This is a genomic window from Streptosporangium minutum (assembly GCF_002149035.1).
Lineage (GTDB): Bacteria > Actinomycetota > Actinomycetes > Streptosporangiales > Streptosporangiaceae > Streptosporangium > Streptosporangium minutum.
In genome coordinates this window covers 1-57440 of record NZ_NGFP01000018.1, presented here as the reverse complement: position 1 = coordinate 57440, position 57440 = coordinate 1, and the positions used below count along the sequence as shown (strand labels likewise).

48 protein-coding genes (1 of these 48 running past the window's edge) are annotated in these 57440 nt (G+C 71.9%); 20 read left to right on the top strand and 28 right to left on the bottom strand.

The annotated features are described in order from the left end of the window. Both CA984_RS06515 and pgfA (CA984_RS06510) read left to right on the top strand, forming a co-directional pair. A protein-coding gene (locus tag CA984_RS06515) for an alpha-(1->3)-arabinofuranosyltransferase domain-containing protein (RefSeq protein ID WP_242675780.1) crosses the window boundary here: on the top strand, positions 1-1211 show its 3' portion. The gene continues 2926 nt to the left of window position 1, outside the view; only the last 1211 of its 4137 coding nucleotides appear in the window; the start codon falls outside the window, past its left edge; its stop codon occupies positions 1209-1211. Further along, positions 1208-2161, top strand: a complete 954-nt coding sequence (pgfA, locus tag CA984_RS06510; RefSeq protein WP_165781129.1) for a cell envelope lipid trafficking protein PgfA — start codon at positions 1208-1210, stop codon at positions 2159-2161. Before CA984_RS06515 ends, pgfA (CA984_RS06510) begins: the two co-directional genes overlap by 4 nt. A gap of 59 nt (positions 2162-2220) precedes the next feature. Here pgfA (CA984_RS06510) and CA984_RS06505 read toward each other — a convergent pair whose 3' ends face one another. Further along, positions 2221-3021, bottom strand: coding sequence for a class I SAM-dependent methyltransferase (locus CA984_RS06505; RefSeq protein WP_086569247.1), 801 nt, complete (start codon positions 3019-3021; stop codon positions 2221-2223). Positions 3022-3085: 64 nt separating this feature from the next. On the opposite strand from CA984_RS06505, the gene CA984_RS06500 reads away from it, so the two are divergent. After that, positions 3086-4996, top strand: a complete 1911-nt coding sequence (locus CA984_RS06500) for a hypothetical protein (RefSeq protein WP_086569245.1) — start codon at positions 3086-3088, stop codon at positions 4994-4996. On the opposite strand, the gene CA984_RS06495 is transcribed toward CA984_RS06500, so the two are convergent. Further along, complete coding sequence (locus CA984_RS06495; protein WP_086569243.1) at positions 4993-6189, bottom strand: acyltransferase family protein; 1197 nt, start codon at positions 6187-6189, stop codon at positions 4993-4995. The two genes, CA984_RS06500 and CA984_RS06495, sit on opposite strands and share 4 nt — an antisense overlap. Before the next feature lie 139 nt (positions 6190-6328). Here CA984_RS06495 and pgfA (CA984_RS06490) point away from each other — a divergent pair, with 139 nt between their 5' ends. The 3 genes from pgfA (CA984_RS06490) to CA984_RS06480 all read left to right on the top strand — a co-directional run bounded on the left by pgfA (CA984_RS06490) (position 6329) and on the right by CA984_RS06480 (position 9572). Continuing rightward, complete coding sequence (gene pgfA / locus CA984_RS06490) at positions 6329-7246, top strand: cell envelope lipid trafficking protein PgfA (protein ID WP_086569241.1); 918 nt, start codon at positions 6329-6331, stop codon at positions 7244-7246. 221 nt (positions 7247-7467) lie between these two features. Next, on the top strand, positions 7468-8340 hold the full coding sequence (locus tag CA984_RS06485; protein ID WP_423229289.1) for a decaprenyl-phosphate phosphoribosyltransferase: 873 nt from the start codon (positions 7468-7470) through the stop codon (positions 8338-8340). Positions 8341-8459: 119 nt separating this feature from the next. Next, positions 8460-9572, top strand: coding sequence for an NAD(P)H-dependent flavin oxidoreductase (locus CA984_RS06480; protein ID WP_086569239.1), 1113 nt, complete (start codon positions 8460-8462; stop codon positions 9570-9572). Positions 9573-9686: 114 nt separating this feature from the next. Here the strand turns inward: CA984_RS06480 and CA984_RS06475 are convergent, their stop codons facing one another. The 8 genes from CA984_RS06475 to CA984_RS06440 all read right to left on the bottom strand — a co-directional run bounded on the left by CA984_RS06475 (position 9687) and on the right by CA984_RS06440 (position 20707). After that, on the bottom strand, positions 9687-11282 hold the full coding sequence (locus CA984_RS06475) for a PucR family transcriptional regulator (RefSeq protein WP_086569237.1): 1596 nt from the start codon (positions 11280-11282) through the stop codon (positions 9687-9689). Beyond that, positions 11279-12826, bottom strand: a complete 1548-nt coding sequence (locus CA984_RS06470; RefSeq protein ID WP_086569236.1) for an N-acyl-D-amino-acid deacylase family protein — start codon at positions 12824-12826, stop codon at positions 11279-11281. Before CA984_RS06470 ends, CA984_RS06475 begins: the two co-directional genes overlap by 4 nt. Further along, the gene (locus CA984_RS06465; protein ID WP_086569234.1) at positions 12814-14580 is read right to left on the bottom strand and encodes a dipeptide ABC transporter ATP-binding protein; all 1767 of its coding nucleotides are present in this window, start codon (positions 14578-14580) and stop codon (positions 12814-12816) included. The genes CA984_RS06470 and CA984_RS06465 overlap by 13 nt, the downstream gene beginning before the upstream one ends. Further along, positions 14577-15431: an ABC transporter permease gene (locus tag CA984_RS06460; protein WP_242675777.1), complete on the bottom strand. Its 855-nt coding sequence runs from the start codon at positions 15429-15431 to the stop codon at positions 14577-14579. The genes CA984_RS06465 and CA984_RS06460 overlap by 4 nt, the downstream gene beginning before the upstream one ends. Then, positions 15428-16378: an ABC transporter permease gene (locus tag CA984_RS06455; protein WP_086569232.1), complete on the bottom strand. Its 951-nt coding sequence runs from the start codon at positions 16376-16378 to the stop codon at positions 15428-15430. Before CA984_RS06455 ends, CA984_RS06460 begins: the two co-directional genes overlap by 4 nt. A gap of 20 nt (positions 16379-16398) precedes the next feature. Then, positions 16399-17973, bottom strand: a complete 1575-nt coding sequence (locus CA984_RS06450; RefSeq protein WP_086569230.1) for an ABC transporter substrate-binding protein — start codon at positions 17971-17973, stop codon at positions 16399-16401. Positions 17974-18046: 73 nt separating this feature from the next. Continuing rightward, positions 18047-19591, bottom strand: a complete 1545-nt coding sequence (locus tag CA984_RS06445; protein ID WP_165781128.1) for a serine hydrolase domain-containing protein — start codon at positions 19589-19591, stop codon at positions 18047-18049. 300 nt (positions 19592-19891) lie between these two features. Then, positions 19892-20707, bottom strand: a complete 816-nt coding sequence (locus CA984_RS06440; protein ID WP_086569226.1) for a crotonase/enoyl-CoA hydratase family protein — start codon at positions 20705-20707, stop codon at positions 19892-19894. Between the two features lie 406 nt (positions 20708-21113). On the opposite strand from CA984_RS06440, the gene CA984_RS06435 reads away from it, so the two are divergent. The 5 genes from CA984_RS06435 to CA984_RS06415 are packed head-to-tail and all read left to right on the top strand — an operon-like array spanning position 21114 to position 27411. Further along, positions 21114-22691: an acyl-CoA synthetase gene (locus tag CA984_RS06435; RefSeq protein WP_086569224.1), complete on the top strand. Its 1578-nt coding sequence runs from the start codon at positions 21114-21116 to the stop codon at positions 22689-22691. Between the two features lie 51 nt (positions 22692-22742). Further along, complete coding sequence (locus CA984_RS06430; protein ID WP_086569222.1) at positions 22743-23630, top strand: Zn-ribbon domain-containing OB-fold protein; 888 nt, start codon at positions 22743-22745, stop codon at positions 23628-23630. Next, a complete protein-coding gene (locus CA984_RS06425) occupies positions 23631-24650 on the top strand; it encodes a thiolase domain-containing protein (protein ID WP_086569220.1) in 1020 nt (339 codons plus the stop codon). It abuts the gene before it with no gap. 2 nt (positions 24651-24652) lie between these two features. Beyond that, positions 24653-25804 carry a thiolase domain-containing protein gene (locus CA984_RS06420; RefSeq protein ID WP_086569218.1) on the top strand — a complete coding sequence of 384 codons (1152 nt, stop codon included), beginning with the start codon at positions 24653-24655 and terminating at the stop codon, positions 25802-25804. 20 nt (positions 25805-25824) lie between these two features. Continuing rightward, on the top strand, positions 25825-27411 hold the full coding sequence (locus CA984_RS06415; protein ID WP_086569216.1) for an acyl-CoA synthetase: 1587 nt from the start codon (positions 25825-25827) through the stop codon (positions 27409-27411). A 222-nt stretch (positions 27412-27633) separates the two neighbouring features. On the opposite strand, the gene CA984_RS06410 is transcribed toward CA984_RS06415, so the two are convergent. After that, entirely contained in the window at positions 27634-28587 is a 954-nt protein-coding gene (locus tag CA984_RS06410; RefSeq protein WP_086569254.1) for a S41 family peptidase, read from the bottom strand. A gap of 367 nt (positions 28588-28954) precedes the next feature. Here CA984_RS06410 and CA984_RS06400 point away from each other — a divergent pair, with 367 nt between their 5' ends. From CA984_RS06400 to CA984_RS06390, 3 genes are read left to right on the top strand one after another with little or no spacing between them, the layout of a single operon-like run. After that, a complete protein-coding gene (locus CA984_RS06400) occupies positions 28955-29347 on the top strand; it encodes a DUF1622 domain-containing protein (protein WP_086569212.1) in 393 nt (130 codons plus the stop codon). Then, positions 29340-29621 (top strand): hypothetical protein, encoded by a 282-nt coding sequence (locus CA984_RS06395; protein ID WP_133061565.1) that lies wholly within the window; start codon positions 29340-29342, stop codon positions 29619-29621. The genes CA984_RS06400 and CA984_RS06395 overlap by 8 nt, the downstream gene beginning before the upstream one ends. A 28-nt stretch (positions 29622-29649) precedes the next feature. Beyond that, on the top strand, positions 29650-30159 hold the full coding sequence (locus tag CA984_RS06390) for an aldose epimerase family protein (RefSeq protein WP_242675776.1): 510 nt from the start codon (positions 29650-29652) through the stop codon (positions 30157-30159). On the opposite strand, the gene CA984_RS06385 is transcribed toward CA984_RS06390, so the two are convergent. The 4 genes from CA984_RS06385 to CA984_RS06370 form a co-directional block, all read right to left on the bottom strand. Next, the gene (locus CA984_RS06385) at positions 30156-30803 is read right to left on the bottom strand and encodes a LysE family translocator (protein WP_086569208.1); all 648 of its coding nucleotides are present in this window, start codon (positions 30801-30803) and stop codon (positions 30156-30158) included. The genes CA984_RS06390 and CA984_RS06385 overlap by 4 nt on opposite strands. Before the next feature lie 56 nt (positions 30804-30859). After that, the gene (locus CA984_RS06380) at positions 30860-32350 is read right to left on the bottom strand and encodes a DUF6297 family protein (protein ID WP_086569205.1); all 1491 of its coding nucleotides are present in this window, start codon (positions 32348-32350) and stop codon (positions 30860-30862) included. After that, positions 32347-33123, bottom strand: coding sequence for an ABC transporter ATP-binding protein (locus CA984_RS06375; protein WP_086569203.1), 777 nt, complete (start codon positions 33121-33123; stop codon positions 32347-32349). The genes CA984_RS06380 and CA984_RS06375 overlap by 4 nt, the downstream gene beginning before the upstream one ends. Positions 33124-33195: 72 nt before the next feature. Then, positions 33196-34062 carry a LysR family transcriptional regulator gene (locus CA984_RS06370; protein ID WP_086569201.1) on the bottom strand — a complete coding sequence of 289 codons (867 nt, stop codon included), beginning with the start codon at positions 34060-34062 and terminating at the stop codon, positions 33196-33198. A 74-nt stretch (positions 34063-34136) separates the two neighbouring features. Here CA984_RS06370 and CA984_RS06365 point away from each other — a divergent pair, with 74 nt between their 5' ends. The 3 genes from CA984_RS06365 (at position 34137) to CA984_RS06360 (ending at position 36006) form a co-directional block, all read left to right on the top strand. Then, positions 34137-34661 carry a cysteine dioxygenase family protein gene (locus tag CA984_RS06365; RefSeq protein WP_242675775.1) on the top strand — a complete coding sequence of 175 codons (525 nt, stop codon included), beginning with the start codon at positions 34137-34139 and terminating at the stop codon, positions 34659-34661. A 261-nt stretch (positions 34662-34922) separates the two neighbouring features. Beyond that, positions 34923-35057, top strand: a complete 135-nt coding sequence (locus tag CA984_RS48580) for a hypothetical protein (protein WP_269323794.1) — start codon at positions 34923-34925, stop codon at positions 35055-35057. Then, a complete protein-coding gene (locus CA984_RS06360) occupies positions 35050-36006 on the top strand; it encodes a tetratricopeptide repeat protein (RefSeq protein ID WP_133061564.1) in 957 nt (318 codons plus the stop codon). The genes CA984_RS48580 and CA984_RS06360 overlap by 8 nt, the downstream gene beginning before the upstream one ends. 210 nt (positions 36007-36216) lie before the next feature. Here the strand turns inward: CA984_RS06360 and CA984_RS06355 are convergent, their stop codons facing one another. The 8 genes from CA984_RS06355 to CA984_RS06320 form a co-directional block, all read right to left on the bottom strand. Continuing rightward, positions 36217-36963 carry a PspA/IM30 family protein gene (locus CA984_RS06355; protein WP_086569194.1) on the bottom strand — a complete coding sequence of 249 codons (747 nt, stop codon included), beginning with the start codon at positions 36961-36963 and terminating at the stop codon, positions 36217-36219. A gap of 9 nt (positions 36964-36972) precedes the next feature. Beyond that, a complete protein-coding gene (locus CA984_RS06350) occupies positions 36973-37707 on the bottom strand; it encodes a hypothetical protein (RefSeq protein ID WP_086569192.1) in 735 nt (244 codons plus the stop codon). After that, a complete protein-coding gene (locus CA984_RS06345) occupies positions 37707-39536 on the bottom strand; it encodes a substrate-binding and VWA domain-containing protein (RefSeq protein ID WP_165781127.1) in 1830 nt (609 codons plus the stop codon). Before CA984_RS06345 ends, CA984_RS06350 begins: the two co-directional genes overlap by 1 nt. 60 nt (positions 39537-39596) lie before the next feature. After that, positions 39597-41381 (bottom strand): substrate-binding and VWA domain-containing protein, encoded by a 1785-nt coding sequence (locus CA984_RS06340; protein ID WP_086569188.1) that lies wholly within the window; start codon positions 41379-41381, stop codon positions 39597-39599. Positions 41382-41487: 106 nt separating this feature from the next. Next, positions 41488-42147: a TetR/AcrR family transcriptional regulator gene (locus CA984_RS06335; protein ID WP_086569186.1), complete on the bottom strand. Its 660-nt coding sequence runs from the start codon at positions 42145-42147 to the stop codon at positions 41488-41490. 14 nt (positions 42148-42161) lie between these two features. Continuing rightward, entirely contained in the window at positions 42162-44444 is a 2283-nt protein-coding gene (locus CA984_RS06330) for a YhgE/Pip family protein (RefSeq protein ID WP_086569184.1), read from the bottom strand. Beyond that, on the bottom strand, positions 44441-45214 hold the full coding sequence (locus CA984_RS06325; RefSeq protein ID WP_165781126.1) for an ABC transporter ATP-binding protein: 774 nt from the start codon (positions 45212-45214) through the stop codon (positions 44441-44443). The genes CA984_RS06330 and CA984_RS06325 overlap by 4 nt, the downstream gene beginning before the upstream one ends. 350 nt (positions 45215-45564) lie before the next feature. Next, entirely contained in the window at positions 45565-46911 is a 1347-nt protein-coding gene (locus CA984_RS06320) for a M20/M25/M40 family metallo-hydrolase (protein ID WP_086569181.1), read from the bottom strand. A 280-nt stretch (positions 46912-47191) separates the two neighbouring features. Between CA984_RS06320 and CA984_RS06315 the strand changes: the two genes are divergently transcribed. After that, positions 47192-48586, top strand: coding sequence for an aspartate aminotransferase family protein (locus tag CA984_RS06315; protein WP_031162372.1), 1395 nt, complete (start codon positions 47192-47194; stop codon positions 48584-48586). 91 nt (positions 48587-48677) lie between these two features. After that, the gene (gene ald / locus CA984_RS06310; RefSeq protein ID WP_086569179.1) at positions 48678-49793 is read left to right on the top strand and encodes an alanine dehydrogenase; all 1116 of its coding nucleotides are present in this window, start codon (positions 48678-48680) and stop codon (positions 49791-49793) included. 83 nt (positions 49794-49876) lie between these two features. Here the strand turns inward: ald and CA984_RS06305 are convergent, their stop codons facing one another. The 4 genes from CA984_RS06305 to CA984_RS06290 form a co-directional block, all read right to left on the bottom strand. Further along, positions 49877-51292 (bottom strand): tetratricopeptide repeat protein, encoded by a 1416-nt coding sequence (locus CA984_RS06305; RefSeq protein WP_086569177.1) that lies wholly within the window; start codon positions 51290-51292, stop codon positions 49877-49879. 97 nt (positions 51293-51389) lie between these two features. Beyond that, complete coding sequence (locus CA984_RS06300; protein WP_242675774.1) at positions 51390-52013, bottom strand: Uma2 family endonuclease; 624 nt, start codon at positions 52011-52013, stop codon at positions 51390-51392. Positions 52014-52107: 94 nt separating this feature from the next. After that, positions 52108-52755: a response regulator transcription factor gene (locus CA984_RS06295; RefSeq protein WP_086569173.1), complete on the bottom strand. Its 648-nt coding sequence runs from the start codon at positions 52753-52755 to the stop codon at positions 52108-52110. After that, complete coding sequence (locus CA984_RS06290) at positions 52752-53864, bottom strand: sensor histidine kinase (RefSeq protein ID WP_086569171.1); 1113 nt, start codon at positions 53862-53864, stop codon at positions 52752-52754. The genes CA984_RS06295 and CA984_RS06290 overlap by 4 nt, the downstream gene beginning before the upstream one ends. Positions 53865-53995: 131 nt before the next feature. Between CA984_RS06290 and CA984_RS06285 the strand changes: the two genes are divergently transcribed. Continuing rightward, positions 53996-55786, top strand: a complete 1791-nt coding sequence (locus tag CA984_RS06285) for a gamma-glutamyltransferase family protein (protein WP_086569169.1) — start codon at positions 53996-53998, stop codon at positions 55784-55786. Between the two features lie 252 nt (positions 55787-56038). On the opposite strand, the gene CA984_RS06280 is transcribed toward CA984_RS06285, so the two are convergent. Further along, positions 56039-57280, bottom strand: a complete 1242-nt coding sequence (locus CA984_RS06280; RefSeq protein ID WP_086569167.1) for an aminoglycoside phosphotransferase family protein — start codon at positions 57278-57280, stop codon at positions 56039-56041. Positions 57281-57440: the final 160 nt, after the last annotated feature.

Here is a 57440-nt window from a genome sequence, read left to right as displayed (position 1 = left end):
GGGTGATCCTCCCCGACTCGTTCCTGGGACAGTCGCCGGTCAGGGTGACCGTACGGGGCGGCGGCCGTACCGTGCGGAGCTGGGTCGGGCCCGCCGGCCGGATCGCCTTCGCACCGCTCCGCACCGACAGGCTGGAGATCGGGTTCACCGCCGCCGCCACGCGGGCGATCGAGGTGGCGGAGATCAGCATCCCGAGGGTCGAGCCGCTCGGGTCGCTGTCGTCCTTCCCCCTCAGGCAGCCGTGCGGTTACGGTCCGGCGCTCACCGTGAACGGCAACGCCGTACCGACCATGATCGTGGGCGGCACGCTGGACGACGTGGTCAACGGACGGCCGCTCGCCTACCGCTCGTGCCGGCCGGTCGAGCTGAGCCCCGGCACGGCGAGGGTCGACGTCGCCCCCACCGGCGCCTACCTCGTCGAGTCGCTGATCCTGCGGCCGTCCGCGGACCCGGACGTGGAGACGGTCACCGCCGCTCCCGTCGTCGCCGAGTCCTGGGGCCAGGCGGAGCGTCGCGTGCGGGTCGCCACTTCGGAACCCTCCTACCTGGTGGTCAACGAGAACTACAACCGCGGCTGGCGGGCCTCTCTGAACGGCAGGCCGCTGATCGCGGCACGCCTGGACGGCTGGCGGCAGGCGTGGGAGGTGCCCGCGGCGACCGGCGTCGTGACCATACGCTACGAGCCCGACTCCGCCTACCGCGCGGCGCTGCTCGGCGGCCTCGTCCTGGTGTTCCTGGTGGCCGCGGCGGCGTTCACGCCCGCGAGGAAGCGGGTGCGGCATCCGGCGGGGACGGCGCCCGCGACGATCCGCGCGTCCTGGGTCTGGCCGCTCGCCCCGCTCGTGGGACTGTGGACCGGCGGTTTCGCCGGGGTGGCGATCGTCGTCGCGGTGCTGGCCCCGTGGGCCTGGCTGGAGGCCGTGGCGCAGGCCAGGCACTCCCGCGGCCTGCTGCCGGGCCTCGCGGGCGCGGCAGCCGCGCCCTGGTCGCTCGCGGTCCCGCTCGGCCTGGCCGGTCTGGCGCTCGCGGTGAGCCCGCTGTACGGCCCGGCGGGGGCGCCCTCCGAGGCGCTCTCCGGCGTCGTGCCGCAGGTGCTCTGCCTGGTCGCCCTCGGCCGGCTGGCGGCTTCGATCCCGGTTCCCCGGCCTGTCACGTCGCCCGCGCTCCCGGCCCTGGCGCGCAGCCCCGAGCCGGAGAGGACGGGCTCGTGAGGACGCAGAGCCTGCGGTCCGCCGCGGTGGCGGCCGGGGCCTTTCTCATCACCCTCGCGGCGCTGTTCCGTTTTCATGTCTACGAGAGCGCCCTCGTGCTGCCGCTGGAACAGAACACGGAGTACCACCTGGCGACGGAGAACGCCACCTACTTCGACTTCGCCACGTTCACCCTCCGGACCGGCGTCCCCCTGGAGTCGGTCACGCTGCTGAGCGGCGATCCCGGCGCCGGGACCGAAGGCACGGCGGTGTGGACGGAGCTCACCTCGATCTACGCCCGGGGCAACCGTGTCGACTACCACGAGCGCAGGGCCGCCTTCGACCGGAGGACGGGCCTGGCGGTCAACTGCTGCGGGGAGTACGTCGACGACGACTCCCAGGCCCGTCACTCCGGTCTGGCCTTCCGGCTGCCCTTCCGCGCCGAGCCGCGCTCCTATCCGATGTACGACACGATCCTGCGCCGGACGATCCCCCTCCGCTTCGAGCGGGAGGAGGAGGTGGAAGGACTGCGGACCTATCGCTACACCTACACGGCGGGCCCGATCGAGATCGGGGACGCTCCCTGGGACGTTCCCGGCAAGGCCGTCGGCCTGCCGGAGCGGCGCACCACCGGCGTCTCCCGTTATGCCGAGGTGACCCGGACGCTCTGGGTCGAGCCGGAGAGCGGCCTGACGGTGAAGGTGGGGGAGCGGCATCGCCAGAGCCTGCGCACCCTTGACGGGATCGAACGCCGGGTGAGCCTCCAGGCCGACCTGGTCATGTTCCCCGAGGACGTCGCGGCCCAGGTCGCCGGCGCGCGCGCCTTCACCCGATGGGCCCTCATCGTCCGGGACCTGGCGCCGGGCGCGTTCCTGGTGCTGGGACTCGGCCTGGGTCTGCTCGCCGTACGGCTGCGCGCGCCGGAGTCCGCCGCGCCGGAGACGGCAGGGGCGCGGGCGGAGACCGCGTGAGCGGCGAAGCCAGGGGTGGCCGGCGGCGAAGCCGTCAGCGGCGGCGGAGGACGAGGCCGTCAGCGGCGGCGGAGGACGAGCAGGAGATTCCAGCTCACGATCTCGCGCAGTCCCGGGACACGGATGACCCGGGTGGCCCAGTGAGGGTGGTAGCGGGGCAGGGCGTCCAGAAGCTCGGCGCCGGGCTGCCGGCGGGCCCAGCGGAGGGCGTCACCGATGGAGACGGCGTACAGGCCGGCGCCGTACAGGTTCTTGGGAGGTCTGCCGTGGCGGCGGGTGTAGCGGGCGGCGGCGCGCTGACCGCCGAGGTAGTGCCAGGGGGAGGTCTCGTGACCGCCCCAGGGGGAGAGCCAGTTGGTGAAGGACAGGTAGATCACTCCGCCCGGCCTGGTGATCCGGACCATCTCGTCGCCCATCCGCCACGGGTCCGGCACGTGCTCCAGCACGTTGGAGGAGAAGCAGACGTCCACCGAGCCGGTGGCCAGCGGGATGTCCAGGGCGCTGCCGAGCACCGCGCCCTCCGGCGCCGCGCCCTGGCGGGCCATCATCTCCCCGGCGTCGCAGTCCACGCACACGGGCCGGGCGCCCGCGGCCCGCAGCACGTCGGTGAAGTAGCCGGGGCCGCCGCCGATGTCGGCGACGAGCGCGCCGTCCAGGGCGGTGTAGGCGGACAGCTGGGCGACGGTGTCGCGGGCCAGCATGCCGTAGAAGAAGTCCGGGTCGCTCTGCTCCTTGCGGAAGGCGCCGAGCAACCTGACCGACCGGCTCAGGGTGGCCTGGAACGGTGCCTGCGGGGTCTCCAACGCTACTCCTCGCCGCCCGGCGAACGGATCGGGCTGCGCTGGATCGTAACACCACATTATTGCTGACGGTCCCGCCGGGTCCGTAGGGTGATCTTCCATATCGCCGGACAGGAGAACACGGATGGAGAGCACGCGGACCGGGCAGCCGAAGTCTCCGACGCGGTGGATCCCCCTCCCCGGCCGGGCCGCGGATCTCCGCAACCCCGTGCTGCTCGGGGCCGTGCTGCTCATCGTGGTCTCGCTCGCGTTGCGCGCGCTGATCCTCGGCGACTCCTACTTCGTCGAGGACGATCTGACCTTCGTCGGCAACGCCTACGAGAGCGGCCTCACCCTCGACTCCGTGACCCGGGTCCACAACGGTCACTTCATGCCCGGCGCGCTCACGTTGACCTGGGTGCTGTCGCGTATCGCCGCCTATGACTGGTTGCTGGCGGCCGGCGTCACCTTTCTCGCCCAGGTGCTGCTCAGCGTTCTGGCGCTGCGGCTCCTCAGATCGCTGTTCGGCACCCGTCCGGCGATCCTGCTGCCGCTGACGGTGCTGTTGTTCTGCCCGCTGACCATCCCGGCGTTCGGCTGGTGGGCGGCGGCGATCAACGCGGTCCCGCTCCAGCTCGCGATGGTGCTGGCGCTCACCGCCCAGGTCCGGTTCGCGCGGGGCGAGGGAGTCCGGTACGGCCGGCTCGCTCTGATGTGGTGCGTGGCCGGCATGGCCTTCAGCACCAAGGGTGTCTTCGTCGGCTTCCTGCTGTTCGCCATCACCACGGCCTTCCTGGGCGGCCGGGGGATCGGCTGGCTCCGGTCCATGGTCCACGAGCTCCGGCGGCACCGGCGGATCTGGGGCGCGCACGTGGCGGTGATGGCCGTCTACGCGGTGATCTACCTCGTACGCGGGCAGACCGCTTTCGGCGAGGGCGCGGCGGTCCCCCGGCCCGGCCTCGCGCTGGACATGGTCAGGACCATGCTGGGCCGCACCTTCCCCAGCGGAGCGGTCGGCGGCCCGTTCACCTGGGCGCCGGTCAATGCGACCGGTGGGAGCGCGGGCCCTTCCGACGCCATGGTCGTGGTCTCCTGGCTGATCGTCGCGACCCTGGTGGGGGCCACTGTCGTCTACCGGCGGAGGGCGTCACGAGCGTGGATGATCCTGGCGGGTCACCTGCTGATCGTCGACGCCGTCCCCACGGTGATCGCCCGGGGAAGTTCTGCGTTCGTGAGCGGTGCGGAGCCCCGTTACGTGACCGACGCCGTCGTGGTCCTCATGGTCTGCCTGGGGTTCGCGCTACTGCCCGCGGAGGGAGAGAAAGACGCCTACCGCCGGTCGCTTCCCGGGCGGTCTCCGCTCGCCCTGGCCGCCGTCCTGGCCGCCGGCGCCTATCTGGTGGCATCGGTGATCTCGATCGAGGCCTATCGGGCGACCCTCAGCGGTGACCGGGTCCGGGCCTACCTCGACACCGTCAAGGCGGAACTCGCCGCCGCGCCGGACGACATCGTGATCTACCCGACCCCGGTGCCGGGCGACATCATGGGGCCGTGGTTCGATGACCGGCGGTTCAGCCACCACGTGCTCGCCCCGCTGGCCCGCCCGATCCTGCGGGTCAGGATGGCCAACCCCGAGTCCACCCACGACGGGAAGGTCTTCGGCAAGGACGGCAGGCTGAGGCGGATGAGCATCTTCGGCTTCTTCCAGCCCGCGCCGCAGGGCCGGCGCTGCCTGCCGGTGACCGGCGGCGCGGTGGTCTTCCCCGACGTGGTCTCCAGGGGCGGGCCGATCACCGCGGGCTCACTGTCCTACACGGCCGGGCGGGCGTCCTCGGTGACCGTCGAGGTCGGCGCGGAGCGGCTCGTGGTCGGCCTGAGGAAGTCGGCCGGTGATCTCGTGCACTTTCCGATGCGGGCGGCCGGCACGGGTGTGCGGATCGTCATAGACGACCCGGCCGCGCAGGTCTGCCTGACGGGTGTGGCGCTGGGCGCTCCGATCGCCGAGGGTGAGCGGCCTCCCGGTCTCCCTCCATCGCCCGGACCGGATGAGGACTAGCGCACGAGGTGGTTGAGGCGGCGGGCGGGACGCTCGACGAACCGGTGGGTCAGCACGGCCATGGCCAGCGTGATGAGGGTGATGGCCACCAGGTTGCCGAGGAAGTCACCGGAGAACGGCTCCTGCCCGGTGAACTCGTACCAGGCGTAGATCACTACGAACTGCCAGAGGAAGACGCCGTAGGAGACACGGCCGAGGAATCGCATCACCCGGTTGGCCAGCACGCGTTTGACGACGGAGTCGCCCGGAGGCGGTAGCGCGGCCGGCGTGATCAGGCAGAGGGCCACGACCGTGTAGAGGCTCAGCTCGAACAGGCCCGACCAGACGCCGTCGACACCGAGGAAGCGGCTGCCGGTCACGGGGGAGGCCGCCACGGCGTAGGCCATGGCGGCGACCAGCCACCACGAGCCCGGTGAGGCGGCCACTCCCCGGGTGAACCGGCGGGCCGGGCCGTCGTCACCCGTCTCGGCGTGCGCCCAGGCGACGAGCACGGCCAGGGCCATGCCCGCAGCGAAGAAGACCATGGACCGGGGCGGCCAGATGTTCAGGTGGGGCCGGTAGTCCGGGTAATAGACCACTACCGTCCAGGCGTAGGAGACCGCGGCCAGCGCCCCCAGACCGGCCAGCAGCCGCCGGGCCCGCCGGCGCACGTCATCACCGCCGCGCCGGGCGAAGGCCGCCAGTCCCGCTGCGAGCAGGGGGAGCATGACGTAGAACGCCACCTCCACCGACAGGCTCCACATCTGGCCCAGGCCCTTGGGGCCCAGACCGAACCAGTTCTGGTCGATGCCGTAGATATGTCCCAGGGTGAGGAGCTTGAGCCAGGTCCAGCCGTCGGACAGGTGCTCTCCCGACCAGATGAGCAGCGCGGTGACGACCACCAGCCAGTAGGCGGGCAGGATGCGCACGGCCCGCTTCCACAGGTAGGCGCGGGTGCGGACGGGGGCGTCCCCGCGCAGCAGCGAGGCGGCGTAGGGCCGGTAGAGCAGCAGCCCGGAGAGCGCGAAGAAGATCGGCACGGCCACGTCGCCGCGGGAGAGCAGCGCGCCGCCGAAGCCGTCGCGCATCGCGGCGCCGGACTCGCTCGCGACGTGGAAGACGAGCACCGCGAACGAGGCGATGGCGCGCACGCCGTCGAGGGTGTCCAGATGGCCGTCGACCTCCGGAGGGGACTGCCGGGCGAGGGAGTTCAATCTAGAACCTGTTTCGGTCACTTTTCCGCATCCCCCGGTGACGCCGGTCACTCTCGGCACTTAACATACCGGCCAGTAGCTTTGTTAATCCACAAATCTCCCCCTAACCCCCCAAAGCAGTAATCCCCCAGGAGGGTAGATGACCCGGATCATCGGAGTAGTCCTCGTAGCCGTCGGGGCGTTCCTCATCGTGCTGGCACCGCTTGTGCGCTTCCAGGTCGGAGGCAGCCTGATCGCGGCTCCGGCCGCGCAGTACGGTGTCAGCAAGCTGGAGGCCCAGGGGGCCCAGTATTTCTACCCCAAGGCTCTCAAGGTGCTGACCGGTGACCTCGGCATCACGGTGACCACGCGGGGAGATGTGTCCCAGGCCCAGGGCGACAGGGTCGTATGGGACGAGTTCACCGCGGTGAACGACGTGACCAACGGAAACCCGGACGTCTCGTTCGGCGAGCGGCGCAGCGCCTTCAACAAGTTCACCGGCGAGGGCGTCAACTGCTGCGCGGTGAACGTCGACAAGAAGCCCAGCAAGCTTGAGGGCCAGATCTACAAGTTCCCCTTCGACGTCGAGAAGAAGACCTACAAGGTCTTCAACTCCACCGCCGGCATGGCCTTCGACGCCAAGTTCGTCGGCGAGGAGAACGTCAACGGGCTGCCGGCCTACAAGTTCGAGCAGGTGGCCCCGTCGACGAAGACCGAGACCCGTACCGTCCCCGCTTCGATCATGGGAGTGTCGGAGACGACGGGTGACGTCCAGGTTGACCGGTTCTACGAAGGCAAGAACACGTTCTGGATCGAGCCCACGACCGGCTCCCCGGTCAAGCAGGAGCAGCAGCGGCACGACATCCTCAAGACCCAGGACGGCGCCCACAGCATCACCGCCTTCGCGGCGACGGCCAAGATGACCCCCGAGACGGTCGACGACCTGGTGCAGAACGCCACCGAGAGCAAGAGCCAGATCACTCTGATCAAGGTGACGATCCCGGTGATCCTGCTCCTGGTGGGTCTCGTCCTGCTGGTCGGCGGGTTCGTCGCGATCCGTCGCACCGCCAGGGCCTGACGAGCCGCGAGCCGGTGGGCTTCGGTGAGCGGGGCCCGGCGGACCGGGACGCGGCGGGCTCCGACGACCGGGTTCTGGCGGGTCAGGACACGATGGGCTCTGACGGCCGGGTTCTGGCGGGCCGGGACGCGGCGGGCTCCGGCGGCCGGGTTCCGGCGGGCCGCGATCCCGTGAACGGGGAAGCGGTGGCCGCGCGGCCGCCGGCGGATGCGCCGGCGGCCGTGCGCACCGGCTGGGGGATCTCGCCCATGGCCCTCCTGCGGGCCTGCCGCCCGCGCCAGTGGCTGAAGAACGCCCTGGTCTTCGCGGCCCCGACGACGGCCGGCGTGCTGGTGACCGCCCAGGGGGCGTTGGGCGCGCTGATCGCCTTCGCGGCGTTCTGCGTGGCCGCGAGCGGCACCTACCTGCTCAACGACGCCGCCGACGTCGCGGCCGACCGCCGTCACCCGCGCAAGCGCCACCGCCCGATCGCGGCGGGTCTGGTCCCGGTACGGCTCGCGCGGGTCATCGGAGCCGTACTCGTGGCGCTGGCCCCGGCGCTCGCCGCCCTGTCCGGCGACTGGCGGCTGCCGGCCGTCGTCGCCGGATACCTGGCATTGACCTTCTCCTACACCTACTGGCTCAAGCACCAGGCGGTGGTGGACCTGGTCGCGGTCGCGGGCTGCCACGTGGTCCGCGCCTTCGCCGGGGCGGTCGCCGTGGACGTGCCGGTGACGAGCTGGTTCCTCGTGGTGGTCTCGCTCGGCTCGCTCCAGCTCGTGGCGGGCAAGCGCGAGGCCGAGCTGCGCGCCTCCGGCGGTGGCTCCGCGCGGGCCATCCTGGCCGCCTACACCCCCGGCTACCTGGCAGGCGTCCGCGCGATGTCGTCCGGCGCCATGATCGTGACCTACTGTCTGTGGGCGCTCAACGAACGCGCCGGGCTGTTCTACGGGATCAGCATCGTGCCCTTCGTCCTCATCGTCCTGCGGCACAACCTGCTGGTGGACCGGGGCGTGGGGGAGGAGCCCGAGGAACTCGCCCTGCACGACCGGCCCACGCAGGTGTTCGTCGCGCTGCTCCTCGTCCCGCTCGTCATCGGGATCTACCTGACATGACCTTCCTGCGGGATGCCTCGCTGAAACGCGTTCTCCCTATAGGGACCCGTCAGTACCGACGAAATATTCTAGATTAGAACGCGTTGCAGTTTGCTGGGTGCGGGCCGTACCGTGGGCGCATGCGGACACGTGTCACGGACATGCTCGGGATCGAGCTCCCGATCTTCGCGTTCAGCCACTGCCGGGATGTCGTCGCCGCGGTCAGCCGCGCCGGCGGGATGGGCGTCCTCGGCGCCCTCTACTTCACCCCGGAAGAGCTCGAGATGGAGCTCAAGTGGATCGACGACCACGTCGACGGCAGGCCGTACGGTGTCGACGTGGTCATGCCCGCCTCCTACGAGGGCGCCGACCTGGGCGTCGACTCCGCCGAGGACCTGGTGGGACGGCTCCAGGGGATGATCCCCGACGGCCACCGCAAATTCGTCGACGACCTGCTGGCCGCGCACGGCGTCGCGGAGCTGTCCGGCTCCGACGCCGGCAAGGTCCTGCTCGGCTGGACCGACGCCACCGCCCGGCCGCAGGTCGAGGTGGCGCTGAGGCACCCGATCGCGCTGCTGGCCAACGCCCTCGGCCCGCCGCCCGCCGACGTGGTCGAGCTGGCCCACGCCAGGGGGGTGAAGGTGGCGGCGCTGGCGTCCACCCCGCGGCACGCGGTCAAGCAGGTCGAGGTCGGCGTGGACATCGTCGTCGCCCAGGGCACCGAGGCGGGCGGGCACACCGGTGAGATCTCCACGATGGTGCTCATCCCGCAGGTCGTGGACGCGGTGGACGTGCCGGTGCTGGCCGCCGGCGGCATCGGCGACGGGCGCCAGATGGCGGCGGGTCTGGCGCTCGGCGCCGAGGGCGTGTGGACCGGGTCCATCTGGCTGACCGTCGAGGAGGCCGACACCCCCGAGATGGCCAGGCGGCGGATCCTGGAGGCCACCTCCCGCGACACCGTGCGCTCGCGCTCGTGGACGGGCAAGCCGGCCCGGCTGCTCAAGAACGAGTGGACCGACGCCTGGGAGGCCGCGGACTCGCCCGGCACGCTTCCGATGCCGCTGCAGTTCATGCTGGTCTCCGACGCGCTGCGGAGGATCGGCCGGTCCGACGCCGCCGAACTGGCCACCTTCCCGGCCGGTCAGATCATCGGGACCATGAACCAGGTGAGGCCGGCCAAGGACGTCGTCTTCACGATGGTCGAGCAGTACATCGAGGCCACCGAACGCCTGGGGCGCCTTACTGAGGAGTAGGCCGGGGTTCGCCTTTTGTCGGAAAACCAAGCCGCGATGTCAGGAAGCTGAGCCATGGGAGCGGCCGGCCCGGAACGGTCGCAGAGCCCGTTCCCCGTTGGCCGTGCCCCAAAGTCACTCGGCCGACTTTGTGCTGATCTCCTGAAGCCGCAGTTGCAGGGCGAGCGCCAGTCGCAGGTCGGGGTCGCTGAGGTCGATCACCTCCGTCAGCCGCCGCAGCCGGTGGCGAAGGGTGTTGGAGTGCAGTACCAGCGCTTCGGCGGCGCGCGGGACGTCGTAGTTGGCGGCTATCCAGCAGCGCAGCGTTCTGACGTAGTCGGTGCCGTGTCTGGCATCGTGGTCGAGCACCGCCGACAGCGGCTCCGCCTCCAGCGCCGGCAGGAACCGCATGGCACGGAACACATCGAGGAGGAACAGGGGCGCGGCCACCGTCTCGTGCCGGCCGATGAGCCCCTTCCCGAAGGGGCCGCAAACCACGTCGAGGGCCTGTCGCGCCTGGTTCAGCCCGGCGGGCGCATCGGACAGGTCGTGCAGGAGCCGGCTGAACCCGGCACGCCACTCGCCACCGAACTGGTCTCCGGCATGGGCCAGGACAGTCGCGATGATCGACTCCAGTACCGGGGCGTCCCCCGCGGCGCCGACCACAGCCACCGCGTGCGCGTCCTGCGAACCCGCTGCCGCCCGTAGCCGGTAGGCCGCCAGCCCTGCCCGCAGCAGGTCGCCGACGTACGCGGCGGCCGACTCGGCCGACATCCCGCGCGGCCGGTCGGCGGGCGGGTCGCCCGCCCTGCCGGCCACCACCACGGTCGCGGGGGCGTCGGCCACCAGGCCGAGGGAGTCGGCCAGTTCCTTGGTGGAGCCCACGCCCTTGAGCAGCCGGCTCAGCCGTTCCGCCCGCAGCCGCCGCTCGTTGTTTGTCGCCAGACTGAAGCGGGCCAGATGCGGCGCGGCCAGGCGGGCGCCCTCGGCCAGCACCTTCTCGGCGTCGGGGGCGAGCGGCTGGTCTCCCAGCAGCACCCAGATGCTGCCGAGCGCCTCACCGCGGTCGCGCACCGCGATGGCCAGCCTCGGCCGGTACTCACGCGGCTCGTAGCTCCAGACCGCGGTCTCCGAACGGAGCACGATGGTGTACTCCTCCGCGTGCGCGGGATGATCAGGCACCCGGCGGCCGAGAATCCCGGCGCGCCGCATGTCATCCACCTCCTGCCAGGGGATGGTGGAGTAGGCGAGCACCCGCATCGACAGGTCCTCGATGGCCACCGCTCCACCGGCACGCACGGCGATGTCGTTGGCCAGCGCGAACAGATCGGTCGGGTACCGCCCCTCGGGCTCCGAGACCGGGCCGGTGATCGCCTGAAGGGTGCTGATCAGGGTGTACAGCTGTCCCCAGCCGACCTCTTCGGAACAGCGCAGCAGGGCCACGCCGGCGCGCACAGCCGCCGCCACCAGCGGCTTCGGATCGGCCGCCTCTCCCCGCAGCACCACGGCCGCGACCTGGTGCTCGGCCGCCCAGTCCAGCAGCTTGGCCGTGGGCCTGCCGGGAACCAGCAACACCCCGCCGACCAGCCCCACCCCTGTCTGATCCGGGTCGTGGATGCTGGGCGAACCGATCGGCACGTCCCTGCCACACGGCAACGTCAGCGGGCGCACCAGGTCGGCTCCCAGGCTGTCCAGGAGCACACCCAGTGTGACGCCGGCCGGGATGCTCATCGGCGCCCTGGCCGGAGCATCCGGCCGCGCCGTACCCCGCTGAACTCGCCGTCGACGATCACGGGCTCGCCCTCAAGGAGGACGTGCACGATCCCGGTCGGACGGATGTCCGGCCGCTCGTAGGTACCGGCGTGGCCGATCGCGGCCGCGTCGAAGACCACCAGGTCGGCTGCGGCCCCCGGCCCGAGCCAGCCCCGGTCGGTCAGGCCGAACTGGGTGGCGGTGGCGGAGGTGACCTTGCGGACGGCCTCGGCCAGCCCCACCACGCTCTGGCCGCGGACGTAGTCGCCGAGGAACCGGGGGAAGGTGCCGAAGGTGCGCGGGTGGTTCGGCCCGAACGGCAGGCCGCTGTCCGACCCGATCGCCACCAGCGGGTCCGCCATGATCGCGAGTACGTCGTCCTCGTGCATGGTGTGGCACACGGTGGCCGCGTGGGGGTCGGCGATCAGCAGGTCGCACAGCGCGTCCCAGGGCTCGCGCCCGTTCAGCACCTGCGCCAGGGTCCGGCCGGCCACCGCCGGGTCAGTGTGCTCCAGGATCTGCAGGTCCTCGGGGTGGAGCTCGCGCCACAGCCCGACGCCGGCCCCTGACGGCCCCTCGGCCGTGGCCAGCAGCGCGGCCCTGGTGGCGGGGTCGGCCAGCCTGGCCCGCATCGCGCCGATCCCGCCCTCACAGGCCTCGGGAGGCAGCATCGCGGCCAGGCCGGTGGCGAACGCCTGATAGGGGTACTGGTCGCCGCGGACGTCCACGCCTTGGCGCCTGGCCTGGGCCAGCTTGTCCAGGATCATCTTTGCTGACCCGTGTACGGCACGCCCGGACGCCTTGCAGTGCGACACCTGCAACCTGATGCCGGAGGACCTGGCCACCTCGATCGCCTCGTCGAGCGCGTCGGCGAGACCCTCGCTCTCGCTGCGGCTGTGGGTGGCGTAGACCCCGCCGTACCGGTGGGCGACCAGCGCGAGGGCGACCAGCTCCGCCCTGTCGCCGTAGGCGCCGGGCACGTACTCCAGCCCGCTGGAGAACCCGCAGGCTCCCGCCCTGAACGCCTCTTCCACATGCGCGCACATCGTGTCCAGCCCGCCGGGTGGCAGCTCCCGATCCATGCCCGCGACCATCAGCCGCACCGTGTTGTGCCCGACCATCGCGGCGAGGTGGTTGCTCGGCCCTGCCGCCTCAGCGGCATCCAGGTACTCGGCGAACGTCGCGAACGTCTGCTCCCCGAGGCTGACCGGGGCCAGCCCCGCCGTGGCCGGGTCGGCAGGCCCCATGGAGAAGCCGCAGTTGCCGACGATCTCCGTGGTCACTCCCTGGAACAGCTTGAACGGCTGGGCGTCCGGCAGGAACGGCACGCTGTCCGAGTGGCTGTGCGGATCCACGAAACCGGGCGCTACGACCAGCCCGTCCACGTCGACCGTTCGCCTGGCCGGCCCGAGCCCGGTGCCGACGGCGGTCACCCGGCCTGCCGAGACGGCGACGTCGGCGGTGATGGGCGGGTTTGCGAATCCGTCGTGGACCTGGCCGCCGGTCAGGATCAGATCGTGCATGCGTCACTTCCCGTGAATGTCGGCACCGAGGCGACGAGCCGGCGGGTGTAATCATGGCCGGGTGAGTCCAGAACGGACGCGGTGACACCGGTCTCGATCACTTTGCCGTGCAGCAGTACCACGATGCGGTCGGTGACCTGCCGGACAACGGCCAGGTCGTGTGTAACGAACAGCAGCGCCGTCCCCAGCTCTGAGTTGACGGTACGCAACAGCTCAAGGATGTGGGCCTGCACCGACACGTCCAGCGAGGCGGTCGGCTCGTCGCAGATCAGCAGCGCCGGGCGAACCGCGAGAGCTCGGGCGATGGCCACCCGCTGCTTCTCCCCGCCCGACAGCCGATGCGGCCGCAGCTTGGCGTAACCGCTCGGCAGGCCGACCAGCTCCAGCACCTCGCCGACCGGGCGCCGGTCCTGCTCCGCAGCCAGGGCGGCTGCCTCGGCCAGGGTCGCACCGACCGTCATGGCCGGGTTGAGGGAGGTGGACGGGTCCTGAAAGACGCACTGCACCAGGGGCCGTATCTCACGCTGCCGCGCGGCGGGCAGGTGCCGCAGCCGCGTGGTGTCCATGCCGCCGAGCTGGATGCTGCCGCCGCTGGGGTCGACCAGGCCGAGCAGGCAGCGGGCCAGCGTTGTCTTGCCCGAGCCCGACTCGCCGACCAGCCCGAGGCGCTCTCCCGGTTCGATCCGCAGATCCACGCCATCCAGCGCGACGGCCTGGCCGTACTTTTTACGCAGGCCTTCGACCAGCAGCAGCGGGCCGTTCGCGGAGGACTTCCTCGCGGAGGGCACACTCGGCGGCGCGGCGACTGACGCGGCAGGGGCCACGTCGTATCGGCAGGCCGTCAGCCGGCCGGAGTCCAGCAGCCGCAGCGGCGGCCGCTCAGTGAGGCAGTCGTCCTGCCGTTGACCGCACCGGTCGGCGAAGGCGCACTGGCAGGCGACGTCCGCGGCCCTGGGGACCGAGCCCGGAATGCCCTCCAGCCGGACGGCAGTGCGTTCCACGGCCGGCAGGGCGCTGATCAGGCCGAGGGTGTAGGGATGCCCGGGACCGGTGGCCAGAGCCTTGCTCGCCCCTGATTCGAGGACTCGACCGGCGTACATGACCTGCACCCGGTCGCAGAGCTGGAAGGCCACCCGCAGGTCATGGGTGATCAGGAGCACCGCCATGCCACGGGACTCCTGGATGCGGGCCAGGAGCTGCATGATCTCATGCTGGATGGTCGCGTCGAGCGCCGTGGTGGGCTCGTCGGCGATGAGCAGCTCCGGGTCACCTGCGAGGGCGGCGGCGATGGCAACCCGCTGCCGCATGCCGCCGGAAAGCTGGAAGGGGTAACGGTACGCCACATCGGGGTTGGTGATGCCGACCTCGGCGAGGCGGCGGACGACCTCCTGCCTGTCGCGCCTGGTTCCGCGCGGCAGCGACTCCGCGATGTGGGCGCCGGCGGTCAACAGCGGGTTGAGCATCGCGAACGGGTCCTGCATGAGCAGCCCTACCCGCCGGCCGCGGAACTTGCGGAGCACCCGTTCCGAAGCGCCGATCAGCTCGGTCCCGGAGAACCGTACAGAACCGCCTGCGGTCAGCGTCGGCGGCAGGAGACCGGCGACCGCCCGCGCGGTCAGCGACTTCCCGCTGCCTGACTCGCCGACCAGGCCCACGGTCTCGCCGGAGCCGACCACCAGGTCGACGTCGTCGACGATCCGGCGGCCCGCGAGGCTGACGGTGAGCCCGCTGACCCTGAGCAGCTCGTCTCTCATGCGGTGAGTTCCTTCCCGGCGCTGAGGCGCTCGAAGACCTTGTCGCCCAGGATCGTGGCCGCCACCGCCGTGATCGTGATGAGCAGGACGGGCGCCACCGCGGCCCATGGGTTGAGGTCGAGGATCGTCCGGTTCTCCTGGATCATCAGCCCCCAGTCCGGGGTGCCGGCCGGCAGCCCGATCCCCAGGAAGGACAGGCCTGACAGGGCGATCAGCGCGAAGACGAAGCTGAGCAGCAGGTTGGAGGTCACGGTTGGCGCCAGGTTGGGCAGCACGTGGCGGAACATGATCCGCCGGTCGGACAGCCCCATCGTGCGCGCGGCGTCGACGTAGGCCAGTTCCCGCTGGCTGAGCGCGAGGCTGCGGATCACCCTGATGTCGACGGGGGCACCGAGCACGATGAGTGCGACCACCGCCGTGACGTACGACCCGCCCGCGATCCCGACCACCACGATGAGGATGAGCAGCCCTGGCAGCGCGAACATCAGGTCGGTCAGCCGCATCATGATCGCGTCCAGCCAGCCCCGCCGGAACCCGGCGAGCAGGCCCAGCGTGGTGCCCAGCGCGGTGGTCCCGGCAGCGATGAAGATCGGGCCGATCAGTGCGGTGCGCGCCCCGGCCAGCAGCCGTGAGAACACGTCGCGGCCGAGGTTGTCGGTGCCGAGCAGATGGTCGGCGCCCGGTCCCACGGCGCCGAGTGCGGCGTTCTGGGCGCCGGGGTCGTAGGGCGCCAGCCATGGGCCGAGCAGCGTCACCAGCGCGATGACCACCAGCACGACCAGGGAGATCAGGCCCGGCACCCGGCGGGGCGCGATCCTGCTTCCTGCGACCGGTGCCGCCACGGCGCTCACGCCTCCGCCCTCGTGGAGGCGCCGTGCCTGACGCGCGGGTCGACCACCATGTAGGCGAGGTCGACGAGCAGGTTCACCGCGATCACGACGGCGCCGCCGAGCAGGACCAGTGCCTGTACCAAGGGGATGTCCTTCTGGTTGACGGCCTGGATCAGCAGGCTTCCGAGGCCGGGCAGGCTGAAGGCCTGCTCCACGAAGACCGCGCCGGTCAGGTTCCCCGCGGCCAGTAGCCCCGCGACGGTGAGCACCGGCAGAGCGGCGTTGCGCAGCGAGTAGCTGCCCCAGATCCGCAGCCGCGGCAGCCCTCTGGCCTTGGCGAAGGTGACGTAGTCCTGGCCGCCGACGTCCAAGGCCGCGGCCCTGGTCTGCCGGATCACGATGGCCGTCTGGCCCATGGCCAGGGCGGTCGCCGGCAGGACGTAGTTGCTGATCTGGTCGGAGCCGTAGATCGGCACCCACTGCAGCGCCACCCCGAAGGTGTACAGCAGGACTAGCGCGATTCCGAACGGCGGGAAGGCCAGCGCGACCAGGGTGCTGAAGGTGATGCCCTGGTCCAGGACACCGCTGCGGCGCAGGCCGGCCGCCAGTCCCGCCGGGATGCCGACGGCCAGGGTCAGCAGGATCGCGAAACCGGCCAGGGTCGTGGTGACCGGCAGCCGATCGCCGATCACCGACAACACCGGCTGCCGGAAGTAGATGGAGCTGCCGAAGTCTCCCGACAGCGCCCCGGTCAGCCACTCCCAGTAACGCACGGGGAAGGGCTCGTCCAGGTGGTACAGCGCGCGGATCGCCGCCCTCGTCTCGGGCGTGGAGGCCCGATCGCCCAGCAGCGCCTCCTCGGGCCCGCCCGGCGCGAGGGCGAGTAGCGCGTAGGTGAGCACGGACAGCGTCAGCAGCAGTACCACCACCGCGCCCAGCCGCTTGGCCGCCACCTTGGCGAAGTCCATCTGCCTACTCCGCTCTGGGCCTAGTTGCCGGCAGGCTTGATGGAGGCGATTTGCTGGATCGTCCAGGGGCCGATCTTCTCAGTGAACTTCTCATTCATCGCAATCCCACTGTGAACGTAGTAGAGGGGCACATAGGGCATCTGCTTCGCGGCCTCGGTGAGGATCTCCGTCACCGCCTGCTTGCGCTCCTCGCCCTTCAGGCCCAGCATCCGATCTATCCTGCTGTCCAGCTCGGGGCTGGTGTACTGGGCGAAGTTGAAGCCCTGCGGCTTGGCCGCGGTGCTGCCGAGCAGGTCAGGTAGCGTCTCGCCGGGGTCGGGGGTGCCGTAGCCGAGCTGCGACAGGCTCATGGTGAGGTCCTCGTGGCGGAAACGCTTGGCCCGCTCGGCGTCGCGCGGCATCGCCTTGAGCTCCACCCGGATGCCGATCTTGGCGAGGTCGGCCGCGACCGACTGGAGCGCGTCGACGCGCTGATCGTCGGTGGCGTGGGTGACCTTGATCGTGAAGCCGTCGGGGTAGGCCGACTGCGCCATCTCGGCCTTGGCCGCCGTCAGATCGTGCGGGTAGGCGGGCAGCGAGGCGACCACCTGCTCGTGTGCCGGGCCGTACAGGGCCTGGAGCTGCGGCAGCGGCAGGATGGTCGAGGCCGCCGACGCCTTGTCGCCGACGGCGGTCCGCTGGACGGCCTCGCGGTCGACCGCGTGCGCGATGGCCCGCCTGACGTGGACGTCGGACAGGTACTTGTCCTTGACGTTGAGCGCGAGGAAGGCGATCGACATGCCGGGATAGAAGCGGACCTTGACCTGCTTCATGCCCTCCCACTTGCGGGCGTTCTGCGGCGGGACCTCCATGGTGCCGTCCACCGAGCCCGACGCGACCGCCAGCCGCAAGGCCTCGGGCTCGCTGATGGCGGTGATCTTGACCTTGGCCATGGGAGCTCGGCCGCCCCACCATTTGTCGTTGCGTTCGAGGGTGAGCCCGTCGACGCTGAAGGAGGCCACCTTGTACGGGCCGGTGCCCAGCGTGGGCGCCTCCGGCGTACCGAGGTCGTCGGGGTGGGCCTCGGCCAGCTTCCTGGGCACCACCTGCCAGACGAGCGCCGCGTTGGGAAGGAAGGTCGGGCTCGGGCTCTTCAGTTCGACCGTCACCTCGTGCTCGCCGGTGGCCTCGACCTTCTTCACCAAGGTCACCGTGCTGGCCGCCTGGGAGGCGACCTTGGGGTCGGTGTGGCGTCGCAGAGAGTAGGCGACGTCGTCGGCGGTCATCGGGGAACCGTCGGAGAACACCACGCCGGAGCGGAGCTTGAAGACGTAGGTGCCGGGCTTCGGCTCGGTCCACGACTCGGCCAGCAACGGCTGGATCGAGCCGTCCTCGCCGAGCGTCACCACGGTGTCCAGAATGGCGAACTGCACCAGGGTGGACGAGGTGTTGAAGCCGTGGGCGATGTCGAGCACGTTCGGCGGGGCCGCGGTGGCCAGGGTGAACGTGTCGGCGTTCGCCTTGCCCCCACCACTGCCGCCGTTGGTGGCGCAGCCGGACAGCAGCAGGGCGCCGCACATCGCGCCGGCCAGCAAGGTATAGGGCTTGGCAGACATCGAATACCGCCTCGTGTGGGTTGGGATCTGGAGTGGTGTTACTTCGGCCCCCGTGGCGTCAGTTCGTACGTGCTCAGGTCGTGAGGTTGAGCCCGGGCGGCACACCGACCGGGCGGGTGCCGTCGGGCTGGCGGACGAACCGCAGCCGGTACGTGCCGGGGACACTGACCAGGAGGTCGTCGCCGTCCGGGCGGAGGGTGACCATGCCGGCGGAGAAGCAGCCGCCGGGGGCCGGCTCGATCGGCGCCACCAGGCTCAGCCCGAGTTCCAGGACACCTTCGTCGGTGATCGTGGCCAGGGTTCCGACCTCGGGGCTGAGGTAGACGGCCGCGGGCAGCACGGCGCCTTCGACCGGCGCCGCACAGGGCAGGAAGGTGCGGGCCCGTCCCGGGGCGTAGATCGATCCCGCCCTGATCCCGCCGTCGATCACGTGCAGCCGGTTGTCCTCACCGTGCCAGGTCCCGTCGCTCGTGAGCGCGAACGTACCGGAGAGGAGGCCGCCGGTCAGCGTGATCCTGCCGTCGTCCACCTGCTCGACCTGGAATGTCGTCTCGGTGCCCGAGTCGTGCCAGAACCCGCTCAGCGCCTCGGCCGCCGCCTGGTCGGCGATGAGGGCGGGCTGGGCCTCGTCGGGCAGTCCGGCGGCCAGGCGCAGCGCCTGGCAGCCGATCCCGCGGGGGTCGATCGAGGTGTCGTTGGTCAGCACCGCGACGCCGATGCCCTGCTCGGGCAGGAAGAGCAGCTGGGAGCGGTAGCCAGGCGCGCCGCCCGCATGGCCGAACGCGGGCTGCCCGCTGACCGTCGTGTGGTAGATGCCGAGGGCATACGGAGCACCCGTGTCGTCCCGTTCGAGCAGCGCGTCGCGTACGTCATCGCCGAGGACCCGGCCGTCGTGGAGGAAGCCGAACCACGGCCCCAGGTCGGCGACGCTGGTCACGATCATGCCGTCGCCGACGGCGCACTCCTCGGTGTCCGCGCGGCGCACCCCTTGCTCAGAGACGTCGTAGCCGTAGGCGTACCTCGCCAGCGGCTCCTGGCTGTCGTCACGGAAGTGGGTGTCGGTCATACCCAGCGGGGTGAACATTCGCTCGGTCGTGAACGCGCGCAACGACTGCCCGGTGATCCGTTCGATGGCGGACGTCACGAGGATGTAGCCGGTGTTGGAGTAGGAGAAGCCGGTGCCCGGCTCGAAGTTGACCTCGGTCAGCCCCGCGACGAAGGCCAGCGCCTGGGCTTGCGTTATCCGGGTCAGCGACCGGCCGGCCAGCATGGACAGGGACAGCCACTCCCGCAGGCCACCGGTGTGGCGCAGGCATTGGGCGACGGTCACCGGCACGGACAGTTCGAGCTCCGGCAGGTGCTTGCGGATGTCGTCGTCCAGCGAGAGTCGCCCGTCGCGGCACAGCAGCAGGGCCGCCGTGGCCGTGAACTGCTTGCTCATCGACGCGATATCGAACCGCGTTCCGGTGCCGATCGGCACCTCGAACTCCACGCTGGCCATTCCGGCAGCGGCGTGGTGGGTCAGCTTTCCGTCGGAGTAGACCCCGATCGCGAGCCCGGGACCCCCTGGCCGCACCGACGAGTGCGCCAGGTCAGACAACCTCTCTGCGACATCCATGCCCGACATGGTCGCAGGGGGTGAAGCAGCCGAGTTTGTCGAAATATACAAAGTAGTTGGCCTGGACGTTGGCCTGTGCGAACAAGACCCGGGCCCGGCGGGGCCAGACCCCGCTCGTGGTCGTCTCCGGGCGGGGAGCGGGCCGGGTCTCGATCGCCGGACTGCTGTGCGTCAGGCCGGGCGGGCGAACCCGACTGATCTACCGGACGACCGTCTACCACGGCCGCGGACATGGGCCGAAGGCATCCGGGCCGACCTCAAGGGCAAGATCTACGATCTCGCCGTCCATGGCGCCGTGCCTCACGCGCCCCGGTAGACGGCCGGGCGCTTCTCCCTGAAGGCGCGGGAGCCCTCCTTGGCGTCCTCGGAGCCGATCACCGGCCAGCCGATGCCGTCGGAGACCTTCAGCGCCTCCGCCTCGGGCAGGCCGAGGGTCTCGCGGTAGGTGCGCAGGATGGCCTGTACGGCGAGCGGCCCGCACTCGGCGATCTGGGCGGCGATCTCCAGGGCGGCGGTCAGTGCCTGGCCGTCCGGGACGACCCGGTTGACCAGGCCCATCTCCAGCGCCTCCCGGGCGGTGACGGACCGGCCGGTCAGGAGGATGTCCATGGCGAAGGCGTAGGGGATCTGGCGGGGGAGCCGGATCGCGGAGCCGCCCATCGGGAACAGGGCGCGGCGGGCCTCGAACAGGCCGAGGGTGGCCGACTCGGCGACGACCCGCAGGTCGGTGCCGACGAGCAGCTCGGTGCCGCCGGCCACGGCGTAGCCCTCGACCGCGCAGACGATCGGCTTGGCGGGCAGCGCGGCGGAGTCGCGGAGCAGTCCCTTCCAGTGGAAGTCGGGGATCTCCGAGGCGCGCTTCCGGACCCGGGGGTCGGCCGACGGGCTGCCCATGGCCTTCAGGTCGGCGCCCGCGCAGAAGGTCCCGTCCGCGCCGGTCAGCACGGCGACGCGGACCTCGGGCTCGTCCGAGACGTAGGCCCACGCGTCGGCCAGCCCGACCAGCATGTCGGTGGAGAGCGCGTTCTTCGCCTCGGGCCGGTCCATGGTGACGACGACGACGTGGCCGTCGCGCTCGACGCGGCAGTGCGGCGTGCTGATCGGCAGAAGTTCCACGGGCAGCCTCCGTTGCTATAGCAAGCGCTTGTTAGGCGATCCTAGATCGGGCATGTCCCGCGCCGCCAGGTCGCCGGGCCGGTCGCACACGCCCAGCCGGGTGCCGTCCTGGCGGATCGGGTGGGCGAGGCCGGCCGGCGGCCGTGTGCCGCGCCGGAGGGGAAGGCGTCTTGTCCGATCGGCTCTGCTGATTCAAGGTGGTGGAGCAAGGGGGAAAGCGGGGCCGCGTCGCGGTTCACGGTCTGGATCAAGCGCTTGCTCGGTATGTCTCGGCCGGGTTAGTCTGCCCCTGCGTACGAGAACAGATTCTTGTTCCATCCCTCCCGCGCCGCCATGACTTCTCGCAATATCGAGAACGTGATTCACTTCGGCGGTCCGGGAGCCTTTCGGCAAGAGAGGATTTCCGATGGGCACGCTCGGCTTCTGGAGACTGGCGCAGGCCGATCCGGAGTGGATCGCCGCCGTGGATCCGGACGGCACCGAACATCGCGCCGGTGACCTGCTCGCCCGTGCCAACCGCCTCGTGCACGGCCTGCGGGAGCTGGGGCTCAAGCCCGGCGACGGCCTCTGCGGCCTGGTGCCGAACGGCTCCGACGGGCTGGTGCTCTATCTGGCCGCGCTCCAGGCAGGGTGGTACTACACGCCCGTCAACTGGCACCTCACCGGCCCCGAGATCGGCTACATCGTCGCCGACAGCGAGGCCCGCGCCTTCTTCGTCGACGAGCGCTACGCGGAGGAGGGCCTGCGCGGCGTCGCCGAGTCGGGCATCGCACGCGACCGCGTCTTCGCGTTCGGGGGCCTTGAGGAGTTCCGCCGGCTCGGGGCCGCGGAGGGGGTGCGGCCCGCCTCGGAGCTGACCGACGGCAGGCCCGCCACCGCCCCCGCCGACCGTACGGCGGGCGCCACCATGCACTACACCTCGGGCACCACCGGCAAGCCCAAGGGGGTGCGCCGGCCGCTCAGCGGCCTGGACCCGGACGACGCGGCCGAGCTGATGACGTTCCTGCTCACCCTGTTCGGCATCACCCCGGGTGAGGGGAACGCCCACCTGGTCACCTCGCCGAACTACCACACGGCGGTCACCCAGTTCGGCGGCACGGCCCTGCACATGGGCCACACGCTCGTCTACATGGACCGATGGGACGCCGAGGAGACGCTCCGGCTCTGCGAGAGGTACCGCGTCAGCAACTCGCACATGGTCCCCACCCACTTCAAGCGCCTGCTCGCGCTCCCCGAGGAGGTGAGGAGCAGGTACGACCTGTCCTCGCTCAGGTGGATGATCCACGCCGCGGCGCCCTGCCCGGTCCCGGTCAAATGGGCGATGTTCGAGTGGTGGGGCGACTGCATCTACGAGTACTACGCCGCGACCGAGGGCGGCGGCACGATCGCCACCCCCGAGGGCTGGAAGAAACACCCCGGCACGGTGGGCACGGCCTGGCCGATCAGCGAGCTGCTCATCGTGGACGAGAACCTGGAGCCGGTCCCCGCGGGGACCCCCGGCACGATCTACATGAAGATGATGGGCGTCCGCTTCGAGTACAAGGGCGACCAGGCCAAGACCGAGGCCAACCGGCTGAAGGACCACTTCACAGTCGGCGACATCGGCTACCTCGACGAGGAGGGCTTCCTCTTCCTGTGCGACCGCAAGGTCGACATGATCATCTCGGGTGGGGCCAACATCTACCCGGCCGAGATCGAGAACGAGCTGATGGTCCACCCGAAGATCGCCGACGTGGCGGTGTTCGGCATCCCCGACGAGGAGTGGGGCGAGCAGATCAAGGCGGTGGTCGAGCCCGCGCCCGGCGTCGCCCCCTCGCCCGAGCTGGCCGCGGAGCTCATCGAGTCGCTCCGGGGCCGCCTGTCGAAGATGAAGTGGCCCAGGTCCGTCGACTTCATCGAGGAGATGCCGCGCGAGCCCAACGGCAAGCTCCTCAAACGCAAGCTGCGCGACCCGTACTGGGAGGGGCGAGACCGTGCGATCTGAGACGTCCACCGGCCGGGAGGACCGCGTGCCGACGCGGGAGGGGGAGCGCCGATGACGCTCGAAGCGCGGCACGTGCTGGAGTTCCCCGGCGGCTACACCCGCACGACGGGACCGGTGATCGGGCGGTTCCTCACCGAACTGCGGGACGGGCGCCTCGTCGGGGTCCGCACGGCCGGCGGCCGGACGCTGGTCCCCCCGCTGGAGTACGACCCCGGCACCGGTGACGCCGTCACCGGCGAATTCGTCGAGGTGGGCCCGGCAGGGACGGTCGAGAGCTGGTCGTGGGTGCACGCCCCCCGCGCGGGCCACCCGCTGGACCGGCCGTTCGCCTGGGCGCTGATCCGGCTGGACGGGGCCGACACCTCGCTCGTCCACGCGGTGGACGCCGGCGACGTCAAGGCCATGCGCCCCGGCCTGCGGGTCCGTCCCCGCTGGCGGGCCGAGCGCACCGGGCAGATCACCGACATCGAGAGCTTCGTCCCGGAGGTCACGAAGATCGTGTCCCCGGTCCGCACCGAATACGTCCTGAAGCCCGGCCTGGCACTCGCCCGCTTCCTGGAGGGGGTCGCCGCGGGCGTCTTCGTCGGCTGCCGGTGCGGCTCCTGCCACAAGGTCTACGTGCCCTACCGGCTCTCCTGCCCCGAGTGCGGCATCGCGATCACCGAGGAGGTCGAGGTGCCGGACACCGGCACGATCACCACCTTCGCGATCAACAACCTGCCCGATCCGCGCGCCCCCGAGGTGCCGTTCGTCTCGGCCTACGTCCTGCTCGACGGTTCGGACGTCCCGATGATCACCCTGGTCGGCGGGGTCGCGGCCCACGAGGTACGGCAGGGCATGCGGGTGCGGGCCGTGTGGGTTCCCGAGGAGGAGCGGACGGCGTCCATGGCCAACATCAAGTGGTTCGCCCCCACGGGCGAGCCGGACGCGGAGCTGTAGATGCGTGAGATAGCGGTCGTCGCGTTCGCGCAGACCAGGCACAGCGCGACCGACCAGGGGCAGAGCGAGCCCGAGTTGATCCTCCCCCCGCTGGACGAGGTCAGGGAGAAGACGGGGCTGCGGAAGTTCGGCTTCACCTGCTCGGGGTCGTGCGACTACCTGGCGGGCGCGCCGTTCTCCTTCGTCTCGGCGCTCGACGCGCTCGGAGCCTGGCCGCCGATCTCCGAGAGCCACGTGGAGATGGACGCCGCCTGGGCGCTGTACGAGGCGTGGGTCAGGCTCCAGCACGGTGACGTCGACTCGGCGCTGGTCTACGGGTTCGGCAAGTCCTCCCAGGGCGACCTGCGGGAGATCATGACGCTCCAGCTCGACCCCTACTACCTGGCCCCGCTCGGCCTCGACCAGGTCTCCTACGCCGCGCTGCAGGCCTCGGCCGCCAAGGTCGACCGCGCCCGGCTGGACGAGATCGTACGGCGCAGCCGCGCCGACGGCCGGGCCAATCCCTACGCCCTCGACCTGCCCGACCCCGGAGGGGACGCCTTCGAGGTCGAGCCGCTGCGGCCGTACGACATCGCCCCGGTCACCGACGGCGCCGCCGCGGTGGTGCTGGCGGCCGGGGACCTCGCCAGGGAGCTGTGTGAGCGCCCGGCCTGGATCACGGGCATCGCCCATCGCATAGAGCCCCATTACCTGGGCATGAGAGATCTCGCCCGGTCGGCCTCCGCCGCCGAAGCCGCACGAGCGGCGGGGGCCGGCAAGGGTCACGTCGACGTCGCCGAGCTTCACACCCAGTTCAGCCACGAGGAGCCGATCCTCCGCCAGGCGCTGGAGCTCCCCGAGTCCACGGTCGTCAACCCCAGCGGGGGGCCGCTCGCGGCCAACCCGGTCATGGCCACCGGCCTCATCCGCGTCGGCGAGGCAGCCCAGCGCATCCTCGACGGCGCCGCGAGCCGTACCATCGGGCACGCCTCCAGCGGCCCCTGCCTGCAGCACAACCTCGTCACCGTGATGGAGGCCTGATCATGGGTAACCCGTGTGCGGTCATCGGGATCGGCCAGACCCACTACACGACCAAGCGGCGGGACGTCTCCATCGCCGGGCTGGTCCGCGAGGCGGCGCTGCGCGCGCTTCAGGACGCGGGCCTGACCTGGAAGGACATCGACGCCGTTGTCATCGGCAAGGCGCCCGACCTGTTCGAGGGCGTGATGATGCCGGAGGCCTATCTGGCCGACGCCCTCGGCGCCGCGGGCAAGCCGATGATGCGCGTGCACACCGCCGGTTCGGTCGGCGGGTCCACGGCGCTGGTCGGGGCCTCGCTGATCCAGGGCGGCGTGCACGACCGGGTGCTGGTGGTGGCCTTCGAGAAGCAGTCGGAGTCCAACGCGACCTGGGCGCTGTCCACGCACCTGCCGTTCAGCGCCTCGCTGGTGGTCGGCGCGGGCGGCTACTTCGCCCCCCACATCCGCGAGTACATCCGCAGGTCCGGCGCCCCCGAGCACATCGGCCACCTGGTGGCGGTCAAGGACCGGCGCAACGCCCTGAAGAACCCCTACGCCCACCTGAGGATCCCCGGGATCGACCGGAAGATGGTCGAGTCGACCCCGATGCTCTGGGAGCCGATCCGCTACCTGGACACCTGCCCGTCCTCCGACGGCGCGTGCGCGATGGTCCTGGCCGCCGGGGACAAGCTCACCGGCAGCACCCCCGCCTGGGTCCTGGGTACGGCGATGCGCTCAGAGCCGATCTTCCGCGCCGGACGGGACACCGTGAACCCGCAGGGCGGCAAGGACTGCGCGGCCGACGTGTACCGGCAGGCCGGGATCACCGACCCGCGCCGGGAGATCGACGTGGCCGAGGTGTACGTGCCCTTCTCCTGGTACGAGCCGATGTGGCTGGAGAACCTCGGGTTCGCCGCCGAGGGGGAGGGGTGGAAGCTCACCGAGTCCGGGGCCACGGCTCTGGACGGTGACATCCCGTGGAACGCCTCGGGCGGGGTGCTGTCGAGCAACCCGATCGGCGCGTCCGGGCTGATCCGGTTCGCCGAGGCGGCACTCCAGGTCAGGGGGATGGCGGGGGAGCACCAGGTCGACGGGGCCAGGCGGGCCCTGGGGCACGCCTACGGCGGAGGCGCCCAGTTCTTCGCGATGTGGATGGTCGGCAGCGACAGACCCTGATCTCCCCCCAGGAGGGCCCGATGGAGTTCAACCACGCAGATCTGTTCGAGGGGCTCGCGGACGCGATCGGGGACCGCGTCGCCGTCGTCTGCGGCGGCGACCGCCTGACCTACGCGGAGCTGGACGCGGAGGCCAACCGGCTCGCCCACCACCTGACGGGCGCGGGCGTGCGGGCCGGGCAGCACGTCGGGATCCACCTCTACAACGGTGTCGAGTACGTCGTGGGACTGCTGGCCACCCTCAAGATCCGGGCCGTGCCCGTCAACGTGAACTACCGCTACGTCGAGACGGAGCTGCTCTACCTCTACCGGGACTCCGACATCGTGGCCCTGCTGTTCGACGTCGAGTTCGACGACCGGGTGGCGGCCGTGGCCCCGCAGGCTCCCGAGCTCGGGCACCTGATCGCCGTGGGCGGTCCGTCCCGGGTCGAGGGGGCGGTGCCGTACCGGGAGGCGCTGGCCGGCGGGCCGGACACGCGGGGGTTCCCCGAGCGGTCGGGCGGCGACGTCTACATCATCTACACCGGCGGCACCACCGGGATGCCCAAGGGGGTGATGTGGCGGGCCGAGGACCTGTTCTTCGCCTTCGGCGGCGGCAACCCCTACGGGGACCCGCGCGCCACGCCGGAGGAGGTGATCGAGGCGGCCACGGCCTCCGGGCCGCTGACCATGATGGCGGCGGCCCCGCTGATGCACGGCGCGGCCCAGATGGCCACCTTCATCACCTGGTGGATGGGCGGAACCATGGTCTACGTCCGCAAGTTCGACGCCGCCGAGGTGCTCCGCGCGGTCGAGCGGGAGAAGGTCCTCACGGTCAACCTCACCGGCGACGCGATGGCCCGCCCGCTGGCCGACGAGATCGCCGCGGGCTCCTACGACCTGTCGTCGCTGGTCGTGATCAGCTCCACCGGGGCCATCCTGACCGGCTCCGTCCGCGACCGCCTCCAGGAGCTGCTCCCCGGCAGGATGATCATAGACAGCTTCGGCTCCAGCGAGTCCGGCTACACCGCCTCGGCGGTCCCCGGCTCCTCGCCCGAGTCGGGGCAGCGGTTCCAGTCCAACCCCGCCTCCGCCCTGGTCGTGCTGAACGAGTCCCTGGAGCCGGTCAAGCCCGGCGGGGGCGAGCTGGGCACGGTCGCCAAGAGCGGCCGGATCGCCTTCGGCTACTACAAGGACGAGGCCAAGACCGGCCGGACCTTCGTGACCGACAGGGCGGGCGTGCGCTGGCTGCTCACCGGCGACATGGCCAAGGTCGAGGAGGACGGCACCATCACGATCTTCGGCCGGGGGTCGGTCTGCATCAACACCGGCGGGGAGAAGGTCTTCCCCGAGGAGGTCGAGGCGGTGCTCAAAGGGCATCCGGCGGTCTTCGACGCCGTCGTCACCGGCATCCCCGACGAGCGCTGGGGCAGCCGGGTCGCCGCCGTGGTGGAGCTCCGCCCCGACGCGAGGCCGTCGGCGGAGGAGCTCGACGCGCACTGCCGGGAGAGGCTCTCCGGCTACAAGGTGCCCCGGGTCTTCGCCTTCGTCGACGAGATGGTCCGTTCCCCGGCGGGCAAGGCCGACTACCGCTGGGCCAGGGAGACCGCCCAGGCCGCCCAGGACTGATCCCGCCCCCGAGAGGGCCGGCCCGCGACAGCGGGGCTCGAACTGCGGGAGGACAACCCGCTGGGCATCCCGCGCCGAGTCGACGGCGTCCTGGACCGAGAGCCCCACGTTGACGTGTCCTGGCTTGAGGGCCCGCGTCGGCGCGATCCGGTGGGGACGCCTCCCGGCCGGTCTCCGGCGCGGCGGTCCCCACCGGGGAGGTCCGGGAACGCCGCCGGACCGCTAAAGGGCGGCGAGGGCCTCTCGGGCCTCGGCGGCCACCGCGCGGCGGGCGCCGTCCTCACCCAGCGTGAGGACGTGCCGCAGCGCCAGGCCGTAGGCCCGGCCGAACGCCTCCTCGGCCGTCGCCTCGATGTCCGGCGCCACGCCGACGCCCTCCCAGTTGTCGCCCCTGACCGGGTTGACGGCGCGGCCCGAGGGGACGGCCGACTTCAGGTGCGGGCCGACGTAGTAGCGGCCGCCGGGATTGGCGCCGCCCCTGGTGCGCTCGCCGACGATCGTGGCGCGGTCGCGGGTCTGCAGGTCGTAGGCGAGCTCCTCAGCTCCGGAGAACGTCAGCGAGCTGGTCAGGACGTAGATCGGCTTGCTGGGGCCGAAGCGCGGGCCGGGGACGTAGGGCAGGGTCCAGGACTGGTCGGTGTGGCCGGTCCCGCGCCAGTAGATGGAGTTGAGGTGGGTGGGTTCGTCGAGACCGAAGAAGTAGCTGCAGATCAGCGCCACCATGCCGGGCGAGCCACCCCGGTTGCGGCGCACGTCGAACACGAGCGCGTCGGTGTCGGCGACCAGCGTCATCGCCGCCACCGCCCGGTCGCCGGCCGTTTCGGGCTGGCAGAACATCGTCGTGTCGATGTATCCGATGTTGCCGGGCAGGCGTTCCACGCGGGCGAAGCCGTAGCCGGACAGCGAGATCTCCGCCTTGTAGAGGGCGGCGTCCGACGGGTCGTCGACCGGCACCTCGTCGACGCTGTGGATCAGCCGCAGATGCTTGTCGCCGTTGACCGACTGGAGGTCCTCGGTCACCGCCGCGGCGAAGGCCTCGTCCCCCGGGATCCCGGCGTAGGCGCCCGCGGCCAGCCGCTTCCGCAGGATCTCCGCGATCTCCGCCCCGACCTCGGGGAGAACATAGTGCTCGGTCAGTTGCGCGCAGAGCGTCTCGACCTGTGGTGTCCAGTCCATGGCCATGGACTCTAGTGTTCCGGCGACATTTCCGGATCTTCCCTGCCGAGATGACACGGACCACCCGGCCCCCGGCCTTCAGCCTCTTGCCCCGGCCCCCGGCTCCTTGCCTCCGACCTTCGGCTCCTTGCTCCCGGCCCCTGGCTCCTTGCCTCCGACCTTCGGCTCCCGGTTCCTTGCCTCCGGCTCCCGGCTCCCGGCTCCCGGCTCCCGGCGCCTAGCCTCCGGCTCCCGGCCCCTCCCCTGCCGGGGCGGACCCGTCCCGTGCGGTCGGTCGACGAAGGTACCCGCGTCTCCCCGGCCGACAGCCCCCGCGCTCCCGTCGGTCCTCCCGCTTAGGCCCGCGGCCACCGGGTAACAGCAGCACATGCTTGATCTTCTGCCCGAGGAGACGCTCCGGGAGGTCGTCGACCTGCTCGTCCGCCTCGTGGAGGCGGCCGGCGCGACCGTCATCTTCGTCGGTGCGGCTGCGGCTTTCGCGCGGTTTCTCCTGGTGGCCGCCCGCCGGAGCGGGGCCGACGGGTTCATCGCCGTGCGGCTGTTCCTGGGGCGGTTCCTCGCGCTGGGTCTGGAGTTCCAGCTTGCCAGTGACGTGCTGCGCACGGCCATCTCGCCGAGCTTCACGCAGATCGGGCAACTCGCGGCGATCGCCGCCATCAGGACCGCCCTGAACTTCTTCCTGAGCAGGGAGATCGAGCGGGAGGGACGTACGGTGGCCGAGGCCGCTCCGCGTGCCGTGCCCGGTGCCGGCGGTGGATGAGGTCGTCCGGACGGCCGCCGCCCTGGTCGTCGTCATGGGACTGGTCGCGGCGCTCGCCGCCCTGCTGCGCGGCGGCGGCCCCGGGGGCGCGATGGCGGTGTTGCTGGACTTCCTCGTCGCGGCGGGGCTCCTCCGCCTCTCCCTCGCGCAGACGTGGACGGCGATCGCCGTGGCGACGCTCACGATAGTGATCCGCAAGGTCGTCGTCGCCGCGCTCTCACTCCGGACGCGGCCGGCGGCGCCTCGCCTGCCCCGCCGGGCCGCCGAGTCCTGACCGGCCCTACGGGGCCGGCCGCCCAAACGTGGTGCTCGGCTGCGACACCCTGGAGGACTACCTGACGCGCAGCCGCCACTTCGGCGCGGTCGTCGGCAGGTACGGCGACCGCATCGCGGGCGGGCGGTTCACCCTCGACGGCGTCACCCACAGGCTGCCGGTGAACAACGGGCCCAACAGCCTCCGCGGCGGGCCGGGCGGGTTCGCCAGCCGGGTGTGGCGGGTGGCGGAGGTCTCCGGCACGGCGGTGACGCTGGAGTACGTCAGCGCCGACGGGGAGGGCCGACGGGGAGGAGGGCTGTCCGGGCACCCGACCGTCTCGCTCACCTACACGCTGACCGGGGACGCGCTCCGGCTGGACTATCGCGCGACCACCGACGCGCCGACCGTGCTCAACCTGACCGACCACTCCTACTTCACCCTCTCGGGCAACCTCCTGGACGGCGTCGCCACCGCGTACGGCAGGCACGCCGGGCGAGGCTCGTGTCCCGACAGGCCTCCCCGCGGTGAGGTCCGTCGGGGGAGGCGCGGTTCCTAGGCTCGGGCGGCCGCGGCGCTCTCGCCGGTGAACGCGGTCACGGCGCCCAGGCCGACGTAGACCAGGCCGCTGGTGACGTCCAGGCGGCGGCGGGCGCGGGCGGAGCGGCGCAGGCGGCCCGCCATGGCCGAGGCGAGCAGGGCGAAGGCGCCGTCGCTGGCCATGCCGAGCGCGATCCAGATCGCGCCGAGCAGCAGGATCTGCGGGGCGATCGGCCCTCGGGAGGGGTCGGTGAACTGGGGCAGGAAGGCCAGGAAGAAGATCGCGGTCTTCGGGTTGAGCACGTTGACCACGAACCCCTCCCAGAACATCCGGGACCGGCTCGCGACCGGCGCCTCGGCCGCCTCGGCGCCGTCCGGGCGGGACATCAGCTTGCGGACGCCCAGCCAGACGAGGTAGGCCGCGCCCAGATACTTGACCAGGGTGAACGCGGTCGCCGAGGCGGCCAGCAGGGCGCTGACGCCGAGGGCGGCGGCGGCCACGTGGACCACGGAACCGAGGTGGATGCCCAGCACCGACACCATCCCCGCACCGCGGCCCTGGGCGACGCTGCGGGTCACGATGTAGAGCACGGCGGGACCCGGCACGAGCAGCAGGGCCAGGGTCGCGGCGGCGAAAAGGGCAATGGTTGTCAGATCCGGCATATCCGGATCTTAGGCCCGCCCACTCGCTGATCGCCCGGGTTTTTCCACGGGCCTCCTCAGCGGCCCTTCGCCGCGCGGAGCAGGTACGACGAGAGGACCACGACTCCGGCCAGTGCCTGGGCGGCCAGGAAGCCGCCGAGCGCGGACGGCTGGGCGGCCAGTGCCAGCGCCAGCGGAAGGCAGCCCAGCGCCGCCAGGTCGACGCCGGTCAACCCCCACACCATCGGGCCGGTGGGCACCGTTCCGACCGGCGTCTCGATGATCGGCATCGCATGGTCGACGGGGTTCCGCCGCGCCATCCGCAGGCCCGCGGCGGCCAGGGCGGGAGCGGCCGACAGCCCGAACAGCCACCACGGGCCCTCCGCGAGCGTGCCGGCCAGCACCAGACCGGTCAGGGCCAGGGAGAGCCAGACGGCGCTCAGCAGCGCCGGCAGCAGCGCCCGCGCGGCGAGCGCGGCGCGGGCGTCGACGCCGAGCAGACGCGCGAGACTCGGATTGTCCCCGTCGCGGCGCGCGCCCGAGGTGCCCGCCACCGCGGCGGCCAGCGCGCCGGCGAGCAGGGCGCCCACCGTGATCGCGGTGACGCCCCCGGCGGCCTGGGCGGCCAGCGAGGGGAGCGCGGCGGCTCCGAGCAGGGCGGCCAGCCGTCCAGGGCGCCGGCCCAGGCGGCGCCAGTCCTGCCAGGCCAGGGCCAGCGGGGCGGGCAGCGGCGGCCACGGCCGCGAGCGCAGGGCACGCCCCCGCCAGTGGTTGTCCTCGGCGATCCAGGTCAGAGCGCCGGGGTCCATGCCGACGGCCGCACCGGCCACGTGACCGGCGCGGGTGGAGGCGGCCAGCAGGCTCCGCGCCGGGATCCGGGCCAGGGACGACCACGCCCGCCGTACGAGCAGGGCGGACGCCACCGCGGCCACACCCGCCAGGGCCGCGCCGAGCGTCACGGGCGCGGACGCGACGGAGGGGAGGATCCGGCGCCCTGGCCCCGACGCCGACAGCGCCGCGACCCCCGCGAGCACCGTGATCGCGACGAGGGCCACGTGCAGCCAAGAGTCCCAGGTCTGCGACGACTGCGAGAGCACGGCCAGCGCCATGCCGCCGGCCGCCGCGGACACACCCAGGACCACGGCGGCGACCAGCCGCACCGCCAGTTGGTCGGGCGCGCCCAGCACGGCGAGCAGGCCCACCCCGAGCACGGTCCCGGCCAGCACGGAGATCACGAGGAGAAGCCTCGCGGTCCGTCCCAGCACGCCGCGGCGGTCCAGCGGGGACAGCACCAGCCAGGCGGCGTCGGAGGCCGGCACCGCGACCGGGCCCACCGTGCGGGCGACCGCGAGCAGGCCCGCGTAGACCAGCGCGACGAGGGCCACTCCGGCCCCCATCCGCGACGGATCGGCCTGCCGGGCGATGGTCGCCAGCATGGAGGAGGCAGGCTGGGCCAGCACCGCGGCCCCTATCGCCAGCCCGAACAGGGCGGTGTAGCGGTCCAGCCAGCTCGCGGGGGTAGGGCGGCGCGACCGGATGAACGCGCGGACCTCCGGAACGCCGCTCACGCCCTGTCTCCCGGGTGCTCGTCCCGCGGGTGCCCGTTCTCAGGGTGCTCGTCCCGGGGGCGTCCGTTCCCCGGGTGCCCGTCTCCCGGGTGTCCGCTCCTCGGGTGCCCGTCCGCCATGTGCTCGTTCCCGGAGCGCCCGTCCGCCGCGTGCCCGTCCGTCAGCACGATCTGGCGGGCCAGGGTGGCCTCGGCGAGCCGGAGGTCGTGGGTGGCCATGATCACTGTGCCGCCGGCGGTCGCGTACTCCCTCAGGATCGTCGCCAGGTGCTGCCGGAAGGTGGAGTCGAGCCCGCGTTCGGGCTCGTCGAGCAGGAGCAGCCGGCTCGGCCGGAGCAGGGCGTTCGCCAGCGAGAGCCGCTGCCGCTGGCCGGTGGAAAGGGTCAGCGGCGAGGCGTCCGCCCGCCGCTCCAGATCGAACAGCCCCAGCGCCGCGTCGACCTCCAGGCGGGGCGGCGTGTGGACGGCGCGCATCAGCTCCAGGTGCTCGCGGACCGTCAGTCCCGGGTACCACGCGGGTTCGTCTCCCACGAGGACGACGTCCCGCCAGAAGGCGGAGTCGTCCCTCGGCGGGCCCCCCAGCACGTCGAGCTCTCCCGAGGCGGGGGATTGCAGCCCGGCCAGGCAGCGCAGCAGCGTCGACTTCCCCGCGCCGTTCGCACCGATCACGGCGACGATCTCGCCGGGTACGGCCGTCAGGCCGACGTCTCGCAGAACAGGGTTGCCGCCGAGATCCACCCCGACGTCGCGGACAGTGATGATCGGTGTAGGCACCGCTCGAGCGTAGCCAATGCCGGTCCCGCCCGCGTGACCCTGCCACGGGTGGAGCTGATGGGGGGCGGCCTGTTACGGGCGGCTCGCGGAGACCAGGGCGGTCAGCAGGGCGGTGGTCGCCGGAGGGGCGGGAGGCTCGCCGTAGGTGGCGGCGTAGACGTGCCGGGTCGAGCCGGGCAGCTCGATCGTGTTGACCTTCGGGTGGCGGTGCGCCCGCAGCGCGAGGGCGGGCAGGACCGTCACCCCGATCCCGGCCGCCACCAGGGCCTGGACGGCGACGATGTCGTCGGTCGTGAAGGCGATCTCCGGCTCGAAGCCCGCCCTGGCGCACAGGTCGAGCAGGTGGCTCCGGCACCGGTCGCAGCCGCCGATCCAGCGGCTGTCGCGGTGTGAGAGCAGGTCTCCGGTCCGGCCGGAGGTGACCAGGTAACTGGGGTCGTCCAGCAGGTGGACCAGCTGGATGCCGTCGTCCTCCGGGGCGGTGTCGTCGTAGCGGAAGATGACCGCCACGTCCACGTAGCCCGCGCGGAGCATGCGCAGGGCCTCGGGCGGCTCAGTCTCGGTCAGGCGCAGTTCCAGACCGGGATGGTCCCTGGCGAGCAGGGCGGCGGCCTCCGGCACGAACGTGCCCAGGGCCGAGGGGAAGGCGGCCAGCCTGGCCCGGCCCGCGCGCAGGCCCACGTGGGCGGAGAGCTCGGCGGACGCGGAGTCGATGCGGCCGACGATCTCGGTGGCCCGCTCCGCCAGCAGGCGGCCCGTCTCGGTGAGCCGGATGCCCCGGCCGGCCCGCTGGATCAGCTTGGCCCCGGTCTCGGCTTCGAGCTTGGCCAGGTGGTGGCTGACCGAGGGCTGGGAGTAGTGCAGCTCCCTGGCCGCGGCGGTGACCGATCCGTGCCTGGCCACGGCGGCGAGCACGCGGAGCCGTACGACGTCGAGCATGTATCAACATTATCTATGAATAAAGAGCAAGATAGACATTAGACGTCATGTATCGTCCGGCGCACTCTTGGGACATGGGAATCATGACGCTCGCCCGTCCCGGCTTGGTGGAGCTGGTCGCGGGAGTCCGAGAGCTGACCGACAGGTCCACCGCCCCCCGGACGACGGCTTTCGCCGTGGCCGACATGCTGCGTGAACGGCTGCCCTCTCCCGAGATCCTCACCGAGGAGGAATGTCTGGGAGACCCCGGCCACTACATCGGCCACCCCCTCCACACCGAGGCGGCCTTCTCGATCCTGGCGGTCGTCTGGCGACCCGGCCAGGAGACCGTGATCCACGACCACATCGCGTGGTGCGTGTTCGGGGTCCTGCAAGGGGTCGAATACGAGACGCTCTACCGCCTCGACGGCGACCACCTGACGGAGATCGGCCGGACGGCCAACCAGACGGGGGAGGTCAGCGGCTTCGCCCCGCCCGGAGACATCCACCGGGTCCGCAACACCGGCGACAGCACGGCGATCTCCCTCCACATATACGGCGCCGACCTCCGCGCCGCTCCGAGCAGCATCCGCCGGGTCTACGACCTGCCTGTCCGCTGACCCCGGCGGTTCCATGACCTGCCCGTCCGCTACCCCCCGATGGCCGTACGGCGTCGCACGGCCCCCGGGCGGGGTGTCCCGTCGCGCCGGGGCGGTGATCGTCCCGGTTGCGGCTGAGACAGCGACGGCCGCGGCTGAGGTGGGCTCGCGCGGACCCGGCGGCCGGCTCTCTCCCGGCAGGCGCGCCAGCCACCTCCAAGTCAGCGACAAGCCCCCGCGGCCACGATGAGGACGTCCCGGTTCTCCGGAAAGGAGCAAGTCATGCGTAAGATCACGCGCCTGTACATGCTGGTCCTCGCCACGGCCGTACCCGTCTTCTCCGTGCTGATGTCCGGCACCGCGGAGGCCATCCGCATCGCCAACCACTGCGAGCCGTCGTCCCCTGACGGTGTTTGAGCGGTCTGCCCGGCACCGCCGGATCAGGGTGATCCGGCGGTGCCTCATACGGGGTGTCCACTGCCGCAGGCGCGGATGGCACACCGAGGCCGAGCGGTGGGCACGGCGGGCGACCGAGGCGGCGCGCCGGGCGGGCCCGGCGGATCTGGCCGGGCACACGACGCTCCTGGTGGATCTGGCGTCGCTCTGGCACGGGCTCACGCGCTACCCGGAGGCGCATGAGTGCGCCCGGCTGGCAGTGGAGTCGTCGGCCGCGGAGCCCCCCGGCCCCGACCGCGACGGACCGCTCGCCGACGCGCTGGTCCGGATGGGCGACGTCGAGCGCAGGCAGGCCCGGTACGCCACGGCCGAGGCGCACCTGCGCCGGGCGTCCGGCCTGGTGGACGAGACCGACCGGGAACGGGCCGCGACCGTGCGGCTGGCCCTGGGCGTACTGTGCAAGGAGACCGGCCGGTACGACGAGGCCGAGACGCACTACCGGGAAGCGCTGGCCTGCCTGGAGCGGCACGGAGCCGACCACCCGATGCGCGCCGACGCCCTGCACAACCTCGCGGGGCTCGCGCACGCCCGGGGCGGCGGCGATCCCGCCGGGGAACACCACGCGCGGGCCGCGATCGAGATCCGGCAGAGAGCGCTCGGCCCCCACCACGACCACGTCGCGGCGGATCTGGCCGTGCTCGGCGCGGTGCTCGCGGACCAGGGCAGGCACGCCGAGGCGGCGGAAGCGCTGCATCGGGCCATGAGCATCTTCCGCGAGCGCCTGGGAGACGATCACTACGAGGTGGCGGTGTGCCAGGTGAACCTGGCACACCTGGACGATCTCCAGGGCCGCGAGGAGGAGGCGGCCCGACGCTACCGGGACGCCCTGCGCATCAAGCGCCGCGCCCTCGACCCGGGCCATCCGGAGGTGGAGCGCCTGTCCGCGCTCGTGAGGGCGCGGCGTGGTTGAGGGGCTCACGGGACGGAACGGCGCCCAGAACCCGCCGCGCAGATCGGGTACGGCGTCCGCGGTCCGAGCCGGTCCTTGCTCCCGCGCGGACCGGGTAGGGCGTCAGCGGTCAGAGCTATTCCTTGATCCCGCGCGGACCGGGTAGGGCGTCCGCGGTCCGCACCATTCCTTGATCCCATGCGGACCCGGTAGGGCGTCCGCGGCCTCGGATCAGCCCTCGACCTCGGGCTTCCTGTCCCGGGCGAGGCTCTCCTTGATGGCCTCCAGGCGGGCGGCGCCCTCGACGTCGATGGCGGCGCGTTCGACCTCGATCATCCGGGCCTCGACGGAGTTGGAGGTCAGCTCGGCCTCGCCGAGGGCGCGGGCGTAGCGCTTCTCGATCTTCTCGCGGACCTGGTCCATGGTCGGGGTGTCGCCGGCGGGGGTGAGGCCGGACAGGTCGCCCATGGCCCTGTTGAGCTGCTCCTGCATCTTGGCCTGGTCGAGCTGGGAGAGCAGGCGCATCCGCTCGGCGATCTTCTTCTGCAGGGCCATGGCGTTGTTCTCGACCGCGGCGCGGGCCTGGGCGGAGGACTGCCTGGCCCGCTCGTGCATGAGCTGGACGTCGCCCATCGCGGTCTCGGCCGCCACCAGCCGGGAGGCGAAGGCGCGGGCGGAGTCCTCGTAGGACAGCGCCTTGCGCTCGTCGCCCGCGGCCCGTGCCTGCTCGGCCAGCAGGACCGCCTGGCGGGCGTTGGCCTGGAGCTTCTCGGTCTCCTCCAGCGAGCGGGCGAGTTTCATCTCCAGCTCGCGCTCGTTGCCGATGACCGCCGCCGCCTGCTGGGACAGCCGCTGGTGCTGCTCCTTGGCCTCCTGGATGGCCTGCTCGATCTGGATCCGCGGATCGGACAGCTCGTCCAACCGGCCGGACAGGGCGAAGACCATGTAGCGCCAGGCCCGGCGGATGACCTTGAACATGGGGGCTCCTTAGCGATCCAGCGCGTCTCGGGTGATCTGTTCGGTTTCGTGCAGGCCCTGGCGGACCCCTTCGAGGTTGTCGGCGAGCTCGTCGAGCACCCGGGCCGGCTCCAGGGCCCCGGTCGCCGTCATCGCCGACAGCTCCACCAGCCGGGCGAGGAGTCCCTCGATGCTGATCGTGCTCGACTCCATCCGGGCGAGCACCTGGCTGTGGGTCTGGGCGAGCCGCTCGACCACGGCCTGCTGGGAGGCCAGCGCGGCGAGCGCGCGGTCGAGGTCATGGACCAACTCCTTGCGGGCGCCCTTCCGGGCGCGGGTGAGCCTCGTGCGCTCCTGCCGGAGCCGTTCGAGGTCGAACCTGGCGAGCGCGGTGCCGGTCAGCGAGGCCTGCTCGGCCAGGCGTTCCAGCGTGGCCGTGGAGTCGTCGACCTGGGGCCGCATCAGCGCGATCCGCTCGGCCAGCGGGCCGGCTCCCATGGAGGCGCTCAGCTCGCCGAAGCCGCGCGCGGCCGAGCCGGCCCGCTCCAGCCAGTAGGCCTCCTTGCTGCCGGCGGTGACGGCCGGCGCGGTACGGCCGCCGCCCCGCCCCTGGACGGTGGCGATGGCCGTCTTCGCCAGCCAGACCGTGACCGCGACGGCCCCGGCGGCGGCCGGGTGCACGCTGACGGCCCACGCGGCGCCCCCGGCGGTCGCGCCGAGCAGCAGACCCCACGGATCTCGTAGTTCATCGAGGAAACGGGACATCAGAAGTTGGATACCACCGCGGTGAACACCTGGTCGATACTTCCGGATTCGCGGGAGTCGTAGGCGGCCGCGCTGGTCGTCTCGGAGATCTGCTTGAGCACGCCGAGGTCGGCGTCCTGGCCGTAGGCGATCGTGAACATCCGCACCGACTCCTCGGCGGACTCGGCGCGCAGGTCGGGCAGGAGGTTCTCCAGCGAGATGCTGGCGTTGTCCTCGTTCTTGCCGTCGGTCAGGAAGACCACCGCGTTGATCGCCTCGCCGCTGTGCCGGTCGCGCACGTGCCGGTAGGCGGCGAGCGCGGTGTCGTAGAGGCCGGTCCCGCCGTCGGGGGTCAGGCCGTCGAGCCGGGCACGCAGGGTCTTGCGCTGGGCGGCGTCCACGGTGTCCAGCGGGGCCAGCTCCAGATGGTCCTTCTCACCGTCCCGCTTGGTGGAGAACATCCACAGGCCGACCTTGTCGTGCGGGCCGAACTGGGGCAGCGCGTTGATCGCGGCCTGCTTGGCCAGGTCCAGCTTGCTCTTGCCGGTGCCGGGCACAACAGCGCCCATCGAGCCGGAGACGTCGATCACCATGAGCACGTTGGCGGGTTTGCGCAGGTCGGCCCAGCTGGAGAGCACCTTGTCCAGCACGTTGGGGGCGGGCGGGCTGAGCGTGGTCCTCGGTTCGGCGGGCAGCAGGCCGTTCGCCTCGGTGATCAGCTTGCCCGCCTTCCCCTCGTACGACCGGAAGGCGAACTCGGCGAACCGCCGTTGCTGCTCCGGGGCCTGCAGGTGGGCCAGGAAGTCGGCGGCCACCTGCCGCTTGGCGTCGTCCACCCACGGCGCGGTCAGCACGGCGTAGGGGTTGTCGGAGTAGAGCGTGCCCTCCTTGGGGTAGATCGCCGCCAGCGGCACCCTGGGCTTGCCGTGCTTGCCCAGGGTCTTCGGATCGCCCGTCGGGTTGCCCTGGTTGTAGTCCCAGACCGACTTCTCCTCCACGGCCACGGCGGAGATGTAGCTCAGGCCCGCCCCCGCGTCGTCGGCCCGCTGCAGGTTCGACAGGAACGTCAGCGTCGTGTCGCCGTAGTGCACGATCGAGCGCTCCACGCCCTGGACGAAGTCCCGCGCCTTGGGGTCGGCCACGTTCTTCTCCGACAGGTCGCCCGACAGGCCGGTGGCCGCGAAGTAGGCGCCGACGGTGGCGTTCAGGCCGCTGGTCGAGAAATTGGGGTTGGTCTTCCCCAGACGGAAGTCGCCCCACTCCGGGTGGCCGTACTTGGCCCAGGAGCCGGCCGACAGGTCGAGCAGGTCGGACCAGCCGAGCTTCTTGCCCGGCCAGCCCAGGGCCTCGGCCATCGGCTTGGGCATCGCGACGACCAGGGGTGTCTTGGCGATCGACGGGTTCTCCGCGGCGACCAGGGAGCCGGTGTCGTTCGCCTGGACGCGCTGCTGGAGCAGGGTGACCCAGCCGCTGCTCGCCGGGGACCAGACATCCGGCCGCGGGCCGTCCTGGCGCTCGTCCCAGCCGCGGGCCAGCGCCTGCATCGCGCCGCCGCTGGCCTTGGTCACGACGACGACGTCGGCGCAGCGCTCGCCGACCTTCCTGCCGTTGTAGCCGGCCGCGACCGTCCGCAGCAGCTCGGCCTTCTCCGACGACGCCGCCACGGTCAGGGTGACCCCGCCGTCGCCGCAGGCCGTGGTCTGCTTGGCGTCCTTCGGCCGGTCCGGCTCGCCGCTCCCGACGTACAGCCGCAGACCGACGATCAACGCCCCGGCGAGAATGATCGCGATGATGAAGGGAGCGAAGTTCCTGCGTGGTCGCTGCGGCTGCTGGTACAACCCGGCCTCCATGGTGTCAGTACTTATCCGACGAATGAGCCCTTGCCATAGTTCGCCGTGACGAGAACGCGGTCAGAAGTTGGAGATCACGCTGGTGAAGACCTGGTCGATGGTGTCCGCCCGGGAGGAGTCGTAGGCGGCTCCGTCGGTGGCCTCGGCGATCCGCTTGAGCACGCCCTGGTCGGCGCCCTCGCCGTATCCGATGGTGAACAGGCGCACGTCCGGGTTGAGCCTGCCGAGCAGGTTGGCCAGGTCGCTGCCGCCGTTCTTCTCGTTCTTGCCGTCGGTGAGGAAGACCACCGCGTTGATCGCCCCGGCGTCCCTGGCCCCGCGCATCCGCTCGACGGCCGCGAGCGTGGTGTCGTAGAGCCCGGTCCCGCCCCCGGCGGTCAGCCCGCCGAGCTCGTCGCGGAGCGCCGGGCCGATCTTCGACACCGAGTCGACCGGGACCAGCTCCCGGTAGTCCCTGTCGCCGTCCTGCCTGGTGGAGAAGGCCCACAGACCGACCTTGTCGTCCCCGCGGAACTGCGGCAGCGCGTTGATCGCGGCCTTCTTGGCCAGCTCCAGGCGGCTCTCGCCGGTGCCCGCCGCCTCCTCCTCCATCGATCCCGACTTGTCCACCACGATCAGCACGTTGGCCCGCTTGCGCAGCTCCGACCAGCTCCGCAGGACTTTGTCCAGGACGGTCGGGGTGGGCAGGTTGAGGGTGGTGATCGTGGCGTCGGGGATGACGCCGTTCTCCCTGGTGGCCTGGGGGCCGAGCTTGCCGTCGAAGCCGCGGTAGCCGTACGACTGGAACCTCGCCTGCACCGGGGCGCTGTGCAGGTAGGTCAGGAAGTCGTCGGCGACGGCCTTCCTGGCCGGGTCCATCCAGGTCAGCGGGACGTAGGGGTGGTCGGAGAAGAGCGTGCCCTCCTTGGGGCTGACGGCCACCAGCGGGGTGCGCGGCGGGGCGTGCTCGCCCAGCGTGGCCGGGTTGCCCGACGGGTTGCCCCGGTTGTAGTCGGTGACCGAGTTCTCCTCGACGGTGATCGCGGAGATGTAGGCCATGGACTCGCCCCGGTCGTCCGCGCGGAGCAGGTTGCCCAGGAAGGTCATCGAGATGTCACCGTAGTGCACGATCGACTGCTCGACGCCCTTGACGAAGTCGCGGGTCCTGGCGTCGGCGATGTCGCCGGCGGTCAGGTCCGAGGTGGTGCCGGTCGCGGCGAAGTAGGCGCCGATGGTGGCGTTCAGGCCGCTGGTCGAGTAGTTGGGGTTGGTCTTGCCCAGCTTGAACTGGCCCCACTCGGGGTGACCGTACTTCGCCCAGCCCTTGGGGTCGGCCGCCAGCCCGGCCAGCTCCGCCCAGCCGATCGCCTTGCCCGGCCAGCCCAGGGCCTCGGCCATCGGCTTGGGCATCGCGAAGACCAGCGGCGCGGTCACGATCGGTACCGGCTTCCCGTCGGCGACCGGCACGGTGCCGTCGGTGCCCGCGGCCTGCTGGCGCAGCAGCGTCACCCACGCGGAGGCGGCGGGGGACCACACGTCCGGCCGCTCGCCGTCGGTCTGCTCCTTCCACCCCCTGGCCAGGGCCCGCATCGCGGTGCCCGAATTGGCCTCGTCGATGACCACCTCGGCGCAGCGCCCGGCCACGGTCCGCCCGCTGTACTCCTTGGCGACCTCCCGCAGGATCCAGATCTTGTCCTGGGAGGACGCCACCCGGATCTTCGCCGACTCGCCCGAGCAGGCGCTCGGCTTGCTCTCCCCGCTCCTGCCGAAGAACCAGCGCAGTCCTGCGATCAGTCCGATGGCCAGCACGACGGCCAGGAGGTAGGGCAGGATCCGTCGGCGGGGTCGTGCGGGGGAGTAGGCCACCCGATGATCGTAGGAAGAACCGATTTACCTGGACAAGGTTTCCACCATTTCCCTTGGACCGGCCGCCTTCCGCGAGGCCGGACCGCCGCCCTCCGCAGGGGACGGTCTAGCCGGAGACCCGCCCGTGCAGGAGATCGACGAGGGTGGCGTGCAACTGCTCGATCGGACGGTCCGGGTACAGCGCCCGGCGCTCGATCGAGACGGTCAGCACCATGCCGAACACGGCGGTCGCCGCGGTCTCCACGTCCAGGTCCTCCCGGATCGCGCCCTCGGCCACCGCCCGGCGCAGCGCGCCCGCGTAGACCCCCAGCGCCTGCTCGCGCAGCCTGGCGACCGCGTCCTGCCAGGCCGTGCGCCACATCTCGGCGAGCAGCACCCGGGCGAACGCGCCGTACTCCTCGAAGAACCGCAGCTGCGCCATGACCACCGAGTCGAGGGCGTCGAACGCCGCCTGCCCGGTGTCCGCCTCGCCCATCGCGTCGGCCAGCCGCTGGATGCCGTGTTCGAGCAGCGCGGCGAAGAGCGCCTCCTTGCTGCCGAAGTTGTAGAACACGGTGCCCTTGGCCACTCCGGCCCGCTCGGCGATCGCGTCCACCGTGGCGGCGGTGTACCCCTGCTCCGCGATCACCTCCACCGCCGCCGTGAACAGCCTGAGCCTCGTCTCGGCCCGGCGGCCGTCACCCCTCCTCGCGGTCGCACCCGTCCCGGATTCCCGGCGGCCCCGCTCCGTGCCGGCGTCTCTGGCCCCGGCCCGCTGCTCTGTCATAAAGGGAACCGTAGTCAGAGCGCGAGCTCGGGGTGGAGGCGCCGCATCGACCAGGTGCGTCCCTTGTGCACGGCGTAGACGGTCAGGCTCAGGCCCAGCGCCACGGTCAGGGTCAGCACCCCGCAGGCCTGCCAGACCACCGTGAGGTCGCCGCCGCTGATCAGCCGTCGCAGCGCGCTGACCACCCAGCTCATCGGGAGCCACGGCGAGATCGTCTGGAAGAAGCCCGGCGAGGTCTCGATCGGGTACGTCCCGGCGGCCGAGGTCAGCTGGAGCATCAGCAGCGCCAGCACCACGACCCGCCCCGGCGCGCCGAGCAGGGCGTTGACCGCCTGCACGATCGCCAGGAAGGCCGCCACGGTGAGCAGCAGGATCCCGGCGATCCCGGCCCAGTGCGCGGCCTCCATGCCGAGCCCGAACCTGATCACCGCCATCAGCACGCCCACCTGCGCGGCGCCCAGGACCAGCCCCGGCAGCCAACCGGCCACCGCGATCCGCCAGGCGGGGGCCGTACCGGCCAGGAGGCGGGGGTTGAGCGGGCGCAGCACCATGTAGCTCACCATCGCGCCGACCCAGAGGGCCAGCGGGACGAAGAACGGCGCGAACCCGGTGCCGTAGTTGGGAACCTCGTTGAGGACCTGGTCGGCCAGCTTGACCGGCTCGCTCATCATGTCGCTCCGGTCCGCGCGCTCGTCCCTGCCGTAGTCGGGGATCTGTTCGGCGCCGTCTCCGAGCTTGTCGCTCAGTTCCCTGGACCCGTCGGCCAGCTTGCCGATGCCGGTGGTGAGCTCCCCGGCGCCCTCGTGCAGGCGGCCCACCCCGCTGTCCACCCTGGCCGCGCCGTCGCTCAGCTTGACGATGCCGCCGCCGAGCCGGGTCAGCCCCTGGCTGAGCTGGGCGGAGCCGTCGCCGAGCTGGGAGATCCCAGAGGTGATCTTTCCGTTGGCGTCCGCCGCGTCACCGAGGCCGGAGTGGAGCTTCGCCGAGCCGTCGGCCAGCTTGCCGAGCCCCTCGTCCAACTGATTGATCTTGTCTCTGGCCTGGTCGAGCTGCCTGCCCGCGGTCGGCGCGACCTCCGCCGTCCGGCCCGCGACCTCCGCGATCCTGCGGGCGTCCCGCTGCAGCTGGGCCGCGGCGCCGCCGCCGTCGCCGGTGGCGGCGCCCTCCAGCCCGGTGGCCACCTCCTGGGTCGACCGGGCGAGGCGTTCGGCGATGGCCCGCAGCCGCGGATCGGCGTCCGGATTGCCGTCCAGCCAGTTCTGCAGCTGCTGCGCCTGCTGCCGGGACTGCTCGGCCCCCTGCTTGATCCCGCCGGGCAGCGCTCCCGCGCCGTCGGCGACCAGGCCGGCGCCCCGCTCGACGGCCTCCGCGAGCGATCGCAGCCGCGCGCCGTTCTCCTCCAGCACCGGGACGACCTCGTCGGCCACCTTGTTGATCTTCGGCACCTGGGCGTGGACCTGCTCGTAGACCTGTGCGTTGCCGTCGGCTACCTGCTTGGCGCCCTTCTCCAGCTTCGCCAGCCCCTGGCCCAGCTTGCGTGAGCCGCTCTCCGCCTGGCCCAGGCCCCTGGTCAGCTTGTCCGCCCCGGCCGACAGCCGGCCGGTGGCGGTGTTGGCGCTGCCCAGGCCCACGGTGAGCTGGTGGGTGCCGGTCTTGGCCTGGCCGAGGCCCGTGTTCAGGGTGGACGCGCCCTTTCCGGCCTTCGCCGTACCGTCGTGCAGATCGTCCGCACCGTCCGCGGCCTTGGCGGTGGCGTCGTGCAGCTCGCCGAAGGACACGAAGACGTTGTCCCAGTAGTCCTTCAGCGCGGTACGGCCCGCCGCGTCCTTGACCTCGGTGAACACCGCGTCGGAGATCGTTCCCATGATGTAGCTGCGGCCGGTGTCGACCCGCACGCCGAGCTCGGCCGGGGTCGGCGTGCCGTCGCCGGAGGGTGAGGCGAGCCGGGCGCTGAAGTCGGCGGGGATGGTCAGGGACAGGTAGAAGCTGCCGTCGTTCACGCCGTCGGCGGCCTGCCGGGCGTCGACCGTGTGCCAGCCCAGGACCTTGCGGTCACGCAGCTCGTCGGCCAGCTCGCGGCCCGCGTCGACCGTCCTGCCGTCGACGGTCGCGGGCCTGTCCTCCACGACCAGCGCCACGGGGATGTTCTCGAGGTTGCCCTGCGGGTCCCAGAACGACCACAGGTACAGCCCGGCGTACAGCAGCGGCAGCATCACCACGCCCGCCAGCGCCGCCCGGGTCAGCCGCGACCGGGTGAACCGCCGCAGCTCCAGCCGTCCCAGCCGCAACGATCTCATCGGTCCCTCTCCTCGGTCTGTACGGTCCGCGCCACGGTCTTCCCGTCCCGCCCGTCCGCCGTGGTCCCCGGCTCCACTGGTCGCGCGGTCTTCGAGGGGCTTACGGAGTTCCCGGAGTTCCCGGGGTTCTCGGAGCTCTCGGGGTTCCTGGAGGGCAGGTGAACCGCCGCCGCCCGCTCGCTCTCCGTACAGGCGGCGAAGACCGTCAGCCCTCGCTCGCCCAGCTCTCCCAGCGTCGCCCAGAGCGCCTCCTGGCGGTCCTGGGCGAGGCCGGTGTCCACGTTGTCGAGGACCAGCAGCCCCGGGGCATCGAGCAGCGCGAGCGCGATCCCGAGCCGCACCCGCTCCTCCCGGCTCAGGTCGCGGATGAGGGTGCGGTCGCCGGGGGACAGCTCCAGGCCGGCCAAGGTCAGCGCGGTCCCGGCCCGCGACTCCTGCCGCCTGCCCCAGAACATGCCCGGCGACCGCTCGTGCAGGTGCTCGCGGACCGTCAGCGCCTTCTCCAGGTCGTTGACCCCGTCGACCAGGCCGAGCGCGGCGACCCGCCGGATCGCCCTCGGCCTGGCGTACCGCCCGACGGTGAGCGTGCCTTCGGAGGGTCTCATCCGTCCCGCCAGGGTAAGGAGCAGGCTCGTGCGCCCGCTGCCCGCCTGCCCGGTGACGACGGTGAGGCCGCCCGGCTCGGCCGCCACGCCGACGTCGCGGTAGACCCATCCATGCTCGCCTTTGAGGGACAGGCCGACCGCGCGCACCGCGACCCCGTGGAACACCGCGCCCTCCGAACCTTTAGACTGACCAGTCAGTACAAAAATATCACGTGCAGGATTCCCGCAGGTGACCGGCCGGATAAAGGTGTCGATTCTCACGAAAGCGGTCATTCATCTGACGTGGTCAGGTGAGCGACCGGCTCGGTTCACGTGCGGCGCCGTATGGATGGACGCCTCCTGGGGCGGTCGCGACACGCTCCGGGCCCTGACGGCCCTCCCGGACTCCCCGTTCCCCCGGGGCTGACGGCCGGCCTCCCGGAGAGCACCTGATCAGACAGGTGGCCCGCGACAATGCGGAAGGACCCGCCCCTCCCGGTCGTGCCGGGTGGGACGGGTCCTCTCGAACGGTCGTGCTAGACCGTCGCGGAGCCGTACTCCTGGAGGAAGAGCGCCTCCGCGAGGGCCGTGCGGCGCAGCTCCTCGACGTTGACCCGCTCGTTGGGCGCGTGGATCGAGGCGTCGTCGTCCTCGGCGCCGAACAGCAGGATCGAGGCGGCGGGGAACTGCTTGACGAGCGTGGAGACCAGCGGGATCGAGCCGCCGGCGCCGACGTCGCGCGGCGGGCGGCCGAAGGCGCGCTCCATCGCCCGGTTCAGTGCGGCGCGGGCGGCCCCGCCGGAGTCGGCGAGGTAGCCGGAGCCCAGCACGTAGTCGGTGACGTGCACCTCCACACCCCAGGGAGCGACCTGCCGCAGGAAGTCGACCACGGCGTCCACGGTCGTCTTCGGGTCGCCCGCCGGAGGCACGCGCACGGTCACCCGGGCGCGCGCGACCGCCTGGACCGCGTTGATGGCGCCGGAGACGGTCGGCACGTCCAGACCGGTGACCGTGATGGCGTAGGAGGCCCACAGGCGGTCGGCCAGCGAACCCGAGCCGACCAGCGAGACGCCGTCGAGCACGCCCGCCGTGGCCCGGAACTCCTCCTCCGAGGGGCCGGAGCCGAGGAAGCTGCCGCGCGGCAGGCCGGGGACGCGGATGTCGCCGTGGTCGTCGTGCAGGGCGGACAGCATCCGGATCAGCGCGGCGAGCGCGTCCGGGGCGGCGCCGCCGAACGAGCCGCTGTGCAGCGACTCCTTCAGGGTGCGCACCTCGACGGTGAAGGCGCCCATGCCGCGCAGAGAGGTGGTCACCGCCGGGTCGCCCACGCTCGGGTTGCCACAGTCGGCGACGATGATCGCGTCGGCGCGGAGCAGCTCGGGGTTCTGCTCGACGAAGGTCTCAAGGCGCTCCCCGGCGTACTCCTCCTGGCCCTCGATGATCACCTTGATGCCCACCGGGAAGCGTCCCTGGAAGGCGCGGAGCGCGGCGACGTGGGAGATGACGCCGGACTTGTCGTCGGCGGCGCCGCGGCCGTGGATGGCCCCGTCGATCTCCGTCGGCTCGAAGGCCGGGGTGCGCCACAGCGCGGGGTCGCCCGCGGGCTGTACGTCATAGTGCGCGTAGAGCAGCACGGTCGGCGCGCCGGGCGGGGCCGGGGCCTCGGCGTAGACGGCGGGGAAGCTTCCCTCGACCGGAATCTGCCGGACGTGCGGCAGCCCGGTGCTGCGCAGCAGCTCCTCGGTCGCCGCGGCGGCGGCGCGCACCGGCTCCTCCGGGTGGCCCGGGAAGGCCACCGAGGGGATGGCGACGAGCCGCTTGAGGTCTTCGACCGCCTGGGGCAGGCCCGCGGCGACGGCGCCTTCGATCTCGTCAGGAGTCACGACGTTCCCTCGCATCTCAATATCTGGTCGTCCTATTTGATCACAGCCGGCATGTGGCTGTGGTTCACCCCGATTCCAGCACACCGGGATTCCGTCAAACGGAACCGAGGGTTGCCCATGGTCCGGACACTCCCGGATTCCGTACGCGGATTTCGTTGTTGTTGCATGCCTGTTTTGCGGATTCCGAAGTTCTTGCACTCTATTGCCACGTTTTCACTTGGCAAGACGTTCTGCTGGCTGCAGACTGTTGGGAAGCTCAGACCTTCGAGGGAAGATAGCGATGACCCACCCTGAAAACACCGACGTGGCCTCGCTCATGCAGGCCGCGCAGGACCACCTGTGGATGCACTTCAGCCGGCACAGCTCTGACAGGGGCGCCGAAGTCCCGATGATCGTGCGCGGTGAGGGCGCATACGTCTACGACGTGCACGGCAAGCGCTACCTTGACGGACTCGCCGGCCTGTTCGTGGTCCAGGCGGGGCACGGCCGCAGCGAGCTGGCCGAGGCCGCCGCCAAGCAGGCGCAGGAGCTGGCGTTCTTCCCGCTCTGGTCCTACGCCCACCCCAAGGCCGTCGAGCTGGCCCAGCGGCTGGCGGCCGAGACCCCCGGCGACCTCAACCGCGTCTTCTTCACCACCGGCGGCGGCGAGGCCGTCGAGAGCGCGTGGAAGCTCGCCAAGCAGTACTTCAAGCTGACCGGCAAGCCGCTCAAGCACAAGGTCATCAGCCGCCAGATCGCCTACCACGGCACCCCGCAGGGCGCCCTGTCGATCACCGGCATCCCGGCCTTCAAGCAGATGTTCGAGCCGCTGGTCCCGGGCTCGGTCCGCGTGCCGAACACCAACCACTACCGGGCCGACGAGATCACCGGCGTCCCCGGCATGACCCCGGAGCAGTACGGCTACTGGGCCGCCGAGCGCGTCGCCCGCGCCATCGAGATGGAGGGCCCCGACACCGTGGCCGCCGTCTTCGTCGAGCCGGTGCAGAACGCCGGCGGCTGCTTCCCGCCGCCGCCCGGATACTTCCAGCGCCTGCGCGAGATCTGCGACGAGTACGACGTCCTGCTCGTCTCCGACGAGGTCATCTGCGCCTTCGGCCGCCTCGGCACCATGTTCGGCGGGCAGAAGTTCGACTACGTCCCCGACATCATCACCTGCGCCAAGGGCATGACCAGCGGTTACTCGCCGATCGGCGCCATGATCGCCTCGGACCGGCTGTTCGAGCCGTTCAGCAACGGCACCGAGATGTTCGCCCACGGCTACACCTTCGGCGGCCACCCCGTCTCCGCCGCGGTCGCCCTGGCCAACCTCGACCTGTTCGAGCGCGAGGACCTGCTCGGTCACGTGACCCGCAACGAGCCGGTCTTCCGTTCCACCCTGGAGCGTCTCCGCGACCTGCCCATCGTCGGAGACGTACGCGGCTCCGGCTACTTCTGGGGCATCGAGCTGGTCAAGGACAAGGACACCAAGGAGACCTTCAACGCCGACGAGTCCGAGCGCCTGCTCCGCGGCTTCCTGTCCAAGGCCCTCTACGACGCGGGCCTGTACTGCCGCGCCGACGACCGCGGCGACCCCGTGGTCCAGCTCGCCCCGCCGCTCATCTGCGGCCCCAAGGAGTTCGACGAGATCGAGTCGATTCTCCGCTCCGTGCTCACGGAGGCATGGAGCCGGCTGTGAGTTAGCCGCCGGACCCGGCTCGCCCAGACACACCCGCCCCCCGTTCGACCCGTGCTCTGACCCCCCAGCCGAAACTCCGAGAGGAACCATGATGAAGATCGGCGTGCCCGCCGAGGTGAAGAACCATGAGTACCGCGTCGCCGCCACCCCGGCGGGCGTGCACGAACTGGTCCGTCACGGCCATGACGTCTACGTCCAGCGCGACGCGGGCCTCGGCTCACACCTCCCCGACGAGGACTATCTCCACGCCGGCGCCAAGATCCTCGACACCGCCGACGAGGTGTGGGGCGAGGCCGACATGATCCTCAAGGTCAAGGAGCCGATCGCCGAGGAGTACGGCCGCATGCGTGCCGGGCAGGTGCTCTTCACCTACCTGCACCTGGCGGCGGGCCGCGAGTGCGCCGACGCCCTGCTCAAGCAGCAGGTCACCGGTATCGCGTACGAGACGGTCCAGGTCGGCAACACCCTGCCGCTGCTGGCCCCGATGTCCGAGGTCGCAGGCCGCCTGGCCCCGCAGGTCGGCGCCTACAACCTGATGCGCTTCAACGGCGGCCGCGGCGTGCTGCCCGGCGGCGTGCCCGGCGTGGCCCCGGCCAAGGTCGTCGTCATCGGCGCCGGCGTCTCCGGTCTCAACGCGGCGCAGATCGCGGTCGGCATGGGCGCGGACGTCACGGTCCTCGACCTCAACATCGACCGCCTGCGCTCCATCGACGCCATCTACCAGGGCCGTCTGAAGACCCTCGTCTCGACCTCCTACGCCATCGAGAAGGAGGTCCTGGAGGCCGACCTGGTCATCGGCGCGGTGCTGATCCCGGGCGCCAAGGCCCCGACCCTCGTCTCCAACGAGCTGGTCTCCCGCATGAGGCCGGGCTCCGTCCTCGTCGACATCGCCATCGACCAGGGCGGCTGCTTCGAGGACTCCCGCCCGACCACGCACGCCGAGCCGACCTACCAGGTCCACAACTCGATCTTCTACTGCGTGGCCAACATGCCAGGTTCGGTGGCCAACACCTCCACCTACGCGCTGACCAACGCGACGCTGCCCTACGCGGTCAAGCTCGCCGGTCTGGGCTGGAAGTCCGCGCTCCAGCAGGACGCCGGCCTCGCGCCGGGGCTCAACACCCACGCGGGCCGGCTCACCAACGACCAGGTCGCGCTCGCCCTCGACCTGCCGTACGTGCCGGTATCGCAGGTCCTCGCCGACTAGACGGGACGGAATCGCCGCCCTGGCACGACGGGACGGCCCGCGCCTCGCGCCCATCCGGGTGCGGCGCGGGCCGTTCCGCCGTCTCACCGCGGCGCCAGGCGGGCCCGCAGGTCGCGGACGGTGGCCAGGACGTGCTCGACCTCGGCGGCGGTCGGCCAGGGGGCGCTGCCGGGACGGAGCAGCGCGGCCCGGACCGAGGCCAGACGCTCGACCGCGCCCGGCTGCAGGCCGCTCCGCCCGATCAGCCAGGCCGTCACGTCGGTGTGGTCGCGCAGCGGGCGGGTGACCAGATCCCAGGTCCCGAGGATCTCGGTCAGGTCGCCGACCTTCAGCGGGGCCCCGCCCCGCCGGGCCACGGCGGCGGAGGCCAGCTCCGCGCGGGCGACGAGCTCGGGCTCGGCGGTCCGGTCCCGGATCGGGGACGGCGGCTCCGCCGGCCACCGCTCCGCCTCGCGGGAGAGACCGGTCGCCGGCAGCAGCGAGGCCAGCTCGACCGCCGCCCGGCGATGCCCCGCCTGTGCCGCCTGCCGGAACCAGTGCTGTCCGCCCTCCAGGTCGTCGTGCTCGGCGATGAGGAGCAGGCCGTAGTTGAAGGCGGCCTCCGGATCGCCGCCGGCCGCGGCCCTGGCGAACCAGTGGCCGGCCGCCCGGGGGTCGCTCAGCTCCACGCACACGAACCCGGCCGTCCGCTGGTCGTTGACCCGCCCGGCGCAGGCGGCCCGCTCGAACCAGGCGCGGGCGGTGCGCAGATCCCCCCGCGACAGCGCGATCCCGCCGAGCTGGGACGCCGCCCCGGGGTGCTCGTGCCCGGCGGCCAGCCGGTAGAACGCCTCGGCGCCCTCCGGATCCTGGCCGGCCCGCAGGAACAGGCCCAGATGGTAGGCCGCGTCGGCGTGGCCGCCCCGGGCGGCCATCTCCCACCAGCGCAGCGCCCCTTCCTCCTCGCCGAAGGTGTAGGCCAGGAACCCCAGGTCATGGGCGGAGGCCAGGTCGCCGCCCATCGCCGCCCGCCGGTGCCATTCAACGGCGGCCTCCGTCTGGCCGCCGTCCTCGCAGATCAGTGCGAGCCGCCGGGCGGCGGGCCGGGAGCCCGCCCGCGCCGCCGTCTCGAACCAGCGCCGGGCTGCGGCCATGTCGCCGCGCTGCTCCAGCAGGAGCGTCGCCAGGTTCGCCGCGGCCTCGGCGTCGCCGCCGCCCGCCGCCAGGCCGTACCACCGCACGGCCTCTTCCAGGCTGCCGTGCTTCTCGTGCCAGACGCCGAGGTTGTAGGCGCTGTCCATGTTTCCCCCGGCCGCCGCCCGCTCCCACCAGTGCCGCGCCGCCGAACGGTCGCCCCGCTGCGTGAAGTGGCGGCCGAGCAGGTGCGCGGCCCGGACGTCGCCGCCGTGCGCGGCCAGCAGCAGCCCGGCCTCGCCGTCCGGGCGGATCCCGTGCTCCGCGCCCGGCGGGGTGGGTGCCGGGACGCCGGTCGTCTCCCCGTCACCTGGCCACCACCCCATGTCACCCTCCTCGCCGACAACGCACAGGGTTACATGTGAGCGCGCGGCGGCGGAGCGTAATCGCCGACTTGCCGCCCCGGCCGTGCTCCCGCCCCCGTTACGGCCTGCCCAGCGCCTTCTCGAAGACGGAGGTGTCCAGCGTGAAGCCGACCGGCTCGGGGATGTTCACCGGGCTGCCCACCGCGACGCGGGCGGAGGTCAGGTAGACGCCGTCCTTCGGGTCGCTGAGAACGGTCACGGTGGCCGGGGTCGCGACGGGATCAATAATGATCATGACGGGGATCTGGCCGGAGGCGTAGATGCCCGGTTTGCGATCCCGGTCGTCGACGACGCTTCCGGGCGACACGATCTCGGCGACCATGATCAGGCCGGAGGAGAGCAGCTCCCGGTCGCCCCAGCGGGGGCAGTCGGCCGGGGCCAGGACGAAGTCCGGCTCGACCGGGTCGCGGGGCCCGTCGATGCAGACGTCGACGTTGCCGCTGAACCCGTCCCACCCTCTTTCCTCGATGAGAGGGAGGAGAGCGTTGTACAGGCGCATTGCGATCCTGGCGTGCTCGGGGGTGCCTACCGGGCTCACTATGAGTCTCCCGTCGATGACTTCGGTGCGGAGCCCGGGCAATTGCGGGAGCGCGTCGAAGAGCTCGCGGGCCGTACCGGGCAGGGGCTGGGACGCGGTTGCGGGGGAGGGCCTCAGGTCGGCCGGGCGCCGTCGTGATGTCATGAGCATGAGTATGTGCCCCTTCGTGTCCTCGTGAACACGGTGAGTATCCCAAACGTGTCGCCGGAGCGTGAGGGATCGGCAAAGACGCGGAGGGCTACACCCAGCCGGGACGGACCAGGCCGGACTCGTAGGCGATGACGACGAGCTGGGCGCGGTCGCGGGCGTGCAGCTTCATCATGGCGCGGCTGACGTGGGTCTTGGCGGTGGCCGGGCTCATGAAGAGCTCGCCGGCGATCTCGTCGTTGGTCATGCCGGTGCCGACCAGGGACAGGACCTCGCGTTCGCGGTCGGTGAGCAGGACGAGGTCCTGGGAGGGGTGGGGCGGCTTGGCGCGGCTGGCGTACTCGGCGATCAGGCGGCGCGTGACGCCGGGGGAGAGCAGGGCGTCGCCGCCGGCGACGACGCGGACGGCCTGGATCAGCTCGGCCGGCTCGGTGTCCTTGACCAGGAACCCGCTGGCGCCGTTGCGGAGCGCCTCGAAGACGTATTCGTCGAGCTCGAAGGTCGTCAGGATGATGATCCTCGGTCCCGGGGGCATCCGCCGGGTGGCGGTCAGGCCGTCCATGCCCGGCATCCGGATGTCCATCAGCACCACGTCGGGCTCGTGCTCGGCGGCCAGCCGTACGGCCTGGGCGCCGTCGGAGGCCTCGGCCACCACGGTCATCCCCGGCTGCGCGTCGAGCAGGGCCCGGAACCCGGCCCTGACCAGGGCCTGGTCGTCGGCGATGACAATCTTGATCATTCGGGTCCCTCCGGGATCGGCAGCCGCGCCTCGACGCGGAAGCCCTGTCCATGGTGCCTGGCGGTCAGCGCGCCGCCCAGGGCGGCCGCCCGCTCCCGCATGCCGGGGACGCCGTTCCCGCCGCCCAGGCTCTCCCCCGGCGCTCCGCCGCCGGTGTCGGTGATCCGGATCAGCAGCTCGCGGGGGCCGTACTCCAGCAGGACGGTGACCGTCGCGCCCGGCGCGTGCCGGGTGACGTTGGTCAGCGCCTCCTGGACGATGCGGTACCCGGCCCGGTCCACTTCCGGCGGCAGCGCCCTGACCTGGCCGGTCACCTTCCTGGTGACAGGCAGCCCGCCGCGCTCGACGAGCTCCTCCAGCCGCTCCAGCCCGGCCGTGGGGGAGCGGGGCGCACCGTCGCGGAGCACGCTGAGCACCGAGCGCATCTCGGTCAGCACGTCCTTGGAGGCCTGCTTGATGGTGGTGAGCGCGGTGCGGGCCTGCTCGGGCTGGTCGTCGATCAGGTGCAGCGCGGTGGAGGCCTGGACGTGGATGAGGGAGATGTTGTGCGCGAGCACGTCGTGCAGCTCCTGGGCCATGGTCAGCCGTTCCTCGCTGGCCTGCCGCCGGGTCTCCTCCTGCACCACCAGCTCGTGCTCGGCCAGCCGTTCTCTCCTGGCCCGGACGAACTCGCCCAGCGCCAGGACGACCCCGATGGCCGTCGCCACCGCGAACATGTGCCACAGCCCGGGGCTGGGGACCGGAGCCAGCCAGGTCGTGTAGACGACGAAGAACACGTAGGCCACGGCCGAGACCGCCCAGGCGATGCGCCGTCGGCCGAGGACGACGACGTTGTGGAGCGCGATGACCGGGCTGAAGAAGATCGGGCCGTACGCGTGGCCTCGGGCGATGAAAAGGCAGGTCACGGCCAGGGTGGCGAGCAGGGTGAACACCGGGTGGCGGCGCCGTGCGGCCAGCGCGAGCGGCCCGGCCACCAGCAGCGCGACGCCGATCGCGTCAGCCTCGGCGCGGTCGGGCTGGTTCCACTGGGCCCCCCAGGTCATCGTGACCTGGAGGACCGCCACGAACAGCGGGAGCAGCGGGTCGATCCATCGGGGTTTGGCGCGCACGTCCGGAACCTTATGTCCACCCCGCTGATCAGCGCATCCGCCCTCCGGGGCAGGAGGAACTACGACACTCGTGGTAGCCGAGGGGCTGACAGGGCAGGCGAGCTGAGACAAGCTGTCTGCAGGAGGCCATCATGATCGCTCGTCGCTTAGCCGTGCCGCTCGCCGGGATCCTGGCCGGTGGCTCCGTCTTGCTGGTGCAGCCCGCCGTGGCGGCGTCACCGCCGGGCCAGGTGTCGCCGCCGGGTCAGGCGTCGCCGCCGAGTCAGGCGGAGAAGAGACCTGTCGCCGAGGGGTACGGCGGGGCGGTCGCGACCGTCGACCTGGACGCGAGCGAGGCCGCGCTGGGGGTGTTGCGCCGGGGCGGCAACGCGATCGACGCGGCCGTCGCGGCGGCGGCCACGCTGGGGGTGACCGAGCCCTACTCGGCAGGGCTGGCCGGGGGCGGGTTCCTCGTCTACTACGACGCCCGGCACAAGAAGGTCCACACGATCGACGGCAGGGAGACGGCGCCCCGGGCGATGACCGCGACGTCCCTGGAGGGCATCACCTTCGACGAGGCGGTCACCAGCGGGTTGTCGGCGGGGGTGCCGGGCAGCGTGGCGCAGTGGGAGCTGGCCCTGCGCCGGTTCGGCACGCTCCCGCTCGGGCAGGCGCTCAAGCCCGCGATCAAGGTGGCCTCCGAGGGGTTCACCGTCGACCAGACCTTCTACGACCAGACCGCCGCCAACGCGGCCCGGTTCAAGGACTTCACCTCCACCGCCAAGCTGTACCTCCCCGGTGGCGCCCCGCCCCCGGTCGGCTCCACCTTCCGTAACCCCGAGCTCGCCGACACCTACCGCCGGCTCGGCAGGGAGGGCGGCGGCTGGCTGTACGGGGGGCGGCTCGGCTCGGAGGTCGTGGCCACGGTGAAGAGCCCGCCGATCACACCCGGCTCCACCCGTAACGTACGGCCCGGCCTGATGGAACTGTCCGACCTGCGGGCCTACCGGGCGATCGAGCGACCGCCCACGAAGATGACCTACAAGGGCATGGACGTGTACGGCATGGCGCCCCCGTCCTCGGGCGGCTCGACGGTCGGTGAGGTGCTCAACATCCTGGAGGCCCTTCCCGAGGTCGGCGTGCACGAGTATCTGGAGGCCTCCCGGCTCTCGTTCGCCGACCGGGGCAAGTATGTCGGCGACATCCCGGGCGTGCCGCTGAAGGAGCTGCTGTCCGACGGGTTCGCCAAGGAGCGCGCCTGCCTGGTCGGCGACCGGGCGCTGCCCCACCCGGCCCCGGCGGGAGACCCCGACGGCGCCTACGGGCCGTGCCAGGCCGCGTCCCCGGCGCAGGCCACCCCGACGCCCGCCGAAGGGCCGGAGACCACCCACCTGGTCGTGGCGGACCGCTGGGGCAACGTGGTCGCCTACAACATCACCATCGAGTCCACCGGCGGCAACGGCATCGTCGTCCCCGGCCGGGGCTTCCTGCTCAACAACGAGCTGACCGACTTCACCTTCGGGCCCGCCCCGGGTGACCCCAACCTGCCCGCGCCCGGCAAGCGACCCCGCTCCTCGATGGCTCCGACGATCGTCCTGGCCGACGGCAGGCCGCTGCTCGCGCTCGGCTCGCCGGGCGGCTCCACGATCATCACCACGGTCCTGCAGATCCTGGTCAACCGCTGGGACCTCGGCATGTCGCTGCCGGACGCGCTGGCCGCCCCCCGCGCCACCCAGCGCAACACCGCCCAGACCCAGGCCGAGCAGGGCTTCATCGACCGCTACGGTGCCGGGCTCACGACCAAGGGGCACAGCCTGGTGCTGAATCCGGAGATCGGTGCGGCCACCGCCGTCGAGTTCCTCCGCCACGGCAGGCTCCAGGCCGTCGCCGAGCCCACCCGGAGGGGCGGCGGCAGCGCCCTGGTGGTGAGCGGGCGCCGGTAGGACCCTTCCCGCCCGGCCGCACCCCCCGAGCGACCGTGGCTCCTCGGTGGCCCCGGCTCCCCGGTGGCCCCGGTAGCCCTGGCTCCCCGGTGGCCCCGGCTCCCCTGGGGCCTCGGCCCCCGAGCGGCCACGGTTCCCCGGCCGGCCCGGGCATCCCGGGCGACCGCGGTCCCCGGAGCCCGTGGCTCCGGGGAATCGCCGCTCGGGAGGGGCGCGGCGCGGCGGTCGTCGCCGACCGGCCGGCGCGCTCCGTCAGGGGGCGGACGGCCGGACGCACTCCAGGGCGGCGCGGACCTCCGAGGCGGGGTCGCCCGCGTGGTAGCGCCGCTCGCTCGGCTCGATGTTGTCCAGGAACTCCTGGTATCTCACGGCGTACGCCAGGTGGGCGAGCGGTTCCGCGAGGGCCAGCGCGCGGGCCGGATCCGAGCCGGGAACGCGGGCCGACCATGTCTCGGCCCAGACGCGCGCCACCCGCGCCGACCGCTCGCCGTCGTGTACGAAGTCGCGCATCCGCAGCCCGTCCAGCACGGGGTGCCCGAAATGGCTGTCGGCGAAGTCCACCATGACCGTGCGCCGCCCGTCCGACCTCACGTTGCCGGGATGGAAGTCGCCGTGCACCACGGTGTACGGCAGGCCGCACGCCTCCAGCGAGGAGACGAGCGCCGGCAGCCGTCCGGCCAGCCGGCGGGCCGACGACAGCTCGTCGGCGCTCAGCTCTCCGGCCACCTCGCCGTCGAGCAGCTCGTCGACCATGCCGGCGAGCACCTGCGGCCTGCGGTCGGGCAGCCAGTCGGGGATCCCCTCCCCCCGCTCCGCGATCGCCGCCTGCGCCGCGACCAGACGGCGGACCGCGCCGCCGAGGACGTCCTCGGACGCGTCCCAGCAGTCCTCTCCGGGTACGTGCTCCAGCAGCACCCGCCGGTGGGCCGGGTCGGCGGCCAGCACGGCGGGCACGGAATCGGAGTCCACCTGGGCGAACGTCTCGATCACGCGCGCCTCGCAGGTCGCGAACCCAGGGGTGATCTTGAGCCAGGCCGGGCCCCGCGAGGTCGGCAGCCGGAACAGCCCGGACAGGTTCCACGTCCTCACCTGCCCGGCGGGTCCGCTCGGCGGCCGGCCCGAGGCGCGGAGTGCGGAATCCGCCCAGTCCAGCGCCTCACGCACGCCCGGAGCCGTGGCCCAGCCGGCCCGCCACGCGGACGGGGCCGTCAGGTCGCCGGAACCGTCGGGCCAGGGCGACGGCAGATCGTGGCGGGGAGGTCCCAGCGCTTCGACGTGGTAGGTCACGTGCCCGTCCCGGGCGCCCTCGCCGCCGTCGACGTCGAGCAGGCGGAGCACCGTCACGGGCACGCCGAGTACCGGTTCCAGATACGCGACGACCGGCTCGACATCGGCCCACCAGGGACTGTCCACCGGGAACGGGCCGACGGCCCCGAGCCGCCGGTCGCCGACGGTCACCAGCGCGCTGACCGTCCGGCCTGATCCTCGATCCATCCGACCAGTCTGCTCGCCGGCACGGCGGGCGGGCGAACGGTTTTCCGCGCCGGGAGGCCGCCCGGGAGGCGGTGGAGGTCGCTTGGACGCCGGCGGAGACCGTCCGGAAGGCGCGGGAGGCAGCCGGGAGGCGGGGGGAGGCCGTACGGAAGGTGGAGAT

Excerpts from the sequence above, each read along its gene's own strand:
- CA984_RS06435 (WP_086569224.1), top strand. The coding sequence starts at position 21,114 with ATGGGCACGCTCGGCTTCTGGAGACTGGCGCAGGCCGATCCGGAGTGG.
- CA984_RS06385 (WP_086569208.1), bottom strand. The coding sequence starts at position 30,803 with ATGCCGGATCTGACAACCATTGCCCTTTTCGCCGCCGCGACCCTGGCC.
- CA984_RS06280 (WP_086569167.1), bottom strand. The coding sequence starts at position 57,280 with ATGGATCGAGGATCAGGCCGGACGGTCAGCGCGCTGGTGACCGTCGGC.
- CA984_RS06465 (WP_086569234.1), bottom strand. The coding sequence starts at position 14,580 with ATGAGAGACGAGCTGCTCAGGGTCAGCGGGCTCACCGTCAGCCTCGCG.
- CA984_RS06430 (WP_086569222.1), top strand. The coding sequence starts at position 22,743 with ATGACGCTCGAAGCGCGGCACGTGCTGGAGTTCCCCGGCGGCTACACC.
- CA984_RS48580 (WP_269323794.1), top strand. The coding sequence starts at position 34,923 with ATGCGTAAGATCACGCGCCTGTACATGCTGGTCCTCGCCACGGCCGTA.
- CA984_RS06480 (WP_086569239.1), top strand. The coding sequence starts at position 8,460 with ATGCGGACACGTGTCACGGACATGCTCGGGATCGAGCTCCCGATCTTC.
- CA984_RS06470 (WP_086569236.1), bottom strand. The coding sequence starts at position 12,826 with ATGCACGATCTGATCCTGACCGGCGGCCAGGTCCACGACGGATTCGCA.
- CA984_RS06450 (WP_086569230.1), bottom strand. The coding sequence starts at position 17,973 with ATGTCTGCCAAGCCCTATACCTTGCTGGCCGGCGCGATGTGCGGCGCC.
- CA984_RS06400 (WP_086569212.1), top strand. The coding sequence starts at position 28,955 with ATGCTTGATCTTCTGCCCGAGGAGACGCTCCGGGAGGTCGTCGACCTG.
- CA984_RS06335 (WP_086569186.1), bottom strand. The coding sequence starts at position 42,147 with ATGACAGAGCAGCGGGCCGGGGCCAGAGACGCCGGCACGGAGCGGGGC.
- CA984_RS06300 (WP_242675774.1), bottom strand. The coding sequence starts at position 52,013 with ATGACATCACGACGGCGCCCGGCCGACCTGAGGCCCTCCCCCGCAACC.
- CA984_RS06475 (WP_086569237.1), bottom strand. The coding sequence starts at position 11,282 with ATGAGCATCCCGGCCGGCGTCACACTGGGTGTGCTCCTGGACAGCCTG.
- pgfA (WP_086569241.1), top strand. The coding sequence starts at position 6,329 with ATGACCCGGATCATCGGAGTAGTCCTCGTAGCCGTCGGGGCGTTCCTC.
- CA984_RS06425 (WP_086569220.1), top strand. The coding sequence starts at position 23,631 with ATGCGTGAGATAGCGGTCGTCGCGTTCGCGCAGACCAGGCACAGCGCG.
- CA984_RS06295 (WP_086569173.1), bottom strand. The coding sequence starts at position 52,755 with ATGATCAAGATTGTCATCGCCGACGACCAGGCCCTGGTCAGGGCCGGG.
- CA984_RS06410 (WP_086569254.1), bottom strand. The coding sequence starts at position 28,587 with ATGGACTGGACACCACAGGTCGAGACGCTCTGCGCGCAACTGACCGAG.
- CA984_RS06350 (WP_086569192.1), bottom strand. The coding sequence starts at position 37,707 with ATGTCCCGTTTCCTCGATGAACTACGAGATCCGTGGGGTCTGCTGCTC.
- CA984_RS06305 (WP_086569177.1), bottom strand. The coding sequence starts at position 51,292 with ATGGGGTGGTGGCCAGGTGACGGGGAGACGACCGGCGTCCCGGCACCC.
- CA984_RS06345 (WP_165781127.1), bottom strand. The coding sequence starts at position 39,536 with ATGGAGGCCGGGTTGTACCAGCAGCCGCAGCGACCACGCAGGAACTTC.
- CA984_RS06365 (WP_242675775.1), top strand. The coding sequence starts at position 34,137 with ATGGGAATCATGACGCTCGCCCGTCCCGGCTTGGTGGAGCTGGTCGCG.
- CA984_RS06445 (WP_165781128.1), bottom strand. The coding sequence starts at position 19,591 with ATGGATGTCGCAGAGAGGTTGTCTGACCTGGCGCACTCGTCGGTGCGG.
- CA984_RS06370 (WP_086569201.1), bottom strand. The coding sequence starts at position 34,062 with ATGCTCGACGTCGTACGGCTCCGCGTGCTCGCCGCCGTGGCCAGGCAC.
- CA984_RS06285 (WP_086569169.1), top strand. The coding sequence starts at position 53,996 with ATGATCGCTCGTCGCTTAGCCGTGCCGCTCGCCGGGATCCTGGCCGGT.
- CA984_RS06315 (WP_031162372.1), top strand. The coding sequence starts at position 47,192 with ATGACCCACCCTGAAAACACCGACGTGGCCTCGCTCATGCAGGCCGCG.
- ald (WP_086569179.1), top strand. The coding sequence starts at position 48,678 with ATGAAGATCGGCGTGCCCGCCGAGGTGAAGAACCATGAGTACCGCGTC.
- CA984_RS06330 (WP_086569184.1), bottom strand. The coding sequence starts at position 44,444 with ATGAGATCGTTGCGGCTGGGACGGCTGGAGCTGCGGCGGTTCACCCGG.
- CA984_RS06455 (WP_086569232.1), bottom strand. The coding sequence starts at position 16,378 with ATGGACTTCGCCAAGGTGGCGGCCAAGCGGCTGGGCGCGGTGGTGGTA.
- CA984_RS06505 (WP_086569247.1), bottom strand. The coding sequence starts at position 3,021 with ATGTGGTGTTACGATCCAGCGCAGCCCGATCCGTTCGCCGGGCGGCGA.
- CA984_RS06415 (WP_086569216.1), top strand. The coding sequence starts at position 25,825 with ATGGAGTTCAACCACGCAGATCTGTTCGAGGGGCTCGCGGACGCGATC.
- CA984_RS06355 (WP_086569194.1), bottom strand. The coding sequence starts at position 36,963 with ATGTTCAAGGTCATCCGCCGGGCCTGGCGCTACATGGTCTTCGCCCTG.
- CA984_RS06500 (WP_086569245.1), top strand. The coding sequence starts at position 3,086 with ATGGAGAGCACGCGGACCGGGCAGCCGAAGTCTCCGACGCGGTGGATC.
- CA984_RS06420 (WP_086569218.1), top strand. The coding sequence starts at position 24,653 with ATGGGTAACCCGTGTGCGGTCATCGGGATCGGCCAGACCCACTACACG.